The sequence below is a fragment of the Bifidobacterium sp. wkB344 genome, assembly GCF_003688305.1.
In the GTDB taxonomy this organism is placed as follows: domain Bacteria; phylum Actinomycetota; class Actinomycetes; order Actinomycetales; family Bifidobacteriaceae; genus Bombiscardovia; species Bombiscardovia mizhiensis.
Window position 1 is genome coordinate 57,672 of record NZ_NPOQ01000008.1, and the last position, 57,671, is coordinate 115,342.

45 protein-coding genes and 1 tRNA gene (2 of these 46 cut by a window edge) are annotated in these 57,671 nt (G+C 62.2%); 33 read left to right on the top strand and 13 right to left on the bottom strand.

The window, feature by feature from the left end; translation table 11 throughout:
- Together CI601_RS00935 and CI601_RS00940 are read left to right on the top strand one after the other, a co-directional pair.
- Positions 1-2,572, top strand: the end of a protein-coding gene (locus tag CI601_RS00935; protein ID WP_121913976.1) for an acyl-CoA dehydratase activase-related protein. 2,882 nt of this gene lie to the left of the window's left edge; the window shows 2,572 of its 5,454 coding nt (coding positions 2,883-5,454); its start codon lies off the left edge, out of view; the stop codon is at positions 2,570-2,572.
- An 84-nt stretch (positions 2,573-2,656) separates the two neighbouring features.
- Complete coding sequence (locus CI601_RS00940) at positions 2,657-3,310, top strand: sugar O-acetyltransferase (protein WP_121913977.1); 654 nt, start codon at positions 2,657-2,659, stop codon at positions 3,308-3,310.
- Positions 3,311-3,388: 78 nt separating this feature from the next.
- On the opposite strand, the gene CI601_RS00945 is transcribed toward CI601_RS00940, so the two are convergent.
- Positions 3,389-4,045 carry a TetR/AcrR family transcriptional regulator gene (locus CI601_RS00945; RefSeq protein ID WP_259465269.1) on the bottom strand — a complete coding sequence of 219 codons (657 nt, stop codon included), beginning with the start codon at positions 4,043-4,045 and terminating at the stop codon, positions 3,389-3,391.
- Positions 4,046-4,247: 202 nt separating this feature from the next.
- Between CI601_RS00945 and CI601_RS08405 the strand changes: the two genes are divergently transcribed.
- The 5 genes from CI601_RS08405 to ileS all read left to right on the top strand — a co-directional run bounded on the left by CI601_RS08405 (position 4,248) and on the right by ileS (position 13,882).
- A complete protein-coding gene (locus tag CI601_RS08405; RefSeq protein WP_183129697.1) occupies positions 4,248-4,424 on the top strand; it encodes a hypothetical protein in 177 nt (58 codons plus the stop codon).
- 33 nt (positions 4,425-4,457) lie between these two features.
- Entirely contained in the window at positions 4,458-6,542 is a 2,085-nt protein-coding gene (locus CI601_RS00950) for a beta-galactosidase (RefSeq protein WP_121914045.1), read from the top strand.
- A gap of 70 nt (positions 6,543-6,612) precedes the next feature.
- The gene (locus CI601_RS00955; RefSeq protein ID WP_121913979.1) at positions 6,613-8,913 is read left to right on the top strand and encodes a glycoside hydrolase family 3 N-terminal domain-containing protein; all 2,301 of its coding nucleotides are present in this window, start codon (positions 6,613-6,615) and stop codon (positions 8,911-8,913) included.
- Positions 8,914-8,987: 74 nt separating this feature from the next.
- Positions 8,988-10,262: a glutamate-cysteine ligase family protein gene (locus tag CI601_RS00960; RefSeq protein ID WP_121913980.1), complete on the top strand. Its 1,275-nt coding sequence runs from the start codon at positions 8,988-8,990 to the stop codon at positions 10,260-10,262.
- Positions 10,263-10,537: 275 nt separating this feature from the next.
- Entirely contained in the window at positions 10,538-13,882 is a 3,345-nt protein-coding gene (ileS, locus tag CI601_RS00965) for a mupirocin-resistant isoleucine--tRNA ligase (RefSeq protein WP_121913981.1), read from the top strand.
- Positions 13,883-13,976: 94 nt separating this feature from the next.
- Here ileS and CI601_RS00970 read toward each other — a convergent pair whose 3' ends face one another.
- Positions 13,977-14,924 carry an aldo/keto reductase gene (locus tag CI601_RS00970; RefSeq protein WP_121913982.1) on the bottom strand — a complete coding sequence of 316 codons (948 nt, stop codon included), beginning with the start codon at positions 14,922-14,924 and terminating at the stop codon, positions 13,977-13,979.
- 166 nt (positions 14,925-15,090) lie between these two features.
- On the opposite strand from CI601_RS00970, the gene CI601_RS00975 reads away from it, so the two are divergent.
- Positions 15,091-16,059: an SPFH domain-containing protein gene (locus CI601_RS00975; RefSeq protein ID WP_029676141.1), complete on the top strand. Its 969-nt coding sequence runs from the start codon at positions 15,091-15,093 to the stop codon at positions 16,057-16,059.
- A gap of 8 nt (positions 16,060-16,067) precedes the next feature.
- Here the strand turns inward: CI601_RS00975 and CI601_RS00980 are convergent, their stop codons facing one another.
- Positions 16,068-16,919: a patatin family protein gene (locus tag CI601_RS00980; protein WP_121913983.1), complete on the bottom strand. Its 852-nt coding sequence runs from the start codon at positions 16,917-16,919 to the stop codon at positions 16,068-16,070.
- 68 nt (positions 16,920-16,987) lie between these two features.
- On the bottom strand, positions 16,988-17,773 hold the full coding sequence (gene murI, locus CI601_RS00985) for a glutamate racemase (RefSeq protein WP_121913984.1): 786 nt from the start codon (positions 17,771-17,773) through the stop codon (positions 16,988-16,990).
- Between the two features lie 67 nt (positions 17,774-17,840).
- Here murI and dapF point away from each other — a divergent pair, with 67 nt between their 5' ends.
- Positions 17,841-18,806: a diaminopimelate epimerase gene (dapF, locus tag CI601_RS00990; RefSeq protein ID WP_121913985.1), complete on the top strand. Its 966-nt coding sequence runs from the start codon at positions 17,841-17,843 to the stop codon at positions 18,804-18,806.
- A gap of 1 nt (position 18,807) precedes the next feature.
- Here dapF and CI601_RS00995 read toward each other — a convergent pair whose 3' ends face one another.
- Positions 18,808-19,416, bottom strand: coding sequence for a vitamin K epoxide reductase family protein (locus CI601_RS00995; protein WP_121914046.1), 609 nt, complete (start codon positions 19,414-19,416; stop codon positions 18,808-18,810).
- A 71-nt stretch (positions 19,417-19,487) separates the two neighbouring features.
- Here CI601_RS00995 and CI601_RS01000 point away from each other — a divergent pair, with 71 nt between their 5' ends.
- Positions 19,488-20,375: a PHP domain-containing protein gene (locus tag CI601_RS01000; protein WP_121913986.1), complete on the top strand. Its 888-nt coding sequence runs from the start codon at positions 19,488-19,490 to the stop codon at positions 20,373-20,375.
- Positions 20,376-20,439: 64 nt separating this feature from the next.
- Here the strand turns inward: CI601_RS01000 and CI601_RS01005 are convergent, their stop codons facing one another.
- Positions 20,440-20,679, bottom strand: coding sequence for a DUF3107 domain-containing protein (locus tag CI601_RS01005; RefSeq protein WP_024627268.1), 240 nt, complete (start codon positions 20,677-20,679; stop codon positions 20,440-20,442).
- Positions 20,680-20,768: 89 nt separating this feature from the next.
- Entirely contained in the window at positions 20,769-22,415 is a 1,647-nt protein-coding gene (locus tag CI601_RS01010; RefSeq protein WP_121913987.1) for a phosphotransferase, read from the bottom strand.
- Positions 22,416-22,518: 103 nt separating this feature from the next.
- Between CI601_RS01010 and CI601_RS01015 the strand changes: the two genes are divergently transcribed.
- Positions 22,519-24,009, top strand: coding sequence for an ATP-dependent helicase (locus CI601_RS01015; protein ID WP_183129698.1), 1,491 nt, complete (start codon positions 22,519-22,521; stop codon positions 24,007-24,009).
- Between the two features lie 7 nt (positions 24,010-24,016).
- Here the strand turns inward: CI601_RS01015 and CI601_RS01020 are convergent, their stop codons facing one another.
- On the bottom strand, positions 24,017-25,654 hold the full coding sequence (locus CI601_RS01020) for a zinc-dependent metalloprotease (RefSeq protein ID WP_121913988.1): 1,638 nt from the start codon (positions 25,652-25,654) through the stop codon (positions 24,017-24,019).
- A 94-nt stretch (positions 25,655-25,748) separates the two neighbouring features.
- On the opposite strand from CI601_RS01020, the gene CI601_RS01025 reads away from it, so the two are divergent.
- Together CI601_RS01025 and CI601_RS01030 are read left to right on the top strand one after the other, a co-directional pair.
- Positions 25,749-26,615, top strand: a complete 867-nt coding sequence (locus tag CI601_RS01025) for a S16 family serine protease (RefSeq protein ID WP_121913989.1) — start codon at positions 25,749-25,751, stop codon at positions 26,613-26,615.
- 50 nt (positions 26,616-26,665) lie between these two features.
- Positions 26,666-27,082, top strand: a complete 417-nt coding sequence (locus CI601_RS01030; RefSeq protein WP_024627263.1) for a DUF3052 domain-containing protein — start codon at positions 26,666-26,668, stop codon at positions 27,080-27,082.
- A 120-nt stretch (positions 27,083-27,202) separates the two neighbouring features.
- Here the strand turns inward: CI601_RS01030 and CI601_RS01035 are convergent, their stop codons facing one another.
- The gene (locus CI601_RS01035) at positions 27,203-28,747 is read right to left on the bottom strand and encodes an MDR family MFS transporter (protein WP_121913990.1); all 1,545 of its coding nucleotides are present in this window, start codon (positions 28,745-28,747) and stop codon (positions 27,203-27,205) included.
- 130 nt (positions 28,748-28,877) lie between these two features.
- On the opposite strand from CI601_RS01035, the gene CI601_RS01040 reads away from it, so the two are divergent.
- The 9 genes from CI601_RS01040 (at position 28,878) to CI601_RS01080 (ending at position 39,426) form a co-directional block, all read left to right on the top strand.
- Positions 28,878-28,951: transfer RNA gene (locus CI601_RS01040), tRNA-Val, on the top strand.
- A gap of 100 nt (positions 28,952-29,051) precedes the next feature.
- Entirely contained in the window at positions 29,052-30,755 is a 1,704-nt protein-coding gene (locus CI601_RS01045; RefSeq protein WP_183129699.1) for a DivIVA domain-containing protein, read from the top strand.
- Positions 30,752-32,026 (top strand): 1-deoxy-D-xylulose-5-phosphate reductoisomerase, encoded by a 1,275-nt coding sequence (gene dxr / locus CI601_RS01050; RefSeq protein ID WP_259465270.1) that lies wholly within the window; start codon positions 30,752-30,754, stop codon positions 32,024-32,026. Before CI601_RS01045 ends, dxr begins: the two co-directional genes overlap by 4 nt.
- The gene (gene ispG, locus CI601_RS01055; protein ID WP_183129700.1) at positions 32,023-33,252 is read left to right on the top strand and encodes a flavodoxin-dependent (E)-4-hydroxy-3-methylbut-2-enyl-diphosphate synthase; all 1,230 of its coding nucleotides are present in this window, start codon (positions 32,023-32,025) and stop codon (positions 33,250-33,252) included. Before dxr ends, ispG begins: the two co-directional genes overlap by 4 nt.
- A gap of 101 nt (positions 33,253-33,353) precedes the next feature.
- The gene (locus tag CI601_RS01060) at positions 33,354-35,006 is read left to right on the top strand and encodes an alpha/beta hydrolase (RefSeq protein ID WP_121913992.1); all 1,653 of its coding nucleotides are present in this window, start codon (positions 33,354-33,356) and stop codon (positions 35,004-35,006) included.
- Between the two features lie 15 nt (positions 35,007-35,021).
- The gene (gene recO, locus CI601_RS01065) at positions 35,022-35,744 is read left to right on the top strand and encodes a DNA repair protein RecO (RefSeq protein WP_121913993.1); all 723 of its coding nucleotides are present in this window, start codon (positions 35,022-35,024) and stop codon (positions 35,742-35,744) included.
- 3 nt (positions 35,745-35,747) lie between these two features.
- On the top strand, positions 35,748-36,542 hold the full coding sequence (locus tag CI601_RS01070) for an isoprenyl transferase (protein ID WP_024627256.1): 795 nt from the start codon (positions 35,748-35,750) through the stop codon (positions 36,540-36,542).
- Between the two features lie 166 nt (positions 36,543-36,708).
- Positions 36,709-38,139: an amidohydrolase gene (locus CI601_RS01075; RefSeq protein ID WP_121913994.1), complete on the top strand. Its 1,431-nt coding sequence runs from the start codon at positions 36,709-36,711 to the stop codon at positions 38,137-38,139.
- A gap of 90 nt (positions 38,140-38,229) precedes the next feature.
- On the top strand, positions 38,230-39,426 hold the full coding sequence (locus CI601_RS01080) for an MFS transporter (RefSeq protein WP_024627254.1): 1,197 nt from the start codon (positions 38,230-38,232) through the stop codon (positions 39,424-39,426).
- 240 nt (positions 39,427-39,666) lie between these two features.
- On the opposite strand, the gene CI601_RS01085 is transcribed toward CI601_RS01080, so the two are convergent.
- The 4 genes from CI601_RS01085 to CI601_RS01100 all read right to left on the bottom strand — a co-directional run bounded on the left by CI601_RS01085 (position 39,667) and on the right by CI601_RS01100 (position 44,262).
- Complete coding sequence (locus CI601_RS01085; RefSeq protein ID WP_121913995.1) at positions 39,667-41,190, bottom strand: glycoside hydrolase family 32 protein; 1,524 nt, start codon at positions 41,188-41,190, stop codon at positions 39,667-39,669.
- A 49-nt stretch (positions 41,191-41,239) separates the two neighbouring features.
- The gene (locus tag CI601_RS01090; protein WP_024627252.1) at positions 41,240-42,532 is read right to left on the bottom strand and encodes an MFS transporter; all 1,293 of its coding nucleotides are present in this window, start codon (positions 42,530-42,532) and stop codon (positions 41,240-41,242) included.
- Between the two features lie 259 nt (positions 42,533-42,791).
- Positions 42,792-43,865: a LacI family DNA-binding transcriptional regulator gene (locus tag CI601_RS01095; RefSeq protein WP_121914050.1), complete on the bottom strand. Its 1,074-nt coding sequence runs from the start codon at positions 43,863-43,865 to the stop codon at positions 42,792-42,794.
- A gap of 61 nt (positions 43,866-43,926) precedes the next feature.
- A complete protein-coding gene (locus CI601_RS01100) occupies positions 43,927-44,262 on the bottom strand; it encodes an MTH1187 family thiamine-binding protein (protein ID WP_121913996.1) in 336 nt (111 codons plus the stop codon).
- Between the two features lie 199 nt (positions 44,263-44,461).
- On the opposite strand from CI601_RS01100, the gene CI601_RS01105 reads away from it, so the two are divergent.
- From CI601_RS01105 to CI601_RS01155, 11 genes are all read left to right on the top strand, one after another.
- Positions 44,462-45,979, top strand: coding sequence for a glycine--tRNA ligase (locus CI601_RS01105; protein WP_045924072.1), 1,518 nt, complete (start codon positions 44,462-44,464; stop codon positions 45,977-45,979).
- Positions 45,966-47,144 carry a tRNA dihydrouridine synthase DusB gene (gene dusB / locus CI601_RS01110; RefSeq protein WP_121913997.1) on the top strand — a complete coding sequence of 393 codons (1,179 nt, stop codon included), beginning with the start codon at positions 45,966-45,968 and terminating at the stop codon, positions 47,142-47,144. Before CI601_RS01105 ends, dusB begins: the two co-directional genes overlap by 14 nt.
- Positions 47,145-47,375: 231 nt before the next feature.
- Positions 47,376-48,548 (top strand): cell division protein FtsZ, encoded by a 1,173-nt coding sequence (gene ftsZ, locus CI601_RS01115; protein WP_121913998.1) that lies wholly within the window; start codon positions 47,376-47,378, stop codon positions 48,546-48,548.
- A gap of 18 nt (positions 48,549-48,566) precedes the next feature.
- Positions 48,567-49,034, top strand: a complete 468-nt coding sequence (locus CI601_RS01120) for a cell division protein SepF (protein ID WP_121913999.1) — start codon at positions 48,567-48,569, stop codon at positions 49,032-49,034.
- 41 nt (positions 49,035-49,075) lie between these two features.
- Positions 49,076-49,360 carry a YggT family protein gene (locus CI601_RS01125; protein WP_024627245.1) on the top strand — a complete coding sequence of 95 codons (285 nt, stop codon included), beginning with the start codon at positions 49,076-49,078 and terminating at the stop codon, positions 49,358-49,360.
- Between the two features lie 91 nt (positions 49,361-49,451).
- The gene (locus CI601_RS01130; RefSeq protein ID WP_121914000.1) at positions 49,452-50,759 is read left to right on the top strand and encodes a DivIVA domain-containing protein; all 1,308 of its coding nucleotides are present in this window, start codon (positions 49,452-49,454) and stop codon (positions 50,757-50,759) included.
- 12 nt (positions 50,760-50,771) lie between these two features.
- Positions 50,772-51,302, top strand: a complete 531-nt coding sequence (locus tag CI601_RS01135) for a signal peptidase II (protein WP_121914001.1) — start codon at positions 50,772-50,774, stop codon at positions 51,300-51,302.
- A complete protein-coding gene (locus CI601_RS01140) occupies positions 51,299-52,228 on the top strand; it encodes an RluA family pseudouridine synthase (protein WP_121914002.1) in 930 nt (309 codons plus the stop codon). Before CI601_RS01135 ends, CI601_RS01140 begins: the two co-directional genes overlap by 4 nt.
- Before the next feature lie 43 nt (positions 52,229-52,271).
- Positions 52,272-55,829: a DNA polymerase III subunit alpha gene (dnaE, locus tag CI601_RS01145; protein WP_024627241.1), complete on the top strand. Its 3,558-nt coding sequence runs from the start codon at positions 52,272-52,274 to the stop codon at positions 55,827-55,829.
- A gap of 82 nt (positions 55,830-55,911) precedes the next feature.
- A complete protein-coding gene (gene hisD / locus CI601_RS01150) occupies positions 55,912-57,309 on the top strand; it encodes a histidinol dehydrogenase (protein ID WP_121914003.1) in 1,398 nt (465 codons plus the stop codon).
- Positions 57,306-57,671, top strand: the beginning of a protein-coding gene (locus CI601_RS01155; protein ID WP_121914004.1) for a histidinol-phosphate transaminase. 783 nt of this gene lie beyond the right edge of the window; 366 of the gene's 1,149 nt are visible here — the first part of the coding sequence; it begins with the start codon at positions 57,306-57,308; the stop codon falls past the right edge of the window. The genes hisD and CI601_RS01155 overlap by 4 nt, the downstream gene beginning before the upstream one ends.

Sequence of the window (57,671 nt, forward strand, 5' to 3'; positions counted from 1 at the left end):
CGGCGTCCGCTTCATGCGACCCTACTTCAACCTGTCCAACAAGGAGAAGATGGTCGAGCGGATCGTCAAGGTCTTCGACTGGGCCAAGGTGAGCGAGGATGAGGCCCGTACGGCCGTCCAGGAGGCCTACCGCGAGGATGCCCGGTTCAAGGAGGATGTGCGCCAGGAGGGACTTCGTGCCCTGGCCTACATGCAGGAGTACGGGGTCAAGGGCGTGGTCCTGTCAGGGCGCCCCTACCATGTGGATCCCGAGGTCAACCATGGCATTCCCGAGACCATCTGCTCCCTGGGCATGGCCGTGCTCTCCGAGGACTCCATCTGCGAGCTGGACGTGCATGACCTGCCCAAGCTGAGCGACTACATCATTCCGGCGGCGGGGGAGCGGGCCCTGGCCTCCAACAACCCCACGGCTGCCAAGTTCCGCAAGACCGTGCCTGGCTTCGGTGATGACCATCAGAAGATGCCTCTGAGGGTGACTGACCAGTGGGCCTACCATTCCAGGCTTTATTCCGCGGCTAGGTTCGTCTCAGAGTATCCCGACCTGCAGCTGGTCCAGCTGGTCAGCTTCGGATGCGGCGTGGATGCCATCACCACCGACCAGGTCCAGGAGATCCTGGCCGACAAGGGCGATGTCTACACGCAGCTGAAGATCGACGAGGTCTCCAACCTGGGTGCTGCCAAGATTCGTCTGCGCTCGCTGAAGGCTGCCATGGACGAACGCCATCAACGGGATTTGGCCCAGGAGGAAGCCCCCGTCAAAGAGCAGGCGCCTGCCAAGGTTGCGGTCAAGGATGCTGGCCCGTTGCCTGACCTGGTTCAGGCGGAGGAATTATCTGATTCTCAGGGCTCTCAAGAGCCTGCAGACAGCGTTGAAGCAGTGGATGCGAATGCGTCTGACAAGCCGGCATCCGAAGGGTTCCGGTCCACCAACGCGCAGAAGATCAGCCTGTCCCAGCGCAAGGCCGACATTGTGGCTCTGGCCAGGTTCGTGGCTCTGCACGACAAGAGCGATCAGGGTCTGATAGGTCTTCACCCCATGGGCATCCGGCCCATCCGGGAGACCATGGCCTCGCGGCAGAAGGATCAGGAAGCCGAAAGCAAGTCGGCAGAGCGCCCGGCCGAACAGGGCCAGGAAGTCAAGCCCAGCGGAGCCGCCGCCAAACCGACCCTATCCAAGTACGCCACTGAGCATCGCTTCACCAAAGAGATGGGGCACAAATTTACAGTGGTCGCGCCGCAGATGTCGCCTGTGCACTTCTCCCTCCTGGAGGCGGTCTTCTCCAGCGCCGACTACCACTTCGAGCTCCTGAAGCATGCCACGGCCGAAGACATCAACACCGGTGTCAAGTACGTCAACAACGATGCCTGCTTCCCCGCCATCATCGTGGTGGGGCAGCTGGTCAACGCCTTCCTCTCCGGCCGGTTCGACCCACACAAGTGCGCGGTCATCGTCACCCAGACCGGCGGCATGTGCAGGGCCACCAACTACTATGGCCTCCTGCGCAAGGCTCTTGCTGATGCGGGCTACGGTTACGTCCCGATCATCACGTTGAGCGTGCAGGGGTTCAAGGCCAATCCCGGCCTTCAGGTAACCCCGGCCCTGCTGCATCGCGCCGTCAAGGCCTTCTACCTGGGCGATGCCATGATTGAGTGCCTGCTCAGGGTCCGCCCCTACGAACAGGAGCCCGGAGCAGCCAATAGGCTCTACAAGCTCTGGGACACGATCTGCAAGGAGACCATTGAGCACCACGGGTACTCCAAGACCGCCAAGAAGGTCTATGGTCACGGTTATCTGCCCTATGGCACGTTGATGAAGCGGATGATTCGGGCCTTTGATCAACTGCCGCTGCGTAATATCCCTCGTAAGCCTCGGGTGGGCGTAGTAGGCGAGATCCTGGTGAAGTACCATCCCGATGCCAACAACCACGTGGTCGACCTGATCGAGAGCCAGGGCTGCGAGGCCGTGCTTCCCGGTGTCTGCGACTTCATGGTCAATGGCATCTCCAACGCTGAGTGGAACGAGGAGATGCTGGGCACCGGTGGCCAGGTCGGTGTCAAGAAGATCGTCCTCAAGGCGGCTGACGCTTATCGAGCGCCCATGATCGCCGGCTTCAAGGCCTCCCATGGAAAGTTCGACATTCCCGCTCACATCACCGACCTGAGGGAGAAGGCCGCCTCGGTCACCTCCCTGGGCGTTCAGGCCGGAGAGGGCTGGCTCCTGACCGGCGAGATCATCGAGCTGATCCAGTCTGGTGCCCCCAACATCGTCTGTGCGCAGCCCTTTGCCTGCCTGCCCAACCATGTGACCGGACGTGGCATGTTCGGCAAGATCCGCAGGACTTATCCTGAGGCTAACATCGTCTCCATTGACTACGATCCCGGTGCCTCGGAGGCCAACCAGCTCAACAGGATCAAGCTGATGATCGCCGCCGCCAAGAAGCCGGGCGATCCGCAAAATGCCACCCAAGGCCACAAGGTTGCCGTTGAATCCCAGGCATCCGGGTCGACCGGCCTGGATGCGGGGCAGGCAGCATCCGTCCAGAAAGAGGAGAAGGTTCTGGAGAGCCTGTAGTCAGACCGAGGTCGGTGTTTTGGGGCTAACCCCGCCGGCCTCGGAGTTGCTGAACCACGAAGATCAAGGAAAGAGGGGTTTCCCATGACCACCCGCGAAGAGATCAAGGCTCTGCTGGATACCGACCAGATCTACATTGCCGATACGCCTGAAATGAAGCAGGTCCAGGATGCCCAGCAGGATCTGGTCTTCGAGTTCAACGCCTGCCGCCCCAGCCAGGTGGAGCAAAAGCAGGACCTCTGCAAACAGATGTTCGGCTCCTTCGGCCAAGGCAGTTGGGTTGAGGGACCAGTGCGGGCCAATTGGGCCTGTAATACCTACTGGGGGAGCGAATGCTATGCCAACTTCAACCTGGTTCTGGTAGACGATGGACGCATTGATATAGGCGACCATACTATGTTCGGACCCAACGTCACTATCGTCACCACTGGGCACACCATTCGCCCCGACATACGCGTATATGGAACGCCCCAGTTCTCGGTCCCGGTCAGCATAGGTAGGAATGTGTGGATAGGGGCAGGCGCCATCGTCATGCCGGGAGTGACCATCGGAGACAACACGGTCATCGGGGCGGGGTCCCTGGTCACCAAGGACATCCCCGCCAACGTGGTCGCCTATGGCCACCCTTGTAAGGTCGTCCGTCCCATCAATGACCACGATTATGAATACTTCTGGAGGGATCGTCGGTATCAGGCGCCCTATGATGCCCGACCCTTCAAGATGGATCAAGCTGGCTGACTGATTGCTGACTCTTTGGCCCTCCCTGTCGGCTGGTGTCCGGCAGCCGTCGTTTGGCCACCGCAATGCCTGCGCTGATCAGCGATATCCATCCCAGAGTGGTGAGGGGAAGATCAGCGCCTTGAACCGGTCCCATTCCTGGATGTAGTCGATTTTCGGCTCACGCAGCAGCCGTATCTGTATGCCGTCCATGACTTCCAGACTCATCCTCACCCTGACCCGCATGTCTGTTGCCCACTCCATGCCTTTGGGAAGCAGCCATGGGAATTCAGAATAGCGCTCCCAGACCTCTGCCGGCCTGCGGATGAAATAATCATGCAGGGGATGGTCGGTCGCTACAGCTTCAGTTTCCAGGACTGTATAGAGCTGTGTGAGTTCGGGCTGGCTGGCGTTGTGGGCGACCAAATAGTCAAAATAGGCCGGGAGATGCGGATGTTCGGGGTCGGATCCTGGAAGGCCTGTCTGCAGGAATTCCTCAGGGGTGCCATAGGCATCGTAGATGTCTGTGACCAGGAGTGAGAGCAGGCCTTCCTTGCTGCCCACATAATGGAGGACGCCCGGTTGCGACATCCCTACCATGTCAGCGACGTCTTTGAGCGATATGCCGTTGTACCCATGCTGACTGATGAGGTGGGCGGCGGCCTGCGTGATTTCCGCCTTTCTCACCTCCGGTGATTTCCTGGTACGGCTCGTCATTGTCTGGTCTTGCGGCTCCTTTTCACTGCTCTTGGACATGTTGATACTTATGGTACATGGGGGCGTATTGGTAACAGCACAAGGGTTCCGGCTCGTCTGGGGAGAGAAAAGAAGTCGTGGCACCCGCGGACCTGCATAGAGTCGATGACTTGACAGAACCATTGAATACCTGTTAGGTATATCATTATCTAATGATTAGTAGATATGGCTTTTCCGCCATTGGAGTGTCAGAGAAGACTAGTTGAAAGATATCGACACCATGAGCGACTCAACAACCTTGGCATTGGACGATTGGGAACTGCTGCAGGTGCATAAGGTCTCCTCGGAGCCGTCAACCGATCTGGAATGGACTAGCGAAAAAAGCCAAGGCTTCCAGTCAAAGCTGGAGCCGCGATCTTTCAGCATCATCGTTCTTTGAATTGAGTCCTATAAATCAAGATTGGAGTTCATCATGTCAGACAATGCGGGCAGCACGCGCCTTCCGGACAGGCTCATCTTCGGGTGCGCCTACTACGACGAATATATGCCCTATGAGCGGGTGGACAAGGATATGTCCATGATGAAGTCCGCTGGCATTACCACCATTCGTATCGCTGAATCTACCTGGAGCACTCTGGAGCCCCAACCTGGCGTATTCGATTTCAGCCATGTGGACCGGGTGCTGGATGCCGCTGGACGCTTCGGCATCCAGGTCATCGTGGGTACGCCCACCTATGCCGTCCCCTCCTGGTTGGCTGCCATGCATCCGGATGTTCTGGCGGACACCCCCAAGGGCCACAATCGGTATGGCGCTCGCCAGATCATGGACATTGTCAACCCCTCCTACCGGTACTATGGCGAGCGCGTCATACGCAAACTGATAAGCCATGTGTCCGATAACCCCCAGGTGATCGGCTACCAGGTAGACAACGAAACCAAGTACTACGACTGTGTATCGCCCGACATGCAGCGGCTCTTCGTCAAGGATCTGCGACGGCGATTTGATGATGAACTGGATCGTCTCAATGCTGCCTTTGGCCTGGACTACTGGTCCAACAGAATTGACTCCTGGGAGGACTTTCCCGACCTGACCGGGACCATCAATGCGTCATTGGGCTCGGCATTCGACCGCTTCCGCCGAAGCCAGGTCAGTCGTTACCTGGCCTGGCAGGCTGGCATTGTGCGCGAATATGCCCGCGAGGACCAATTCGTCACCCACAACTTCGATTTCGACTGGGGCCCGGGCTGGTCATACGGCATCCAGCCAGCCGTCGATCATTTCGAGGCGGCCGAATGTCTGGATGTGGCCGGTGTGGACATCTACCATCCCACGGAGGATGACCTGACCGGCAAGGAGATCGCATTCGGCGGGGACATGACCCGCAGTCTGAAGGGCGGCGCCAACTACCTGGTCCTGGAAACCGAAGCCCAGGGGCAGAATGGCTGGCTGCCCTACCCGGGCCAGCTGCGGCTTCAGGCATACAGCCATCTGGCCTCGGGCGCTGACGGGGTCATGTACTGGCACTGGCATTCCATCCACAACTCCTTCGAGACCTACTGGAAGGGTCTGCTTTCACAGGACATGGAACCCAACCCCACCTATGAGGAGGCCGGGCGGTTCGGCAGGCAAATAGCGGAGAAGGGTGTGGGGGAGCGCCTGATCAACCTTCAAAAGCGCAACAAGGTCGCCGTCATGGTCGGCAACGACTCCCTGACCGCCTTGGACTGGTTCTCCCTGGAGACCGGTTTCCCCCGTCAGCAGGGGCAGATCTCCTACAACGATGTGGTCAGACGGGTCTACGATGCCCTCTTCGAGCTCAACATCGAGTGCGATTTCATCAGCGACAAGGCTGACCAGTCCCAGCTGGGCCACTATGCCATGGTCGTGGTTCCAGCCTTGTACGGCACCAATGAGGATACGCTGAGGGTCTTGGCCGATTACGTCCATCAGGGAGGTCACTTGGTGACCACGCTGCGCTCCTTTGTGGCGGACGAGAATCTCAAAGTCTGGCATGACAAGGCACCGCATCTGCTGACCGACGTGTTCGGCATCGACTACAACCAGTTCACACGTCCCGGCAAGGGTCTTACCCTGGATTTGCATGGGACCGACCAGGCCGGGCCGGCCTGCCAGGGGTTGATTGAGCTGCTGAATCCGCGTCCCGACACTCAGATTCTGGCATCCTATGACCACCCGGTCTGGGGGCGGTATGCGGCTGTGACCCGTCATGATTACGGTCGCGGCAGCGCGGAGTGGATTGGCACTCTACCGTCGGCCCAGGGTATGCGGCTGCTGCTGTCGGATGCGGCGGATGTGGCTGGCCTGAGCGGTCCTGCCCGGGATCTGGCCGGCCTGGTCACCGTGCGTGAGGGCACCAACGCCTTGGGGGAGCAGGTCGCCTACCTGCTCAATTATTCATCGAAGAAGGTCAAGCTGGACGCACCCTATGGTGGGCATCTGCTGGTGGCAGACGGGCAGGCTGATCCTCAGGCGCATGTGGATCAGGGCCAGTCCATGACCATCGACCCCTGGGACCTGGCGATCATTGTTCGGTAAACCGTCTTCAGTCTGACTGACTGCAAAGCTATCAGTTTATGAGTTATCAATGAGAAAGGAAGGTGTCCAGATGGCATCGAGGAAGTTGACAGAGGACCTGCCCTACCGCAATCCCGACCTGAGCGTGGATGAGCGGGTGGCCGACCTGCTGGGCCGGATGACTCGAGAGGAGAAGGTGGGCCAGATGATGCAGCTGGATGCCCGCCAGGGAGTGGACAAGGAGGTGGTGGATCAGCACGCCGGATCCCTGCTGCATGTCTCTCCGAAGAACATGATCAAGGCAGACAAGGCCGTTCATCGCACTCGTCTGGGCATTCCCCTGCTGATCGGTGACGATTGCATCCACGGACATTCCTTCTTCCGTGGGGCCACCATCTTTCCAGAACAGCTGGGCATGGCAGCCTCCTTCGACCCTGAACTGGTTCAGCGGATGGGGCGGGCTGCAGCCGAGGAGATCGCCGCGACAGGTGTTCATTGGACCTTCTCTCCGGTGCTTTGCATCGCTAGGGACACCCGCTGGGGCAGGGTGGACGAGACCTTCGGCGAGGATCCCTTTCTGATAGGCGAGATGGCCTCGGCCATGGTCCGCGGCTACCAGGGCGGATCAGCCATGACTGGGACCCTGCCTAAGGATGCCGTGCTGGCCACGGCCAAGCACTTCGCCGGCTACTCTGAGACTCAGGGCGGGCGTGACGCCTCCGAAGCAGACCTCTCGCACCGCAAGCTGCTCTCCTGGTTCCTGCCGCCCTTCGAGCGTCTGGCCAAGGAGGGCGTGGCCACCTTCATGCTGGGCTACGAGTCCATTGACGGGGTTCCAGTCACCATCAACAACTGGCTGCTCAACGACGTGCTTCGCGGACAGTGGGGCTACCAAGGCACCCTGATCACGGATTGGGACAACGTGGGCCGGATGGTCTGGGAGCAGAAGGTCCAGCCTGACTACACTAGAGCCGCTACAGCTGCCGTTAAGGCTGGCAACGATCTGGTCATGACCACGCCAGGCTTCTACCAGGGAGCCTTGGACGCACTGGACGCAGGGCTTCTGCACGAGGAGGATCTTGACCGGGCGGTCAAGCACATCCTGGCCCTGAAATTCCGCATGGGGCTCTTCGAGGACCCGCGTCTGCCCGACCGCGAGATCCAGAAAGCGGTCATCAACTCGTCGGAGCACCAGGAGCTCAACCTCCAGGTGGCCCAGGAGTCTGCAGTTCTTTTGAAGAATGACGGCGTCCTGCCCCTGTTCGGAGGTGTGGATGCTGATGGCCGTCCTAGCGACGATTCGCCGCACAGCATTGCTCTGGTGGGTCCGCTGATCGATGATGCCCAGAACCAGCTGGGGGACTGGGCCGGCGGTTCGGGTCAGTGCGATTGGATCAAGGACCAGCCGCGGGAGATGATCTCGACCGTGGTCGACGGTCTGCGACAGGAACTGCCTAAAAACTGGCGGCTTAGCTGCGAGCAGGGCGTTGACGTGGTTCGTCTGGTTGACGACCCGGCGGGCAAACTCTTCCCTGATGGCCAGCCCAGGCCCAAGGTGGCGGCCCCGGCTAGGATTGATCAGCGCCGCTTCGACAGGGCCGTAGACCTGGCCAGGCAAAGCGACCTGGTGGTTGCCGTGGTCGGCGACGTGGTCCAGCTGGTGGGCGAGGGCCGTTCGACCGCCACCTTGGAGCTCTATGGTCCTCAGCGTGATTTGCTGGATGCCCTGGAGCGGACGGGCAAGCCCATGGTCATTGTGCTCATGTCTTCCAAGCCGCTGATCCTGCCTCCGTCCGCACAGTCGGCCAGGGCTCTGATCTGGCAGCCCGACCCGGGCATGCAGGGCGGCCGTGCCCTGGCCAGGATTCTCACCGGCAAGGTCGAGCCCACAGGCAGACTGCCCGTCACCTTCCCCAGGCACGCAGGGCAGCTGCCGGTCTACTACAACCAGATCCGGGGCCAGCATGGTGACCGTTATGCCGATCTGGCCCAGGATCCTGCCTTCGCCTTCGGCCAGGGCATGGGCTACACCACCTTTGCCTACGGAAGGCCCCAGGTCGATGGACCGGATACCGTCGGGCCCGAAGATACGGTCAGGGTGACTGTAGACTTGACCAACACCGGCCAGCGGCCAGGCACCGAGGTGGTTCAGGTCTACATCAGCGACCTGGTGACCTCCGTCAGCTGGGCTGACCGGGAGCTCAAGGCCTTCCAAAGGATTCAGCTGGATCCAGGGCAGACCAAGAAGGTGGTCTTCGACCTTCCGGTGGCCGAGTGGACCCTGGTCGATGCCGACTGCAACCGCAGGGTCGAGCCCGGCCAGTTCCAGGTACTGGTGGGGTCCTCCTCACGAAGGGAAGACCTGCAGGCCGTGACGGTGACCGTGGGCTGACTGACCGCCATCCGGTAGCGGAACTCCTCGCGTGTTGATTGCCCAGGGCCCTCGCCCGCTCCTACGATTGCAGCATGAGGAAAAGCGTAGGCGCTGGGTACGCGCACCTGTTGACGGTCCCTAATCCGCGGCATGTAGCCAGCCTGGTCGACTACTTTTCGCGCGGGTCTAAGCCGCGGTTCCAGTGGCGGTTCGGCATCGAGATTGAGCATCTGCCGGTCCGCAACGACGGATCCGATGCCCCGGTTCCCTATGAGGGGGAGCGGGGCATCGAGGCCCTGCTGTCTGCCTTGGAGCCATGCTACGACGGCGATAAGGAGTACCGGGAGGACGGACACCTGGTGGGGCTGAGCAGGCCGGGCTGCGTGGTCTCCTTGGAGCCCGGCAGCCAGGTGGAGTGCTCCCTGGGTGTGGTGCGGAACAGCCGAGAATTCGAGGACCTCTACCGTCGCTTCCGTGCCGAGGTCGACCCCATTGCCGAGCGCCTGGGGTTCCGGCTGGTCGAGTACGGGTACCGTCCGGCTGGGTCCTACGCTGATGTGGGCGTCAATCCCAAGGAGCGCTATGCGGTCATGAACACCTACCTAGGTCGCATTGGCCAGTGCGGACCCATGATGATGCGCAGCACCGCCTCCACCCAGATCAGCATCGACTACCAGGACGAGAAGGATGCCATCGCCAAGATCCGTCTGGGCACGGCCATCGGTCCCATTTTGGCCTACTTCTTCCGCAACACTCCAATTTTTGAGGGGAAGCCCAACCGCATGCCCCTACGGCGCCAGCGGATCTGGGACTGGCTCGACACCCAGCGCACAGGCCTGATTCCTGGGCTGTTCGAGGGTGGCTTCGGCTGGGAGGACTATGCCGTGGACGTACTCTCCACCCCGCTCATGGTCGCCGATGTCTCCCACACCCCTGAGGTGGATGGACCGCAGGGGAAGCAGGTCTTCATCGCCTGGCACGAAAACGCCGGGGAAATCTATCCTGACCGCCGGCTCAACGACGCCGAGATAGCGCACATCCTGACCACGCACTTCAATGACGTCCGCCTGAAGAACTATATCGAGCTCAGGCACTGGGATTCCCTGCCCATGGAACGGGCCAGCAGACTTCTTGAGGTTGTCGGTGGTATCTTCTACGACTCGGATCGATTCGCCAGGCTTGTCGGACTTTTGGACGGGGTGAGCGAGGAGGATGTACTCCAGGCCAAGGCCGACTTGCAGGTCCGCGGCGGCCAGGCCAGCCCCTATGGCCATTCCCTGGACTTCTGGAGGCAGGCACTAGGTGCCGAGGACACTCTGGATAACCTGCCGGGTGATCCACGCCATCCCGATCGCTTCCAGTCCTGACGACTGTTTCGTTATGCGAACGTGCGGGTCCGGTTTCCTGAAGATGGTATAATCTGTTCACCAATGGGCCTTGATCCGTCATCAGCGGGGAGCCCTCGGAAGAACGGGACTGCTTGCGGCGATCCTCAGTAGAACCGACGGGTGGGCCCGCATAGCCCAGATCAAGCGGTCCGGCGCGGGTCATTGGCCGGGCAAGCGAGGTGGTACCGCGGTGGGCCCCCTGGGTCCCTCGTCCTCGGCATGGCGATATGAACGACCAGCGAGGAGCGTGAACGGTGAATCAGACCACTGATACCTCAGATGCGACAAATCGGGATGGGGAAGTCTATCCCAAGGCGGTGGTGGACCCGGCTCTGGCCAAGGTGAAGCCCAATCCCTCCTTCCCCGATATGGAGGAGTCCGTTCTGGACTACTGGGATCAGGACGACACCTTCAACAAATCGGTGGATCGTCGTCCATCCGGCGATCATGCCGACAACGAGTTCGTCTTCTTCGATGGCCCGCCCTTCGCCAACGGCCTGCCCCACTATGGGCACCTGCTGACAGGCTACGTCAAGGATGTCATTCCCCGCTACCAGACCATGAAGGGTCACAAGGTCAATCGGGTCTTCGGCTGGGACACCCACGGTCTGCCCGCCGAGTTGGAGGCCCAACGCGAGCTCGGCATCGACAGCGTGGATCAGATTGAGCAGATGGGCATCGAGAAGTTCAATGACGCCTGCCGAGCTTCAGTGCTCAAGTACACCAGCGAGTGGAAGGACTATGTCCACCGTCAGGCCCGCTGGGTGGACTTCGACCACGGATACAAGACCCTGAACGTCTCCTATATGGAGTCGGTCATGTGGGCCTTCAAGACCCTTTACGAGAAGGGCCTGGCCTACGAGGGCTACCGGGTGCTGCCCTACTGCTGGAAGGACCAGACCCCGCTGTCCAACCATGAGCTGCGCATGGATGCCGATGTCTACCAGGACCGGCAGGACACCACCGTCTCCGTGGCCGTCAAGCTCAGGGACGAGGACGCCTATGCGGTCTTCTGGACCACCACCCCCTGGACCGTCCCCACCAACCTGGCCATCGTGGTAGGCGCTGACATCGAGTACTCGGAGGTCAGCCCGGTGTCGGGGCCCTTCGCCGGCAAGCGCTTCTACATCGCCACGGCCCGCCTGGGCGATTACGCCAAGCAGCTGGGGGAGGACTACCAGGTGGTCCGCACCCTCAAGGGGTCCCAGATGGAAGGCTGGCGGTACTGGCCGGTCTTCCCCTACTTCGCCGGAGAGCAGGCCGAATCCGAGGGCGGCACTCCTGGCCCCAATGCCTATACCATCTACACGGCCGACTACGTCGACACCGTGGAGGGCACCGGCCTGGTCCACCAGGCTCCCTATGGCGAGGACGATATGAACACCCTGAACGCCAAGGGCATCCGCAGTGTGGACGTGCTCGATGCCGGGGCCGTCTTCACCGAGCAGTGCCCTGACTATCAGGGCCTGCAGGCCTTCGAGGCCAACATGCCCATTGTGCGCAACCTACGCGCCGGCGACGGCCCACTGGCACAGATCCCGGCCGAGCACCGGGCCCTCCTCTTCCAGGAGAAGAGCTATGTCCACTCCTACCCCCACTGCTGGCGTTGCGGCACCCCGCTGATCTACAAGCCGGTCTCCAGCTGGTTCGTCTCCGTGACCAAGATCAAGGACCGTCTGCTGGAACTCAACCAGCAGATCAACTGGATCCCCGGAAACGTCAAGGACGGTCAGTTCGGCAAGTGGCTGGCCAACGCCCGCGACTGGTCCATCTCCCGCAACAGGTTCTGGGGCTCGCCCATTCCGGTCTGGGTCTCGGACGATCCCAAACACCCCCGGGTGGATGTCTACGGGTCCCTGGATGAGCTCAAGCGGGACTTCGGTCGCTATCCGACCGATGACAAGGGGCAGATCAACATGCATCGGCCCTGGATCGACCAGCTGACCAGGCCCAACCCCGACGACCCCACCGGCAAGTCCACCATGCACCGGATCACCGATGTGCTGGACTGCTGGTTCGAGTCGGGTTCCATGCCCTTCGCCCAGTTCCACTACCCCTTCGAGAACAAGCAGTACTTCGAGGACAGGGATCCCTGCGATTTCGTGGTGGAGTACATCGGCCAGACCCGTGGCTGGTTCTATACCATGCACATCATGTCCACGGCCCTCTTCGACCGCCCGGCCTTCAAGAATGTGATCTGCCACGGCATCGTCCTGGGCTCCGACGGCCAGAAGATGAGCAAGCACCTGCGCAACTATCCGGATGTGAACGAGGTCTTCGACAAGTACGGATCCGACGCCATGCGGTGGTTCCTGATGAGCTCTTCCATCCTGCGCGGCGGCAACCTGGTCGTCACCGCCGATGGCATTCGCGACACGGTCCGTCAGGTCATGTTGCCGGTCTGGAGCTCCTATTACTTCTACACGCTCTACGCCAACGCGGCCAACAAGGGCGCCGGCTACCAGGCCCAGGCGCTGACGCCGGACCGGGTGGCGAGCCTGCCGGAGATGGACCGCTTCCTGCTGGCACGCACCCGTCGGCTGATCCAGTCGGTGCAGAAGGCCCTGGACGACTTCGCCATCTCCGAGGCCTGCGATGCGGTGACCGACTTCATCGATGTGCTGACCAACTGGTACATCCGCAACAATCGCGACCGCTTCTGGAGCGAGGATCACCAGGCCTTCGACACCCTCTACACGGTTCTGGAGGCCTTCGCCCGCGTTCTGGCCCCCCTGGCGCCCATGGAGGCCGAGCAGATCTGGCGGGGCCTGACCGGCGGTGAGTCGGTCCATCTGGCCGATTGGCCCTTCCTGGCCGATGAGGCCACCGGTCAGCAGACCGAACTGGGACAGGTTCTGCGTGACGATCCTGCCCTGGTAGTTGCCATGGAGAAGGTCCGCGAGGTGGTTTCGGCCACTCTGGCCCTGCGCAAGGCCGAGCAGATCCGCGTCCGTCAGCCCCTGTCCCGGCTGACCGTGGTGGTTCGTGACCCCGATGCGGCCCGCCCCTATGTGGACGTGCTCAAGGCCGAGCTGAACATCAAGGATGTGGAGTTCTGCACCCTGGATCAGGCCGGCCAGCATGGTCTTCGAATCATCCACGATCTCAAGGTCAATGCCCGTGCGGCCGGACCCCGGTTGGGCAAGCAGGTCCAGTTCGTCATCCGGGCCTCCAAGCAGGGCGACTGGTCAGAGCAGGACGGTCATGTGGTCGTCACTACCCCCGATGGACCGGTGACCCTGGAACCCGGTGAATACGAGTTGGACAACCGGATCGAGCAGGAGGATGGCTCCCAGGCTGACCGGTCGGCCTCTGCAGCCCTGCCCACCGGTGGCTTCGTCATCCTCGACACCCAGCTGGACGACGACCTCCTGGCCGAGGGCTATGCCAGGGATCTGATCCGCCAGGTTCAGGATGCCCGGAAGACCGCTGGCCTGGACATCGCCGACCGGATCCGGCTGACCCTGACCCTGCCTAGGGAGGATGCCCCCAAGGCCCAGCAGTTCAGCGACCTAATCGCAGGCGAGACCCTGGCCACCAGCCTGACCGTCAACGCTGGCGATGTGGACCAGCCCCGGGTCGACCTGGTTAAGGCCTGATCATCGTTGCATAAAAGGGCTTCCATCCCGTATCGGATGGAAGCCCTTTTGTAAGCTCTGCTGCTGGCAACTGCGATGGGGTACCGGCTGCTGATCAGCCCTTGACCTTGTCGCTGACCTGATCCAGGGTCTGCATATCCTGGTCACTCAGTTCCAGATGAGCGGCGGCCAGCAGGGCTGGCAGTTGCTCAGGGGTGCGTGCAGAGGCGATGGGTGCCGCGATCCCGGGCCTGTGGTTGAGCCAGGCCAAGGCTACGGTGGCCAGTTCGACCCCGTGAGCCTTGGCGATGTCGTCCATGGCGGCGACCACGTCCAGCCCCTCCTGGGTGAAGAAGTCCTTGACCATGCCCTCGCGCTTTTTGCCCTTGAGGTCGTCCATGGTCCGGTACTTGCCCGTCAGGAAGCCTGAAGCCAGCGAGAAGTAGGGGAAGACTGCCAGATCCTCGTCCTTGGCGACCTGCATAAGGCCACCCTCATAGGTCTTGCGGTAGACCAGGTTGTACTGGGGCTCCAGGGCTACCGGCAGAGTCAGGCCCTCCTTGCGTGCAATGCTGAACCATTCACGGATCCGGTCCGGTGTGTAGTTGGACACTCCGATGGCCCGGACCTTGCCCTCCTTGACCAGCTTGTCGAAGGCTGCCGCAGTTTCCTCCAAGGGGGTGGAGCTGTCGTCAAAGTGGGCGTAGTAAAGGTCGATCACATCCAGGCCCAGTCTGAGCAGGGAGGCGTCGGCAGCGGCCTCGATGTTCTTGGCTGACAGGCCTGAGTACTGGGGGTGTTGACTGACCTTGGTGGCCACCAGGACCTTGTTGCGGTTGCCGTTCTTGGCCAGCCAGCGGCCCAGGACGATCTCGGACTCGCCGCCGGAGTGGCCTGGGGCCCAGGCCGAATAGACGTCAGCTGTATCGATCAGGTTGCCTCCGGCTGCCGTGTAGGCGTCCAGGACCCGGTCAGATTCGGACTCGTCACTGGTCCATCCGAAGGTGTTGCCGCCCAGAACCAAGGGGAAGATATCGGCGTCGATGCCGCGTAGTTTTGCCATATTCATCCTTTCGGGTTGAAGCCTTGTTAAGCCGAGTCTATTACCCTTTGTGTGCCCGAACCGAGTATTCAGACGAGTCCATCATGTATGGTGATGGGAGGAAAGGCCGGAATGGTGCGGTTTTCAAGTCCGGCCCCAAGGGTTTTAAGCTCGAAGGAGAACACTCATGCATCTGGGCATCGCCATTGTGATCGTCGTGCTGGTTCTGGCGCTGATCATCTTCCTTCTGGGGATTTTCGTGGTACCCCAGCAGCAGGCGGACGTCATTGAGCGCTTCGGCAAGTACCACCGCGTGGCGCTGGCAGGTATTCACGCCAAAATTCCCCTGGTGGACCGGATAGTCGCCAAGACCAACCTGCGGGTCAACCAGTTGAACGTCAAGCTGGAGACCAAGACCAAGGACAACGTCTTCGTCACCGTCGAGGTCTCCGCACAGTTCCGGGTGGAGGCGGCCAACGTATCCACGGCCTACTACGAGCTGGTCGACCCGGCGGGCCAGTTGCGCTCCTACATGGAGGACGCCCTCAGGTCGGCCATTCCGGCCCTGAGCCTGGATGACGCCTTCGCCCGCAAGGACGATATCGCCTCCGATGTGCAGCAGACTGTGGGCCAGGAGATGCAGCGCTTCGGGTTCTCGGTCATCAAGACCCTGGTCACGGCCATCGACCCCTCCACCCAGGTCAAGCAGGCCATGGACTCCATCAATGCGGCCCAGCGTGAGAAGGAGGCCACCAGGGAGCGTGCCGAAGCCCGACGGATCGAGATCGAGACTCAGGCCAGGGCCGATGCCGAGAAGACCAGGATGCAAGGCGAGGGCCAGGCCAACTACCGGCGGGAGATCGCCAACGGCATAGTGGATCAGATCAACAGTCTGCGGGCCGTGGGCATGGATATCGATGCCGTCAACAATGTGGTGCTCTTCAACCAATATCTGGATGTGATGCGCTCGCTGGCCGAGTCCGACAATGCCAAGACCTTGGTTCTGCCAGCGGCGACCCCCGGTGGCTATAACGAGCTCTTCAACCAGATGACCGCAGCGCTGATGACCGCCCAGAGCACCCAGGGGAGTGCGGATCCCCGCCATGGCCGCAGGAGCGCGGGCACAGAGGGTGGGGCCGAGATGCCGGTTCTGTAAGGCCTTGCTCAGCTTTCCAGGAAGTCGGCTATGGCCTCGGCTGCCCGGTAGCCCTTGTCATACATGGCGTTGAGTCCCTTGAGCGACTTGCTCAGCGTGGTCAGCCCACACAGGCTGTCCGGGGCCAGGATGAGCACCTGGCCCTTCTTTTCGGCTTGCTTGGCCAGTGCCACTTCGTCGTTGTAGGTGCGGTAGCGCTCCATCAGGCGCTCGCCGGCCGCCGGATAAGTTCTGGCTAGGATTCGGGCCGGCAGGACATCCTTCTTCTGCTCGCGCAGAATATCTCTCTGACGGGTCAGAACCAGGACGATACGCTCGTAGCCCTCGTCCATGGCCTTGCGGACCGGAACCGGATCGGCGATACCGCCGTCCAGATAGGGCACGCCATCGATCATGTAGGGCTTGTTGGCCACGGGCACGGTGGATGAGGCCTTGAGGATATCGTAGTTGTCCTGGGCCAGGTCGGACTTGTCGAAGTAGACAGTGGATCCGTCAGTGGCCTTGCAGGCCACCACAGTGAATAGGGCCGGATTGGCCTTCAAAGCCTGGTAGTCCAGCGGGCATTCCCCATCGTGGGCCGACAGTTTGCCATAGACGTAGTCCAGATCGACAAAGGTGTGCTTGGTCAGGAAGTTGCTCACGCTCGCGTACTCCTTGCGGGAGGAGTACACCGTGTAAAAGCGGTAGCAGCGTCTAAGCTGGCCCGACAGGAATGAGGCCAGATTGGCGCTGCCGGCCGATACCCCGTAGCAGTGATCGAAGGTGATGCCCTGCTCCATGCAACGGTCGAAGACTCCGGCGCCGAAGATGGACCGGTAACCACCGCCTACGTCGATGACGGCTGTTCTTTTGCGTGCCATGGGCACCTCGATTCCTGACAGATATCCGCGCTTGATGACAGCTTATGCGTGAACGTTGGACAAGCCGATCAGGGGCGGCAGGAGGCCAGCAGCCGCTTGGACAGATCCAGCATGGCCGGTGAGGAATCAGAGTTGGCGATCTCTACTTTGCCGGGGCCCGGGCCCGGGTTGAGGGCATCGGCTTGGGCCAGCAGATCCTTGAGATGACGGGCCGTTCCAGGGTTGCCGTCGATCAGTGCCAGGCTCGGCGGGCAGATGCGGGCGATGGACTGGCGGAAGAAGACGAAGTGGGTGCAGCCCAGGACCAGGGCATCCAGGGTCTGCAGATCATAGGGGTCCAAATAACGGTGCAGGGTGGCATCGACCAGGGCCTGGTCATTCAGCCTGTCAGACTCCACAATGGTCACCAGATCCGGGCAGGGCTGGGTGAGGATGGTATGCCTGCCGGAGAACCGCGCCATCAGATGCGAGAACTTGGCTTCCTTCAAGGTCAGCGGGGTGGCCGTGACCAGAACCCGCTGGGGTCGGCCTCCTCCACGTGTACAGGCCAGCTTCAGGGCCGGCTCCATGCCGATGACAGGGACCGGGTAACGTCGGCGCATCTCATCCACGCAGACGCTGGTGGCGGTGTTGCAGGCGATGACCATGGCCTTGATGCCCTGGTCCATGAACCGGTCGCCGATGACCTGGCAGCGCTGGGCGATCTGGGCTGGCTCCTTGGTGCCGTAGGGGGCGTAGGCGGAGTCTCCGAAGTAGAGCAGGTTTTCTTGAGGAAGGAGGTTGCGGATGGCTGCGGTGACGCTCAAACCGCCGAGTCCGGAGTCGAAGATCCCGATCGGTGCATCTGATGTCATCTGATCCGCTCCTTTCACTGCCGAAGAACCAGCCTAGCCTGTCGCCGAAGGGCCGTACGCTACAAGCATGAGTATTCCCCGGACTGTTTACAAAATGCAAGCCACCGGCAACGATTTCGTGGTCTACGCCGATCCCCGGGGGGATCTGGAGCCTACGGCCGACCAGGTGCGCTGGCTGTGCGACCGTCATTTCGGGGTCGGGGCCGACGGGGTCATCCGGCTGACCCACCCGGCCGATGTCAGCGACTTGGATCAGGACCAGGTGGATGCATGCGACCGCTTCGGCTGTCAGTGGTTCATGGACTACCGCAACGCGGACGGTTCCTTGGCTCAGATGTGCGGCAACGGGACCCGGGCTGTCACCCTCTTCGCCCAGAAGCAGGGGCTGACGCCGACCATGGAGGGCTCCTCCTTCCTGCTGGGGACCCGGGCCGGGGTCAAGCGGATAGTTTCGCGCAGTCCGCTGAAGTGCGACGGCGATCATGTGTTCAAGGTCAAGGTCGGGGCCTGGCGGATGGGCCCGGTGGGGCAACAGCTGGTCGACGGCGGTGCCCTAGGCGGCTCGGCTCCTGGCACCATGGTGGATATGGGTAATCCTCATGCAGTCGTTCTTAATGCAGTCGCTGCCGAATTGGAGGCCGGTGGACTGCCTGAAACCGTGACCGACCTGCTGGCCAGGACCGATCTGCCCGATCCGGGCGATCTGGACCTGTCGGCCCCGCCGAGGGTCAGGCCCGGGCTGGCTGAGGGGCAGAATGTGGAATTCCTGCGTCTGGATGCCCTGGATGCCGACAATGGCAGCGGTCGGGCCACCATGAGGGTCTATGAACGTGGCGTGGGCGAGACCCTGTCCTGTGGGACCGGTCTGTGCGCTAGCGGTGTGTTGCTTCGAGCTTTGACCGGGGTCGATCACTGGACCATTCAGGTAGGTGGAGGCCGTCTGAAGGTGGACGTGGATCCGCAGGATGTCTGGCTGACAGGACCGGCCAGAATGGTGGCCCGTCTGACCCTGGAGCATGTTCCCGGCTGCTGAATCAGCCGAAGAGGGCGGATCCTTCTACAGCCAGGACGATAGTGGCCAGGGCGACCAGCCAGACCAGGTCGACCATCAGATCGAAGTGCCGCTGATAGTATGTCTGCAGCCATTCTGACCGCTTGCGCGGCAGACCCTGCTGGATGACAGTGGCGTGGCTGAAGGCCATGAATTGCAGGCTGGTGGCGAAGGTCATGACCAGGCACCAGGGGCAGAGGGCGTGGATGACGAAGAGCGACTGGGTGAACAGCCAAAGCGCATAGGCCAGTGCGGCAAGCGAGGCCAGCCAAGTCCCTGCCGCCAGCAGTGCGGGCATCTTGATCCGGCACAGGCCCACTATGGCCAGCGTCAGGAAGACGGATTCGGCTATCAGTCCCAGAAAGGCATTGGGTACCGGCAGGGTGCCCAGGCGGATCAGCTCGGCCTGGGGGGATTGGGCCACGGCTGAGCAGGAAACCACCGAGTTGATGTCACAACTGAGCTGGCCCTGGGGGTGGCGTGCCAGCTGAAGGGTTTCCGCTGACAGGACCAGGCTGGCGTAGAGCGCTGCAAGCGAGGTCAGGGCGGCAATCAGATAGCTGGAAGTGGATGACGAGGTCGGTTCGCTCATGGGGTCCATCACCTCAATGGTCGGGAAGGTTCTCTGAGACGGGAACGCGTTCACGAGTTTAGGATGGAGGCATGACGCATGAGGATACTGGCACGGCCTCTGGCTGGGACCTGCACTGCCACACCGTGTTCTCCGACGGCACCGTGACGCCCCGGGGGATGGTCGAGCAGGCGCAGCAGCTGGGACTGGAAGGTCTGGCCATCACCGACCATGACACCAATGCGGGCTGGGATGAGGCCTGTCAGGCGGCCCGGGATCTGGGAGTGCCCCTGCTGCCGGGTACTGAGATCACCGCGCAGGATGGCCGTGTCTCGGTTCACATGCTGGCCTACCTCTACGATTCCAAGGATCCAGTCATCGCCGGGCTCTTCGCCAAGACCAGGGAGGCCAGGCTTACCAGAACCAGAACCATGGTCGAGCGGATATCCCGGGATTATCCGATCACCTGGCAGGATGTGCTGGATCAGGTCAAGGAGGGGTCGAAGACCACGGTGGGCCGCCCGCATATCGCCGACGCCTTGGTCAAGGCCGGTGTCTATGCCGACCGGAGCCAGGCCTTCGCCGGGGTCTGCTCATCCAGTAGCGCCTACTACCTGCCTACTCCCTCGCCGACTACCCACCAGGTGCTGGCAGCCGTCAACCATGCAGGCGGCGTGCTGATCATTGCCCACCCCGGTGCAGTCAACCGCAATCCCGTCCTGCTCTCCGACCAGCAGATCGCCGCACTGGCCCAGGAAGGGTTGGGAGGCCTGGAGGTCTGGCACCGGGACAATCCGCCAGAGCAGCGCCGACGGCTGCTGGCCCTGGCCCAGCGCTGGGGACTGCTGGTGACCGGCGGATCGGACTGGCACGGCCAAGGCAAGCCCAATCGCATGGGGGAGAACAGCACCAGTGACGAGGTAGTCGCCCGAATCGTGGACAGGGCCCGGGGGAGCCGTCCTGTGGCTTGGGAGGATTAGCGGATACGCATTGGGGGCGGTCGGACCACAAGGACCCGGCCGCCCCCGTCAGGCGATCACGGCCTCAGTCGGAGGAACCTCCCAGGACACCAAAACCGACCGGATGGGTGGTGTCTGAACCAACCACTGCGTAGCCCAGGGACTCCTTGGGAACGATGATGTGTCGGCCCTTGTCATCCACCAGATCGATGGGTCCGCCCTCATTCAAGGCCTGGGCGATGTGTGCAGCTACCTCATCCGCCTTGGCGTTGGTGCTGAAGTTGACCGTGCGGGCCACGTTCTTGATGCCGAATTCGATATCCATTGCTACCTCCAAGGTTGTTCTCCGTCGCCCAGACCTGCCGGTCCACGGATCTTCCGGTCTCATTATTCGCTGGCCCGGGTGATTACGCTCTAAGCGTCTCCCTGATGCACCTCCGGGGAAGAGCCGCTCTCCGACGGTGATGCCGAAGTCTGCTCGGGCAGGGACTTTCTGGGAATGACGATAGTCTCAGCCTGATCGCTTGTGAGCGTTTGCGCTGACGAAGCATCTTCCGGCTGGGAAGCAGCCTCTCCTGTCTGAGCGGCGTTCGAGGGATGCTTGTCTCCGGACTGGTCTACGGGCTGGTCGCTGCTTGCGGCCTTCGGATCCGCTTGACCATCCGCATCCTCGTCGCTGCCGGCCGGATTGCCGATGCCGCGGAAGTGATCGCTGAGGCCTGACTCCTCCTCCTGGTGGAGGGGAGCAACAGTTGGTGGTTTGGATTGATCATCGCTGCCGATGTCTGTGCTCCGGGCCTGCCTGATGGGCTTGTTTCTGGCATCGGAATGATCCATGGCAGTCTGCGTCTGGGCCAGGTCAGCCATTTCCACCCTGCTGATGGCGATGGTGGCCGAACTCTCATTTGCTGGTTCAAAGGAGGGTGCCTTAGGTGAGGCTGTCGCGTCTGTTGCGGCGGGGCTCTGTTCTGACGCCGGATTCTCCTGTGCTTTCGCTGCCGAGGGATCTTCGGCATTGTCGTCGCCCAGCAGGGTGCCCACGGTGATGGTGGAGGGTGCGCCAGTGGGTGACGGACTCGGCGTCTGCTGCTGTCGGCGGGCGCGTTGATCCTGCTCGTGGTCGCCCAGCTGCTGGGCCAGGCGCTCCACCTGGGCCTTGAATTGGATGATCCGTTCGTTATCCGCATGATCCAGGGCGGTGATGAAGTCGCCCACCTGTTCCATTTGCAGCCAGAGGTTGGCCCTGAGCATGATCAGGTCGTCCAGCCGGGCTCCCATCATCCTGCCGTAGGCTGCAATGACGGCGTTGCGGCGGGACCCGTCCAGCTTGGCGAAGATCCAGGCCAGGTCACGGGCAGGATCGTTGACCTGCATGTCCTGCCAGCCGTAGACCCCGCTGAGTCCGGAGCCCGCGTAGAGCAAATCGCCGTCGGAGAAGCCTCCGTGCACGGTGCATGTTTCAAAGGACCAGAGCCCGTCGGTTGCCACGATGGAGGCCCAGGAATCAGTGATTTCCTTGGGCACGTGGCCATCCATGCGCAGCCGCTTGATCCATCCTCGCAGTTGGGCTGCGATCTGGGCTGTGGAGAAGGCCGGATATCCGTGGGTTTTCAAAAAATCAGATCGCACCCGGTGGATGGCGCCGATGGCGGTGCCTGCGGCGGTGCATTCGTTCATGGTCAGCAGATGGAGGGGACGGATTCGGCCTGGGCAATGAGTCATGACGGCAACAGCTGTGGTGCCGGTCGGACTATCGGCCTTCTCGCCGGGCTGGTAGGCCAGGATGTGCTCGACCTTGAAGCCCATGGCCGCCATCTCCTTGGCATCGGCCAGAGCCTGAGCCGCCTTGACCCGAGCTGCCAGCCGGCGCTTGCCGGCTTCCGAACTGGTGGCCCAGACGTCGTAGACGTTGCCGGTCGCGTCCTGGACCACGGCGCAGTCCACGCCCTGTGCACGGTCCAGGCTGCTGAGCTGGTCGCAGTCCCGCGCGCCGGTCATGGGCACCTCGGGCATGGCGGCCGACGCCAGGGCGGCCAGGGTCAGCTTCGTTCGTTCACTCACATTCTCAAGGATAATACAAGGACTGTTGTGGATACGGTTGTCCACTTGACCACATGGGCACGCCGCACCTAGTTCCGGTACCGCCCTTTGACACAATGGGGGTGTGCATGAGGATGAGGAACGATTGCTGGAGGGTCTGGATCCCGCCCAGCGTCAGGCGGCCACCGTGCTTGATGGGCCTGTGCGGATCGTTGCGGGGGCCGGAGCTGGCAAGACCAGGACCATCACCCGGCGGATGGCCTATGCCTGCGCCAGTGGAAGTTGGGAGCCCTCCAGAACCTTGGCAGTGACCTTTTCGGTCCGTGCCGCGGCAGAGATGCGTGAGCGACTGACCAAGCTTGGCGTGTCGGCCTCCCTGCAGGCGGCCACCTTTCACTCGGCGGCCCTGCACCAGCTCAGGCGGGTCTGGCCACAGGTCAGCGAGACCTACCCTCCCGATCTGATTGAGGATCTGGGCCCCCTGGTGTCGTCCGCCTACCAGCGGGTCTGCGGACAGGAGGCCGACCCGGGCCAGGTCAGGGACCTGACCGCGGAGATCAACTGGGCCAAGGTGGGGCTGATCGCCCCCCAGGACTATGTGCGGGTTTGCGCGGCCAGTCACCGTCTGCCGCCGGCCGGTCTGGAGGCTGATCGAATGGCCGACCTGTATACGGTCTTCGAGAGCTCCAAGGCCGCCCACAATCAGATGGACTTCAACGATATTCTTCTGCTGGTCTGCCACATTTTGGAAGAGGACGGCCAGGCCGCTGCTGACATCCGAGACCGCATCGGCTGGCTGACCGTGGACGAGTACCAGGATGTCTCGCCCCTGCAGCATCGGTTGCTGAAGCTCTGGCTCAACGACGGGCAGAACCTGTGCGTGGTGGGGGATCCAGCCCAGACCATCTACTCCTTTGCGGGGGCCACCTCCTACTACTTGTTGAACTTTCCCCAGGAATTTCCGGGCATCAAGGCCGATCTGGACCTGTCCACCGACTACCGGTCCACGGGAAGGGTGGTTCACTATGCCAACGGCATTCTGGCACACTCGCCGGTGCGTGACGACTACCTGAAGCTGACATCAGCCCGTGAGGAGGGCAGCAGGGTCGCGATGACCCGTTACGAGGACGATGGTGATGAGGCTGGGGCGGTGGCCTCCCGTATATCCTCCATGATCCGGAAGGGGGCCCGGCCCGGCCAGTTTGCAATCCTGACGCGGATCAATGCCCAGCAGACCCTGATCTGCCGTGCCCTGCACGAACGCGGAATCGGTTACCGGGTGCGCACGGAGTCGGGCTGGCAGAACCAGTCGGTCGATCTGAGCAAACAGGAAGTGTTGGAGCAGCTGGAGGGCAGCATAGGACAGGGGAGGGTCACGGTCTCCACCATTCATGCCGCCAAGGGGTTGGAGTTCGCCCATGTATTCATCGTGGGCTGTGCCGAGGGGCTGATTCCCTTTGGTTCACCGCCCGAGGGAGATGCTCTGGAGGAGGAGCGCCGCCTTATGTATGTGGGGGTGACTCGGGCCGAGGACACCCTGCACCTTTCCTATGCGGAGCACAAGGACGGTAGCGCCTTCGTTCGACGCGCCCCCAGCCGGTTCATCCATCGCTGAGTGCGATTCAGGCTTGGTCGCCGTCCGAATCGCCGCTGTTTGGGTCGTTCTGGTCTGGGTGACTGTCGTCGGTGTTCTTGGAATCGGTGCCGGTGCTTTTCTGGTTGCCCGGAGCTTCCTGATCCGAATGTTCCTGGTCATTTGAAGTGCTGGGATCAGCAGTTTCAGAGTCTGTAGGGGTGGCCTGATCGGCAGAGGAATCCCCGTCTTCGGCATTCAGCAGTTTGTCCAGCTCGGCATCCCAGTCCACCGAAGTGGCAGAAGTGGCGGTCTTCTGCTCCGATTGTCCATCTGCCGAGGTTGACGTTCCACCCTGTTCGTCCTCGTCCTTGACGGGCAGGGAGGGCAGCAGGTCAGGATGGGACCAATGGCCGTCACGGCCCTGAACTCCCTCGTCGGCGGTAATGTGCTCCCAGAGTTCGGCGGCCTCACGCAGCTGCTTGGGGTGAAGATGCAGACCCAGCAGGGACTCGAAGGTCTGTTCGGCCGGTCCTCCCACGGCGCGCTCGCGTCGGGTCATCTCCCGCAACTGCTCCAGGTGGGGCAGGTGGGCCATGCCGGCATTCCAGACCACGCAATCCACCCAGCCGTCCACCAGGGCCAGCAGGTCACCAAGGCTGTGCAGGGCCTCCTTCTGCTCAGGAGTGTCCTCGATGCCGACGTTGCTGAGGTTGATGGCGCCGGCGATGGATTCAGGGTTGATTTGCTCAGCGTCGCGCAGCTGGTCCTCCACAGCGTCCAGGTCGATGGAGACTCCCCGGGCGTACTTGCCGATCAGAGCCTCGAAGCGCGGCATCAGCCAGGGGACGGCGGCGTAGAGCCGGGCATGGGCAGCTTCCTTGAGAGCCATGTAACGGGTGACTTCGTCCAAGTCCAGTTCCAATGATTTGGCGTAGGCCTTGATGTTCTGCGGTATGAGGGCTCCGGCGGGGTTCTTGAGCAGTGGTATGCCTTGGTCGAATCCCCCGCGGACCTCCTTGGCCAGTTCACCGGCGGCCTGCCCCAGCTGCATGGCGAATGATGTGTTCCCCAGCAGTTTCATCAGCGTGGTCGGATCCTTGAGGTTGTCGGGCAGGGGGATGGGCACAGGTCCGGCGAACATCCCCGAAATCTCGCCTTGGTCGAAGCCTTGGAAGCGCTGGCTTATGACGGAGGTCAGGGCTTCGCTGACCGCCTGGGCCACCGGGGAGGCGAACTGGACCCAGGCATCTATGCTGCCCTCGATCCATCCGGCACGGGTCAGGGCGTCGGTCTGGCCTGGGGCGGGGTCAAAGGCGCAGACGGTGTCCAGCCAGAGGTTGGCCTCGCTCATGACCCGGGCCACCCGGTCGCTGTCCTCGGCGGTGACGGTGGTATCGGACTGGTCGGCCCTGGTACGTCCCAGAGCGATGTTCTTGGCCAGAGCAACGTTGATGGGCCCCTGATCCGCCTGGGCCTGCATGTCAGCCGGGGTGTTCAGTCCTCCGGCCGTGAAAGCCTGAATCAGAGCCTGGACTTCGGCGGGTTTGGGCAGCTGATCGGCTCCCTGGGCCGCCATCTGCGAGCGGATGGACTCAGGCAGCTGTGAGAACTGACTCCAGGCCAGCTCGCCCTGCACCGGGCCGAAGCACTCAATGAGCCATTGGTGGATTGCATTCTCGTCCATTGCTTTGTTTCCAGTCCTCGCCAAGGCAGGTCGTCCGCCATCAAGGTTGACGTCTGCCGGGATTATCGTCTTCAACAACCATAATATTGGAGCTATGACACTTCCGCACGGGAAATCGGATCACTGCGCCACAGGCGCACCCGAAAAGCAGATCGGGACGCCTAGCGGACCCACCCGCAAAATGCTGGTCGGCGGTCTTCTGGTCATTCTGGCCCTCTTGGCGCTTTTTCTCCCTTCGCCTTATACCATCGAGACACCTGGCCCTACCCAGGATGTGCTGGGCAGTTCAAAAGGCTCACCGGTCATCAAGGTTGAGGGCGGCCAGGTCCATCATGACAAGGGCCACCTGCTGATGACTACGGTCAATGCCCGCGGAATCCCTGGCTACCCGGCCTCCAACCTGGATGCCCTGGTGAGCTGGGCCGACCCCCACGCTACGGTTCTGCCGCAGGAGGCCGTGGTGCCTCCCGGGCAGAGTGTAGAGGAGTACAAGCGCCAGGAGCAGGGCGATATGCATGGCTCCCAGAAGGCTGCCTCGGCCCAGGCTCTGGCCTTTCTCAAGGCCCGAGGATATGACGTATCAGGCCTGCAGTTCAGCATGAGGGTGGCCGACATCGGCGGTCCCTCGGCCGGTCTTATGTACACTCTGGGGGCTATCGACAAGATCACTCCGGAGCAGGAGACCGGAGGTCTGACCATCGCAGGAACCGGCACTATGGATCAGAAGGGACGAGTCGGTGCCATCGGTGGCATCCAGCTGAAGATGCTGGGCGCCAGGCGGGACGGCGCCACCTGGTTCCTGGCCCCGGCGGCTAACTGTTCACAGGTGGCAGGCCATGTGCCACAGGGGCTGCGCGATGTGCGGGTATCCACCTTGGACGAGGCCTATAAGGCTCTGGTGGCCATTGGTCATGGCCAGGGGGAGGGGCTTCCCCACTGCACAGCCACCAAGGGTAGGTAGACAAGGCCGGCCCAATTGGTGAATTCCGGCAGTCTTGTTATGCTGAAGCCGTGGCTGAGACTACAACCTATACAGCGGAAGAGTTCGGTTTTCATCCCGGCGATATCGTCCAGGAATGGATGTGGGACGATGATGTCGACGACGGGATCCGGACCAGGATCGAGGATCTGACCGGCGAAGAGCTGGTGGACGAGGACTATGACGCAGCCGTGGATGGAGTCATCATCTGGTGGCGGGACGGCGATGCCGAGGACGATCTGGCAGATACCATCATGGATGCCTCGGCCATGGTCAACAAGGGTGCGCCTTTCTGGGTGCTGACTCCCAAACCCGGCAGACCGGGGGCATCGGCGCCAGGAGTCGTCTCCAATGCGGCCAAGACCGCAGGCATGAACGCCCTGATGCCCACCACCGTCAGCAAGGATTGGAACGCCACCCAGCTACGGGCTTTCGGCAAGGGCAAGTAAGACTTCTGGCTGCACAAGCGTCAATGAATGAGGTGGTGGACACCGGGATCAACCGATGCCCACCACCTCGCTGTCTTTCATGAGGAATTCCCTCAGGAATCCAGTTGTGGCCAGTGGCCTTTACTGTTCGCCTTTTTCAGCAATAGCCGGAGACGTTGTCGTGGCCTTGTTCTGATATTCGGCCAGCAGGGTGCGCGAGCGGATGTCGCAGAGGTTGGCCACCAGGGCCATGATCAGAATGACCAGGCCCACCAGGAAGATCCAATGCAGGCCGTCGAAGACGATGGTGCGGGCCGGTCCCAGCAGGCGTGAGGGGATGCTCCCTGCCGTGGCCGGGTTGATCATGCTGTTCATCATGTCTTCGGTCAGTCCCTTATGCTGAGGTACCTCGCGGGCGATGACCGTGTTCATGACGATGCCGAAGATGGAGACCATCAAGGTCTGTCCCAGGGAACGGGCCAGGGTGTTGAAGCTGGTCGAGGCGCCCACATCGCCTGCGGGCACCACGCTTTGGGCGGTTATGGTCGAGGTGGTGATGGTCAGGCCGAAACCGAAGCCGACCACGGCCGAGATGACCAGGAAGACCCAGTAGGCGGTGGCCTGGGGAACGGCTATGTAGCAGACGCAGGCCGTCAGAATGAAGGCCAGTCCGATGTTGGTGGCCCGGTGCGGCGGATGGTGCATGGTCAGCGGTCCGGCCAGGTAGGCGCCCAGGAGCCAAAGAATGGAGGAGGGGGTGACCACAAAGCCGCCCAGGGAGGGGTTCATGCCCAAAACAGACTGCATCCAGATGGGCATGTAGGTGTCGAAGCCCATCAGGAATCCGGCCACCAGGAGCATGCAGATGTTCTGGATGACAAAGGTCCTGATGCGGAAGAGCCGCAGGGGCAGGATGGGATCCTCCTGGCGCCCCTCCACATGAAGCAGCAGGGCAAAAGTGACCACGGTGGCCGCAGCCAGGATCAGGGTGATCCGCGCATCACCCGCCGATCCCAGGCTCTGCAGGCAGAGCATCAGGCAGATCAGGCAGACGCTGAGCAGTCCGATGCCGATGTAGTCGACGCGGGTTTCACGCGCCTGGATATGCTCGCTCAGGAAAATCTGGATCATGATGATGACCAGCAGGCCGATGGGCACGTTAATGGCGAAGACCCAGTGCCAGCTTATCTGCTGGACGATGAAGCCTCCCAGCAGGGGAGCGATGATGGAGGCGATGCCCCAGGCCGAGCCGTTCAGGCCGATCATGCCCGCCCGCTTGTCCAGGGGATAGATGTCTGCCAGGACCGTGTAGGTCAGCGGCTGGATGGCACCTGCCCCCAGGCCCTGCAGAAAACGGGCGCCGATCAGCTGGGGCATGGACTGGGAGAGCGCGCACAGGGTGGACCCGATCACGAAGACCAGCAGACCGATGGTCAGCAGCGGCTTGCGGCCGAAGCGGTCTGAAAGCTTGCCGTAGATGGGCGTGGTGACCGCCGTCATGAGCAGATAGATGGAGTAGACCCAGTTCATGATGGACAGCCCATGCAGGTCACCGATGATGGTGGGCATGGCGGTGGAGACGATGGTCCCCTCGATGGCCGTCATGAAAGTGGCGATGAAGACCGCCACCGTCACCAGGGTGCGGTTGGTCTTCCTGCCACTGCCTGTATCGACTGTCTGTGACAACCCGAACCCCCTCTTAGATGGTGTATATGGTGTATTTCTCTTCTTTTGCGGACAAGGCCCGCGAATTCCTAGTGGATTATAGCCGCACCGTGCGGCCTTGTCACCGTGTATTCTGCTAAGGTAGTGTGCTGGTCCCGTGGCTCAGTTGGTTAGAGCGCCACCTTTACACGGTGGATGTCCCCGGTTCGAGTCCGGGCGGGACCACAGGGTTTTTGAGGGGGCGTGCCCGAAGTCGCGTCTTAGCGCTCACGTAGAATCGATGCACGACGATCGTTGGCAAGAAAGGTCAGGAGGTCGATGCCTGATGTCAGCTAAGCCTGATGCCCGTGGAACCGAGGCGACCATCGCGCGCTCGGGCAAGCGCAAGTGGGGGTATGACACCAAGCAGGTGGACGCCTTCCTGGAGCGGGCGCACTCGCTCTATGAGAGCCAGGATCCTGATCTGACCCAGGAAGAGATAGCCAACGCCTCCTTTGACCTGTGCAAGAACGGCTACATCATCACCCAGGTGGATGCAGCCCTCTCCCGACTGGAGAGGGTGATTTCCGACAGGCAGACCAGCCTGGAGATAGCCCGGGTGGGCGTGGATGGTTGGACGACCAGAATGGTCAGTCTGCAATCCGAGCTGACCACTCATGCCGGCAGGCCCTCAGGCAGCGTCTTCAAGCGCGGGGATCCCGGCATGCCCTCATACGACTGCAAGCAGGTGGAGCGGCTGATCGAGCAGGTCCTCAATAAGACTTCTGACCAGCTCAACCTGCAGGAGGGGCGGAAGACGGACTCGGGCAAGTCGAAGAATACCGACATCACGGCTGACCGCGTCTCCAATGTCATTTTCACCCAGCGGCGGGGACCCAAGGGTTACGACGAGCGCCAGGTGGACTTCTTCCTGGCCAAGGCCGTCGAGCTTCTGGAACAGCTGGAATCCTTCGCCAGGGTCAGCGAGAGGGCCAAAAGGGCAAGCGCGAGTTCAACATCGCCTGCCGCTGCTCCCGCGCAATCGCAGCTTCCAGTGCAGGACTCCTCAGCTTCCGGGGTTCAGCCGCTGATCGGACAGAGTCAGGAACCTGCCTGGAGCATCCCCAGTGACTCTGCTCTTGCGGGTGGCCAGAGCAGCCAGGATGATTTCGCTCAACTGCACCAGGCAGAACGGGCCATCTTCGATGCTCCTGCCGCCAGCACGCAGACAGTGCCGACGGCGCAACCCAACAGCTCTTTAAGTGCTCTGGCTTCGGCGGTCAACCAGCGACTGGCCCAGGAAGGCGCTGGAGCGGCCGTGGATACAGGTGTTGATACACCTTCGGCAGCTTCAGCCCGGTCTGCATCCTCAGTCGATGTTGGCGGCGGAGCGGCCGTTGCTCCCGCAAATCCGGTTATCTCAGTTCGGCCTGAATCGGTCATGCCCGCCTCAGTGCCAGCCAGCCATACTCCCGCAGTCCCCGCTGCGGGATCGGCTGCACCTGCGTCGGCTGCGCAATCCATGCCCTTCAACTCGACGGCCTCTTCTTCGCCTTCCCCGGCGCCGCAGACTCCCGAGCCGGCGGTATTCCAGCCGACCTCTTCGACACCTGCCGTCTCCGCCCCGTCCACTTCGACAGGGGCTGCCTTCGTTCCTTCCACAAGACCGGAATCACCGGTGTCTCCTTCGACCGATGCCAACGTCGAAGACTCGTCTACGCCGGGATCCACCTCAGTTATCTCCTCGCCCTTCGTTGACGGCCCTCTGGGCGCAGGCGGGCCTCTGGGCAGCTATGAGGAGCCGGCACCAGCAGTGCCTGAGACCCAGGATCGTCCCTGGGCCGAAACAGCCGAAAGCAGCACGGATACGCCCGACTGGGCCAAGCCTCGGTACTCGCAAAACACGCAGGGGAATAAGCAGAACCAGGATCCGGATTCCTACCTGAACTCCCTGCTCAACCAGGATCTGCCCAAGATGGATCTGGATATTCCCGATATTTCGTTCCCAGCTTTCGGTGATGAGGGAGAGCAGGATAAAGGCGGTCGATGAGTCATTTGGCAGTGGTAAATGAAGGCGGGCAGGCTGGTTTCTCGGCCGAGCGTGAACGTACCTTGGCGGATTGGTCGCCCAGGGCCGATGCCGATCAGTCTCGCAGTCTGGTCATCCTGGGATCCACAGGGTCCATCGGCACTCAGGCCTTGGATCTGATCAGTCGTCATAGGGACCGGTTCCAGGTGACTGGGTTGGCTGCCGGCGGCGCACATGTCGAACTGTTGGCCCGTCAGGCCCGAGATTTTGGCGTGACCCGTCTGGCTCTGGCCGACAAGGACCGGCTTCCGGCCCTGCAGCAGGCTCTCAAGGCCTTGGGATTGACTGGTATCCAAGTAGAAGCGGGTATGGAGGCTGTCCAGGCTCTGGCCGGCTCCGGCAGTGATCTGGTCCTCAACGGCATCACCGGATCAGTCGGTCTGCGCCCCTCCATTGCGGCCCTGCAGGCCGGATCCCAGCTGGCTCTGGCCAACAAGGAGTCCGTGGTGGCCGGTGGCCATCTGCTCTTTGATGCCGAGATAAGGCCTGGCCAGATCAACCCGGTCGACTCCGAGCATTCGGCCATCTGGCAGTCCCTGCGTTCAGGGCAGCACGGAGAGGTGGCCCGTCTGGTGGTCACCGCCTCAGGCGGTCCCTTCCGGGGCTGGAGCCGCGATGCCATGCGCCAGGTCACCCCTGAGCAGGCCCTGAACCATCCGACCTGGTCCATGGGGCCGGTGGTCACCATCAACTCCTCCACCATGGTCAACAAGGGTCTGGAGGTCATCGAGGCCAGTCGACTCTTCCGCATTGAGCCCGAGAGGATCACTGTGGTGGTCCATCCCCAGTCCGTGGTCCACTCCATGGTCCAGTTCCAGGACGGGGCCACCATAAGCCAGGCCTCGCCCCCTGACATGCGTCTGCCCATCGCCCTGGGCCTGTCGGCGCCCACCCGTCTTGACCATGTGGCTGCGGCCTGCGACTGGTCCAAGGCCAGCACCTGGACTTTCGAGCCCCTGGACGACCAGGCTTTCCCGGCGGTCAACCTGGCCAGGCGGGCTCTGGGAAGCTGCGAGCCCATGACCGCGGTCTTCAATGCCGCCAACGAGCAGGCGGTTCGGGCCTTTCTGGATCACCGGCTGCCCTACCTGGACATCGTCGAAACTATCCGTTCAGTCATGGATGCCATGGAAACGCATCTTCCGGGAACATTCACATCCGTGGAGGTAATGGAGCAAGTCGAGCATGAGGCACGCCAAAGGGCCGATGCTTTGATAGACATGACAGCGTGAGTAGCATTCCCAAGACCGAACAGTCAACATCCTCCCAGGGATTCCGCAAGACAGGCGAGCAGGCCATCAGCCAGACTCCGCTGCATCCTCGTCGCCGCTCCCGTCGGATCATGGTGGGGCCTGTGCCGGTCGGCGGGGGCGCCCCCATTTCGGTGCAGTCCATGACCAACACGGTCACCGCTGACATCAACGCCACCCTGCAGCAGATCGCCGAGCTGGCCGCCGCCGGCTGCGACATCGTAAGGGTGGCTGTGCCCAGCCAGGACGATGCGGACGCGCTCCCTATTATTGCGAAGAAGTCGCCCATTCCGGTCATCGCCGATATTCACTTCCAGAGCAAGTACGTTTTCCAGGCCATCGACGCAGGCTGCGCAGCCGTCAGGGTCAATCCGGGCAACATCCGCAAGTTCGATCAGGTCGGTCCTGAGATTTGCAAGGCCGCCACCGATGCAGGCATCTCCCTGCGCATCGGCGTCAACGCCGGCAGCCTGGACAAGGACATCTACGCTCGCTACGGCGGCCCCACCCCCGAGGCCCTGGTCGCCTCGGCCTTGAAAGAGGCCCACATGTTCGAGGACGTGGGCTTCCACGACTTCAAGATCTCCGTCAAGCACCACGATCCCGTCACCACGGTCCAGACCTACAGGCTTCTGGCCTCCAAGGGTGACTGGCCTCTCCACCTGGGCGTGACCGAGGCCGGGCCCTCCTGGCAGGGGACCATCAAGTCCTGCCTGGCCTTCGGCGCACTTCTGGCCGAGGGTATCGGCGACACTATTCGTGTTTCCCTGTCCGCGCCGCCTGTGGAAGAAGTCAAGGTGGGCTGCAAGATTCTGGAGTACCTAGGGTTGCGCCAGCGCCACTTCGACATCATCTCCTGCCCCTCCTGCGGTAGGGCCCAGGTGGATGTGATCGAATTGGCCAAGGAGGTCACCGAGGGGCTCAAGGACATCACCGCCCCCATCCGGGTGGCTGTCATGGGCTGCATCGTCAACGGACCCGGCGAGGCCAGGGAGGCCGACCTGGGGGTGGCTTCGGGCAACGGCAAGGGCCAGATCATCATCAAGGGCAAGGTGGTGCAGACCGTGCCCGAGGATCAGATTGTCCCCACGCTGCTGGAACGGGCCAAGGAAATCGCCGCCCAGATGGATGCCAAGGCGGCGGCCCAGGGCGAAATCCTACCGGAGGCAGGGCCCATGGTGGTTCCGGTCACCGGTCGTGCCAGCTGAGGGCGTAAGCGCCATCCCCGCCACCGGCTACAATGACCGACGTGTCCCAAGAGGTTGAGCGTTCCCTCCCTGTAAGTGGGTGGAGCAGGGTCAGGCGGCTAATGACCAGCCTGCCCGTCTTCATCATCCTCATGGGTCTGCTGGCCTCTGTCTCTCACCTGACCGCCGTCCCCTGGAAATACGAACCGGTGGATCAAAATTTTCCCACCCTGACTTCGGACACCGCGGTTACCTTCCACTGGCCTACCGGGGTTGACAGGGATACCGTGGGGCAGTACCAGGTCGAATCCCGTCACCAGGAACTGAACGTGGAGCGGCCCTCCACCGGCGAGCATCAACGCATCCGAATACTGATTCGCACTCCCAAGGAGGCTTCAGGGCATCGGCCCGCTGTGGTCTTCATGCATGGCGCCGGTTACGGCACCTGCGACAACTCCTTCGGGGACGTGGCTCGTACCTTGGCTTCTGCCGGGTTCGTCACCGCCGTGCTGGACAAGCCGGTCTGGTCCACCACGGATGCAGACCGGGACTATCCCGCCTCGGCCAAGGCTTACGAACGGGTTGCCAATCTGCTGCGCGACCGGGATGATGTGGATGCATCCAAGGTAGGCATCTATGCCACCAGTGAGAGTACTTGGATCGCCGCCATGCTGCTGACCATGGATCACCGGATCGCCTTCCAGATCCTGCTGAGCCCCATGGTCTATTCCCCGCGGCACGCCATGGGCTTCTTCGTGGCCCAGGATTTCGCCATTGCCGGGGCCAACCAGGGCTACCAGTCGGTGGTCCGCCGGCTCTTCAGCACTGATGCCTCCCTCCTGGGCCTGAACAATCTGGATATCGATCCCACCGACCGCTACACCTATGCCATTCCCACCCTCTTGGCCTACGGGGCCAAGGACGTCATGACCGCCCAGGTGGAGGGTGTGCAGCGCGTACTCTCCCAGGCCCATGCCTCGGGCAACGAGAACGTCACTGTGCGGTCCTACCCGGTCTCCAACCATGTGTTGCGTTTGGGAGATGAGGCCCGAACCGGCACGCCCCTGGCCGACCACTACCAGCAGGACATGGTCGACTGGGCCGTGGGCCAGGTCCATGGCCTGCATCAGACCAGCCCCAGCGTGGGCGGGGCCACCATCCACCAGTCCATTGCCGTGCCTACTGACCTGTGCGGGCGGCGCTCGCTGACCATCTATATGTTGGTCCTGCACCTGCTGACCCTGGTGCTTTTGCTGGCGGCCCTGGTCATGGCCCTGGTGGCCGGTCTGATGAAGTTGTTCCATCTGCGCCGACGCAAGGATCAGATCCTGGGCTTCAGCCATGGCTTCGGCGGCACCTTGGTCACCATCACCGGCACCACCCTGGCTACCCTGGTCCTTTTCGGAGCTGGCCTTGGTCAGGTCATCATGGCCGTGGTGCGCCTGGGCTGGGGCGGCGTGCCCGACCAGGCTGGGGTCAGCTACTGGAGCTGGCCGGTCATCCAGGTGGTCTGCGCCCTGGTCATCTGGGCCTGGTCGCGTACCTTCGCCCGCATGGTCGAGGTCGCCTCGCTCAGGGGACTGGACCGGCTACCCGACCAGGTCCGCACAAGCAAGGCCGGCGGCCCCACTTTACGTCAGCAGATGCGCAACTTGGATCCCAGGCCGGTTCTGGCCTCCACCCGCTTTGGCGTTGCACTCTTCATCGTCACCACCCTGGCCATGTTCGGGGTCCTGTTGATTTTCGCCTTCTGGGGTCTGTTCATCTACCAATGAAAGGACGGGACCGTCGTGGCCATCTATCGTGACGAGGGCCTGGTCCTCAGAACGGTCAAACTGGGTGAGGCCGACCGGATCGTCACCATTCTGACCAGGGGGCACGGCAAGGTCAGGGCCGTGGCCAAGGGGGTGCGAAGGACCAAGTCCCGCTTCGGGGCCCGGCTGGAGCCATTCATGCGTGACGACCTGCTCATCTCCCGCGGCCGCAACCTGGACATCGTCGCCCAGGCGGTCTGCATAGCCGCCTATGCGGATGCCATATGCGCCGACTATGACCTCTATGCCAACGGGGGCGTCATGCTTGAAACCGCCGACAAGCTGGTGGTGGGCGAGCATGAGCCGGCTCCGGAGCAATACCGTCTGCTGGCCTCCGCCCTGGCCAGCCTGGCTGGTCACCGGCATGATCCCCGGGATATCGGTGCCTCCTATTTGCTGCGGTCCCTGGCGCTGGCTGGCTGGAGGCCCAGGCTGGATTCCTGCATCGTCTGCGGGCGAACCGACCAGCTGACCCATTTTTCGGTACCTGGCGGAGGGGTGGTCTGCAGTAGGGACAGACCTACTGATGCCGTGGCAGTGGATTCCGCCACCCTGGCACGCTTCCGGGCCCTGAGCAGCGGGGACTGGTCCAAGCTGGACGGCAAGGGCTCCACCCCTCTCTGCGATGGTCTTGTTGAGAAATGGGGCGAATATTACCTGGAGCGGCCCATCAGATCTCTGCGGCTATTAGATTCTTGAAGCATGAGCTTTGACCCCGTCGACTACACCTCCCTGGATGTGCCCGCAGCCCCCTTCTCCGATCCCGCGCGTATTCCGCAGTTCCCCGAGGGCTCAGTCCCGCGGCACCTGGGTGTGATCATGGACGGCAATGGCCGCTGGGCCAAGCAGAGGGGCATGGAGCGCACCCAGGGTCACCGGGCCGCCGAGCCGGTGGTTTTCGACACCATAGCCGGGGCCATTGAGGCCGGGGTCCGATATCTGAGCCTCTATACCTTCTCCACGGAGAATTGGAAGCGCTCGCCGGCCGAGGTCCGCTTTCTGATGGGCTTCTCCCGAGACATCATCCACCGTCGGGTGGCCCAAATGGACGACTGGGGAGTGCGCGTGCGCTGGGCGGGCCGTCGGCCCCGGCTCTGGAAGTCGGTCATCGACGAGCTGGAAGCGGCCATGGAGCGCACCCGCCACAACACCAGGATCGATGTGATCTTCTGCATCAACTACGGAGGCAGGGCTGAGCTGGCCGATGCGGCCACAGACATCGCCCGAGAAGTTGCGGCCGGGCAGATCAAGGGTTCCAAGGTGACCGAAAAGATGATCGCCCAGCACCTCTACAACCCCGACATTCCGGATTGCGACCTGGTCCTGCGCACCTCGGGTGAGCAGCGCACCTCCAACTTCCTGCCCTGGCAGGCGGCCTATGCGGAGCTGGCCTTTGTGCCCGAACTCTTCCCCGACTGTGGGCGCGAGGTGCTCTGGCGGGCCATCGACGATTACATCCACCGGGATAGGCGCTTTGGCGGCGTGCAGAATACCTGAGAAAGCAGGCCCTCCCATTTTGTGAGGTTAGCCATAGTCGTCCAAATTTACGCGCCTGAACATCCTCGTAACGCCCATAAAAGGTAGTCTGTGACTTATCACAGCGGAGCAGGCCATGTCCGCCGTGGAAATCAGCGCAGCAAACGAAACGAAGGAGTCGACAGGCGTGGACGACAAGCAACGCATCATGCAGATCATCGAGGATAAGTCACAGGAGTTCATCGAGGCGGCCGATCATATTTGGGGCACCCCTGAGACCAGGTTTGCAGTCAAGGAGTCGGTCCAGCAGCACTACAAGGTGCTTGAGCAGGAGGGCTTCGAGATCGAGAAGGGCGTGGGCCATATGGACTATGCCTATGTGGCGACCTGGGGTTCGGGCCGTCCGGTAATCGGCATCACCGGCGAATATGATGCCTTGGGAGGCCTCAGCCAGGTGGCCGACCTGGGCGAGCACAAGCCCTTGGTCGAGGGCGGCAACGGGCAAGGTTGCGGCCACAACATCCTGGGCATGGCGGCCGTCGCGGCCGGAGTCGGCATCAAGACCTTCATGCAGGAGAAGGGCCTCAAGGGGACCATCAAGGTTTTCGGCTGCCCAGCTGAGGAGTCGGGCTACGGCAAGGCCTTCATGGCCAGGGACGGGGTCTTCGACGGGCTGGATCTGGCTCTGTCCTGGCATCCCTCGGATGTGACCCAGGCCTGGGGCTCCTCCAGCCTGGCGGTCCTGCAGGCCTACTTCGACTTCACCGGCGTGCCGGCGCACGCGGCTGCGGCTCCCGAGCTGGGCCGAAGTGCCCTGGATGCCGCAGAGCTGATGAACGTGGGCGTGCAGTTCCTGCGCGAGCACATGATCGATGCAGCCCGCGTGCACTACGCCTTCATCGACGCAGGCGGCGAGTCGGCCAACGTGGTGCAGTCCCACGCCCGTCTCTACTACTTCGTGCGCGCTCCCAGGATGGATCAGGCGCAGGATCTGTTCAAGCGTGTTGAGAAGATCGCCCAGGGTGCGGCCTTGATGACCGAGACCCAGGTCAAGGAGGAGTTCGACGCGGCCTGCTACAACTTCATTCCCAACCATCCGCTGACCGAGGCCATAGACAGGAACCTGGACCTCGTCGGCCCACTGCCCCTGGATCAGCAGGAGCTGGACTACGAGCGCCGCTACACGGACACGGTCCCCGAGGCGGGCAAGCAGCGGGTGCTCAGCCGCACCAAGGAGGCCTTCCCTGATCTGACGGATGAGGAAGTCAGGAAGATGGCCGAGTCGACCATGGCCCTGAAGAAGTATCCACTGGTCTTCACCGATACGGCATCGGGATCCACCGACGTCGGCGATGTCAGCTGGCAGACGCCCACCGCCCAGTTCAGCGGCGGGTTCGAGCCCCAGGGCACCTCTGCTCACTCTTGGCAGTGGGCGGCTAACGGCAAGTCCTCAGTGGCTCACAAGGGCCTGCTGGCTGCGGGCAAGACCCTGGCTCTGACCGCCTACGATGCCTTTACCGATCCGGATCTGGTCAAGGCCGCCAAGGAGGACTTCGACAAGACTTTCGCCGGTCAGGAGTACAAGGTCGTCATTCCTGACGATGTGATGCCCCACTGACCTCTACTGTTCGGCTGCCGCCAGGCCCTGTGATCCTTGCGGATCACCTTGCCCGGCGGCGGCCGGTTTCTACTGAAGGATGACAGACCAATGGCAATCAAGCAATCCTCAAAAACGGCGAGCGGAACGCTGATCTTTTCCCTGATGGCCGGTTACTCGATCGTGTACATGGACAAGAACATGATCTCGACCGCCATCATCCCCATCTCCGAGCAATTCCACCTTGACTCGGGGCAGACAGGCATCATCATGTCGGCCTTCTTCCTGGGATACTCGCTCATGCAGATTCCCAGCGGCTGGCTGGCCGACCGACTTGGGGCCAAGCGTGTGCTGATGGCCTCCATGATCATCATCGGTCTGTTCAGTTATCTGTTCGGCCTGGCCAATGGTCTGGCCTTCTTCATCATCGTCCGGTTCTTCGCTGGCATGGGCCACGGTGGCTATCCGCCCTCCTGCTCCAAGTCGATCGCGGAGAACTTCCCCCAGGAACGGCGCACCTTCGTCCAGTCCCTGATCCTGTCGACCTCGGGCATCGGCGGCATCCTGGCCTTCGTCCTGGGCGCCAACCTGGTCGCCATCAACTGGCACCTGGCATACGCTGTGCTGGGCACCCTCTACCTGCTGGCCTTTGTCTGCATCCTGATCTTCGTGCCCTCCAAGCCCCGCCAGCCCGAGGTTGACCAGAAGCCCGGAGCCAAGGGGGCAGGGTTCCTCGAGGTTCTGAAGAATCGGAACGTGCTGGTCCTCTTCGTGGCCATGCTTCTGCTGAACATCCTCCTGTACGGCAATATCTCCTGGATGCCCACCTTCATAAAGAACACCTTCGGACTCTCGATCGGCCAGGCAGGCATCCTGCTAGCGGTCAATGCGGTCTTCACGACCGTTGCCACCATCTACGCCGGTCAGTTACTCTCGAAGCTCTTCCTGGGCAGGGAGAAGTTGGCCATCCTGGGTGCCGGGGTGATCAGCGCCGTCCTGGTCGTATGCTTCGTCTTCTCGCGCAATATCTGGCTCTCCCTCCTGCTGCTGATCCTGGTATCCTGCGTCTCTGTGGTGGCCTTCACCGGCATCTTCACCTGGCCCCACAAGATCATGGATCCGCATATCATCGGCTCCGCCATCGGCATCATCAACACCGGCGGCACCCTGGGTGGATTCCTGGCCCCCATGATCATCGGCTACCTGGTCAAGGCGGCCGGCGGTTCCTTCGTCGGAGCCTTCCTCTTCATGGGTGCGGCGGCCATTGCCTCCGGGTTGATGGCTCTGCTGGTCAAGGTCGGCAAGTAAAGCCTGGGCCGGATCAGCCACATCAATGGCTTCTGGTCTCGAAGATTAGGCGGCTGTGGCGCAGTCACGGCCGCTGGTCCATGGCAGGGAGTCAGTGTCAAAGAGGTGGTACCTCTTCTGGGATCTTCGATTCTTTGGCGCTCACCACGGATGCTTGAAGGCGATGCTTACCAAGTAAAAGGCCCGCCCCCTGAGTAATTCAGGGAGCGGGCCTTTCCTGTGCCGACTAGGACAGTGGTATCAGCGATCCGGCTCTTCCCAGATGGTGCCCAGTCTGGCGATGGAGAGGGAGTCGATCAGGGCCTTGCCCTCGCCGGACTCGGCGATCAGGCGGATGCCGCGCGGTCCATTGGCGGGGAAGGAGTAGGAGGACATGATCTCCAGCCCGTCGTTGACGACGACCTCGATCGAGCCCCGGTCCACGATGATACGCAGTTTGAGTTTGCCCGAGGATTTGTCGACGGGAGCTGTGCGGTAACCCCGATCCCCGTAGGTGTTGCAGTGGCGGTCCAGCACCACGCGGCCCAGCTGGTCGTCATAGCAGACCAGTGTGTGGTCGCCGGATTGTGTCCTATGGATCTCCAGACCGATGCGCTCGGCCTGGGACTTGGCCAGGTCGATTTCCATGGTGATGTCGGCGGTCTGCGCGTCGTCCACCAGATCCTGGCTGCCGTTGACCTCCAGCTCGATGGGGCCGAAGTCCTGCTGGTCCTGATCCAGGTTGGAGAACTCGCGTATGGGCAGGCAGCGCAGATGATCACCGGCCAGGGTGACCTCGCGGGGCAAGGTGAACTGGCCACACCAGCCGTCATCCTGCATGGGGATGGGTTCGGTAAAGGGGCTCATCCAGCCGAAGACCAGCCTGCGGCCGTCAGGGGCTTGGAAGGTCTGCGGGGCATAGAAGTTGTGGCCGTCGTCCCAGAGGTGGAAGTCCGTCTCCTGATGGAAGTCGCCCCCGGGCTGCCAGTTGCCGATCACATAGCCGGCGTTGTTGTGGTTGCGGGCTTCGAATCCATGGGGTTTCAAGCCCATGGCCGAGTAGCAGATCACCCACTTGTCCTCCAGGGGGAACATATCGGGGCATTCCAGCATGAAGACCTCGGGGTCGGGGTGCCGATAGATCACACGGTCGAAGGTCCAGTGCTCCATGTCATTGGAGGTATACATCCAGATCTCGCCCCGGTGGGCGGGGGTGCTGACTCCGAAGACCATGTACCAGAGCCCGCCCATCTTCCACACCTTGGGGTCACGGAAGTGCAGGATCTTGTCGTCGGGGCAGGGGACCACGACACCCTTCTTTTCGAAGTGGATACCGTCGGAGGAGACGGCCATGCACTGCTCCTGGAGGTTGCCGTCATCATCGTTGACCCCATTGCGCCAGCGGTGACCGGTGTAGTAGATGGTCAGACGGCCGTCGTCGCCCACCACGGCCGATCCGGAGAAGACTCCGTCCTTCTCGACCTCAAGGGTGGGCGCCATGGCCAGGGGCTCGCGCCGCCAGGTGACCAGGTCGGCGCTGGAGACGTGACCCCAGTGCATGTTTCCCCACTCGCTCCCGTAGGGGTTGAGCTGGAAGTAGGCATGATAGCGCCCCTTGTAGTAGCTCAGGCCGTTGGGGTCGTTGATCCATCCGGCCTTGGAGGCGATGTGGCACTGGGGATACCAGCGGTCATTGCGGGTGGCGAAGAGCCGATCGATGCTCTTCTGGGCCTTGTCCAGCTGAGCGCTCATATCGGCGTTTTCCTTGGTTACTGACTGGTTCATCCTTGAATCCTTTCGGGTTGGATGGGTGCTGATGATGGAGATGTGGGGATCAGCCCTGGGTCACGGCGGACTTCTGCGAATCCCTGATGAAGGGATCACCGTCAACCTGCTGGTCGTCGCGCTTGAGCACGAAGATACCGTAGATCAGGGCAGCAAGCACCACCAATGAGATGGTGTAGAAGGTGACCCGGTCGCCAGCCCGGTCGTGGAGCATGCCCAGCGGAGTGGACAGGGCCACCTGGCCGACCTGGGAGGCGATCTGGAAGCCCACCATGTAGAGGGTGGCGGACAGCTTGGGGTTGAAGTGCAGGGTGAAGTAGCGGAAGGCCGGCAGGCTGAAGAGCGGGACCTCGATGGAGTGGAAGAGCTTGACGATGGAGACCATGACAGGGTCGTGGAAGAAACCGCACAGGCCGATCCTGGCGAACATGACCGTGGCTCCCAACAAAAGTGAGTTGCGCACGCCGATCTTGCGCATGATGACGGGAACCACGCCCATCATGGCCGACTCCAGGAAGACCTGGAAGGAGTTGAGGATCCCGTAGACCTGGTTGCCCAGCTGAGGCGTGGCGAAGAGGTTGGCGTAGTAGGTGGGGAACATCTGCTGGTCGAAGACCGTGTAGAAGGTGTTGGTGAAGATCATGAAGACGATCAGCAGCCAGAGGGCTGGCATGCCCAGCACGTGGAGCATATCTCTCAGGGATGGCTGGGACTTCTCTCCTTCAGGAGTCGATTCACGGCTGATCTCCTCGCGCTGCTCGTCGGGGATCCAGAAGGCGTAGACCAGGAGCATGCACAGACCGAAGGCTGAGCCCAGCCAGAAGTTGATCATGGGGTTGATGTTGAAAACGAAGCCGGCGATCAAAGCTACGATGGCGTAGCCGAAGGAGCCCCAGGCCCTGGACTGTCCGTACTCGAAGCCGAACTTGCGTGAGTAGCGTTCGGTGATGGCCTCTATCAGGGAGCAGCCAGACATGAAGCCTGCAGAGAGGACCACTGCGCCCAACATGGCGCCCAGCATCATGTTGGTGTGCATGAGCGGAGCATAGATGAATTGGACGAAAGGTCCCACCAGGGCGGCGATGGCGGCGATGAAGATGGCCAGACGGCGCTTGACGCCCAACTCGTCCTGGATGACCCCGTAGACGAACATGATGATCAAGGTTGCCACGGAATTGATGGAGTAGATCTTGCCTACCTGCGTGTTGTTCATTCCCAGGCCCGTCACCAGCCACCGCTGGTAGAAGGACCACCAGATGCCCCAGGCACAGAAGAAGAAGAATATTCCGGTAGAGGATTCCAAATATGATGGATTCCTCCATGCTGATGATTTGGCGGCCATGCTGCCCCTCCCTCACTTGTTGTGCACCGCTTCTCCGCAGTGCCTCCTGGTTCGATGCACTTCCTGTGTGCAGAGCGAATCCTGGTAGGTATAGTAGGTCGTCAATCGATTTACGTCAAACGATTGACGGATACTGTGGGTGCCTGTGAGCACGATTAGCAACTAGCAGGGGGATGCCGGCCTATTGGCAGTTTGCACGAAGCCCTCCAGACTTCGGCCTTGTTTCACCATCTTGCGATGAGGAGGGGTGTGTACGGCTTTAGTGGCTTGTTGGAACCGTGTCCAAAGCGGCATCAAGGCGAGTGGAGCCCTTGCGAATAAGCGCGCAATGGATACGTACCCCGCCAGCTTGATCGAGCGGGGGCAGGGTGGCACGAGTTTCGGGCAGGGGCAGGGAAACGCGACGGGGATTGATTTGCGCCAGTAGTCGCCGTACCGCCCAGAAGCCCATCTCGTAATGGGGCAGTTCGACGGTGGTCAAGGGTGGTGCCGTGGTTTCGGCTATAACCTGGTGGTTGTCCACGCCCACCAAATTAAGGTCCTTGCCGATGATCAGATGGCGCGCAGCGGCGGCCTGGTAGAGGTAGAAGGAACGCGAGTCATTGAAGCAGAAAACCCCATCGGGGTGTTGGTCATCCATCAGGTCGTTTGCCTGATCCATGGCGTCCTGGTTGAACCCGACCAGTCGGGTCAAGGCCTGACTTGTGGGTAAGCCAGCTTCCTTGAGAGCTGTGTGATATCCGCGCATTCTGTCTTCTTGCGCCGGCAGATCCTGTGTGGTGCCCAGGTAGGCTACCCGATGACAACCTGATTCGATCAGGTGGCGGGTAGCATCGTAGCCGATCAGAAATTCGTCAGGGGCGATGCTGGGACAGCGGTTGACCCGCTCCGAAGCGTTGACGACCACAGCAGGGCAGGAACGCAGAGCCTGGGGCAGGTCCACCTCCTGGTCGTACATCTTGGCGAAGAGGAATCCGTCCACTCCATAGCGCTTCAGGGCCTGGATCTGCTCGGCTTCCCGAGCGCCCCCATCGGTGGAGACAGTGAGAAGCATGTAACCACGTTCGGCTGCCGCATCTTGGGCACCCTGAATGATGGCGCCAGCGTAGGGCGTGGTGGCCACCTCTTCGCTGATAAAGCCCAACATGCCGGTCTTGCTGGTACGCAGCGACCGGGCCATGGGATTGGGCCGATAGCCCAGGGTCTTGGCTGTGCTGCGCACCTTTCGGGCAGTTTCCGATTTGACTCTGCCCTTATCGCGGCCGTTGAGCACCAGAGAGACAGTGGAGACGGATACACCTGTGCGTTCGGCGATCTGCTTCATCGTGATCATGGGCATACCTTAACTTGCTCAGGCGATTTCAGCCCGGCTGATCTTCAGTGACAGGGTGCTTTCAGCGGTCTTTCCCGCCCAGGATCCGGTCGACCCGCTCCACCTTCTCGTGGATCTGATCCCGCTTGCCGGGACGGATGTCCAGTCTGAGACTGACGCCGGTTCTGTATCCCTGTTCGGCCAAGACCCGCGTGGCTTCTTCCACGACCTCCATGACCCGATGCAGATCCCCCTCGACGACGGTGCTCATGGCATTGGTCTGGTTGGGCAGCCCCGAATCCCTGATGACCTTGATGACCTGGGCCACATAGGTGGACAGCTCCTCACCCTGGCCAGAGGGCGCAATGGTGACCTCGGCTACGGTGTTCAGGTAGGATGGGTCATTTATGTCGGGCATATCGGGAACCTTTCCTCGTCGACTGGGGTTGGCAGGCAGGATGCCCGGTGTCCCCTCTGCGGTCACCTGCGCGGCCTCCCGTACCTGCCTCGATGGTAGGCCTCTACGCTGACAGCAGGTCACCCGCCGAAGGTATGCTGGAGGCCGGTCATCAGGTCGTATGTCCCCAGGAGGGGCTCCCGAGCAGAAGGTGTGATCAGTGGCAGTATCGAAACTGGATGAGGTCATCTCCCTGGCCAAGCGCCGAGGATTCGTCTTTCCCGCAGGGGAGATCTATGGCGGGACACGCTCGGCCTGGGACTATGGCCCCCTGGGCGTGGCCCTCAAGGACAACATCAAGCGTGAGTGGTGGCGGTCCATGGTGGTCACCCGCGACGACGTGGTCGGCGTGGATACCTCGGTCATCCTGCCCACGGCGGTCTGGGAGGCTTCGGGCCATGTGTCCGTATTTAATGACCCCCTGATCGAGTGCCTGAACTGCCACAAGCGGCACCGGGCCGACACCCTGGAGGAGGCCTACGTCGAAAAGCACGGCCATGATCCGGAAAACGGCCTCAAGGACATTCCCTGCCCGGACTGTGGCACCAAGGGCCAGTGGACCGAGCCGCGCGACTTCAATATGATGCTGCAGACCCACCTGGGTCCTGTCCAGGACGAGAAGAGCCTGCACTACCTGCGTCCCGAGACCGCCCAGGGCATCTTCGTGGACTTCAAGTCCGTCATGGCCTCCTCCCGCTCCAAGCCCCCCTTCGGCATCGCCAACATGGGCAAGAGCTTCCGCAACGAGATTACGCCCGGCAATTTCATCTTCCGTACCCGTGAGTTCGAGCAGATGGAGATGGAGTTCTTCGTCCACCCCGGTACCGACGAGCAGTGGCACCAGTACTGGATAGATGCCAGGACACGTTGGTACGTGGACCTGGGCGTCAAGCCCGAGAACCTGCGCCACTACGAGCATCCCAAGGAGAAGCTGGCCCACTATTCCAAGCGGACTGTGGACATTGAGTACCGGTTCGGCTTCCAGGGCTCCGAGTGGGGCGAGCTGGAGGGTGTTGCCAACCGTACCGACTACGACCTCAAGGCCCATGCCGAACATTCGGGCGAGGATCTGAGCTACTTCGACCAGGCCAGCGGGGAACGGTATATTCCTTACGTGATCGAGCCTGCGGCCGGTCTGACACGCTCGCTGATGGCCTTCCTGGTCGATGCCTATGACGTGGACGAGGCACCCAACACCAAGGGCGGGGTTGACCGCCGCACCGTGCTACGTCTTGACCCAAGGCTGGCCCCGGTCAAGGCCGCCGTCCTGCCCCTGTCCAAGAAGCCTGATCTGCAGCGGATCGCCCATGACCTGGCCGCCGATTTGCGCCAGAACGAGTGGATGGTGGACTACGACGAGTCCGGCGCCATCGGCCGCCGCTACCGTCGCCAGGACGAGATCGGCACGCCCCTGTGCATCACCGTGGACTTCGACACTCTGGATGACAAGGCGGTCACCATCCGCAACCGCGACTCCATGCAGCAGGATCGGGTGGCCCTGGACCAGGTGGAGGACTATGTGCGCCGGGTCGTCGGTGAGCAGCGGGTGCGTTACCCCATGGGCCCATCCGACCTGACCGGCTCACGTGCCGCTGACGGCTACACGGACCTGGCTAGCGAACCGGGCACGGACGAGAGCGAACCCATCAAGGTGGCCGAGGCCGGTGGCCGGTACTGAGACTGATCGCCCGACCCCGAAGGTTGCTCCGGTGCAGCTGGGCCCGATAACCGTGCCTGTTCCGGTCATGCTTTCGCCCATGGCGGGCGTGACCAACTGGCCCTTCCGCCTGCTCTGTCGCGAGTACGGACCCGACGGACTGTATGTGGGGGAGATGGTGACGGCCCGGGCCCTGGTGGCGCGCAACCCCAAGGCCTTCCGGCTATGCCGCTTCGCTCCCCAGGAGAAGGTGCGCTCCCTGCAGCTGTATGGGGTGGACCCTCAGATCATGGAGCAGGCCACCCGGATGGTGGTTGATGCCGGCTGGGTCGATCATATCGACATGAACTTCGGCTGCCCGGTACCCAAGGTCACCAGGCACGGCGGCGGATCCGCCCTGCCTTGGAAGACCGACCTCTTCGCCGACCTGGTCCATCGGGTGGTTGCTGTCTGCTCGCCTGCCGGAATCCCTGTCACCGCAAAGATCCGGGTGGGCATCGATCATCAGCACGAGACCTTCCTGGAGGCGGCCCACATCGCCCAGGACGAGGGGTGCGCCGCCGTGACCCTGCACGCCAGAACCACGGCTGAGTACTACGGCGGCCATGCCGATTGGGACCGGATCGCCCAGCTGGTCCAGGCCGTTGATATCCCCGTCTTCGGCAACGGCGACATCTGGACCGCCGAGGATGCCTTGGATATGTTTGCCCAGACCGGCTGCGCAGGCGTAGCCATCGGCCGGGGTTGCCAGGGCCGACCCTGGCTCTTTGCCGACATCGCGGCGGCCTTGGCTGGCTCCCCGGAACGGCAGGAACCCAACCTGGGCCAGGTGGGAGCCATCATGGCCCGCCATGCCCGGCTTCTGGTCGAGTTCTACGACGGCGACGAGCGCATGGCCGTCCACGATATGCGCAAGCATGTGGCCTGGTATCTCAAGGGCTTCGCCGTGGGTGGCCAGGTGCGCCGCGACTTCATGGCCTGCGAGAGCCTGGAGGATCTGGACCGTTGCATCGCCGATCTGGATCAGGACATGCCCTATCCGCGGGCCGTGGCCGGCAAGCCCCGGGGTCGGGTCCGCTATGCCAAGAAGGTCCGTCTGCCCTATGGCTGGCTGGATTCGCGGACCACCACCCATCAGGAGCGCGAGACGCTCTTCGGCAATGACCCCATGGATGCCTCCTACTGAAGCCGAAAATATTCTCGTCGCCAACCATGCGCATCCGGGTCTAGAATCAGGGTTTAGAATACGGACAGAACGGCGTGGAGGTTCTTTCGGAAGGCCAGGGCGGTTGGCTCTGACCTCCTGGACCCTAGGCCCACGGCCGTCAGGGAGGGTCGGAACGCCTGTGGGCAAATGCGTGTTGGCGTATACGACCTGCGCTAGAGTTGAGCGTAACGTGAGTGACGGGAGCATACTGTGAGCGAGATTGCCCAGAATGACAATTTCAATGACAAGACCAACATCAAGGTCGTTGGTGTTGGTGGAGCCGGTGGCAATGCTGTCAATCGCATGATCGCCGAGGGTCTGCAGAATGTCGAGTTTGTTGCCATCAATACCGATGCCAAGGATCTCCTGCGCTCAGAAGCCGATGTAAAGATCTCCCTTTCTGATGCCAACAGTCGCGGCCTGGGGGCCGGAGCCGATCCGGAGAAGGGCGCCAAGGCTGCCCAGGACCATCAGTCTGACATTGAAGAGGTTCTCAAGGGCGCCGATATGGTCTTCGTCACTGCAGGGGAGGGCGGCGGCACAGGCACTGGCGCCAGCCCACTGGTGGCGCGTGCAGCCCGTCAGCAAGGTGCGCTCACCATCGCCGTAGTCACCCGGCCATTCACCTTTGAGGGACCTAGGCGCTCCGCTTCCGCCGAATCGGGCATCGAGAACCTGCGCAAGGAGGTCGATGCCCTTATCGTTATCCCCAATGACCGGCTTCTGGATCTCTCGGATCGCACGGTCTCGGTCATGGATGCCTTCAAGACCGCCGACACGGCTCTGCTGGCCGGCGTTCAGGGCATCACCGACCTGATCACCATGAACTCCTATATTCACGTGGACTTCTCCGATGTCACCGCCATCTTGAAGGATGCCGGCACCGCCCTCTTCGGCATCGGCGCAGCCAGGGGTGAGGATCGAGCCACCCAGGCCGCCGAGATCGCCATCTCCTCCCCGCTCCTGGAGGAGAGCATCGAGGGTGCCCATGGGGCCCTGATCAATGTGGCCGGCCCCACCGACCTGAGCATGCAGGAGGCATCCGCTGCCGCCCAGCTGGTCCAGGATGCCATCCATCCCGAGGCACAGATCATCTGGGGCCTGGCCTTGGACGACGCCTACGGGGACGAGGTGCGGGTCACGGTCATCGCCGCCGGATTCGATCCCACACCAAAGAAGGACGAGACCCAGGTCACTGCAGTGGACACGACCGCCGCACCGGCAGCGGCCACCCCGGTCCAAGAGCCCCAGCAGCCGCTGACAACCCCTTCCGTTCAGACGGAATCCGATGAGACCTCCGAACACGATGTGGTGCCCCCAGCCTCCGGCGACGACGGCACCTCCGACCCGGGATATCTGGATATCCCTGACTTTCTGCGGTAATCAGGCGAAGGAGCAGGTATGGCAGGATTGATGAAGAACGCAATGTCCTTTTTCGGCATGTCGGACGTTGTGGACGACGATGACGACGACCTGGCCGATGATGAAGAGGCCAGCGATGGCTTCGACACCGATCACTCTGTGACTCCTATGGCTCCGCAATCCACGTCCAGCAGCCAGGAGACCGAGTCCACGCCCTTCCAGAGCCGGATCAACCGCATCACCACCATCCATCCCAAGTCCTACGAGGATGCCCAGATGGTCGGCAGGGCCCTGCGGGACGGGGTGCCGGTGGTCCTCAACCTGACCGGCGTGTCCGAGTCGGTGGCCTACAGGATCGTCGACTTCTCCGCCGGCGTGGTCTTCGGGGTACGCGGGTCCATTGAGCGGGTCACCCCTAGGGTCTTCCTGCTCAGTCCTGCACAGGTCAACATCAAGGTGGAGGAGCCCGAGTCAGGCTCTTCTGCCAAGGGGCTTTTCGCCCAGTGAGCGATGCCCCGATAGACGTGTCCGCAGGAGCCTAAAGACGCATGCTTGTTCCTTTTCTTCGATATCTGGTAGACATCTTCATCGATACCTACCTGTTGATTCTCTTTGTACGGATGATTCTTGACTGGGTCATGGTTTTGTCGCCACGCTGGTACCCCCGTGGCTTCGTAGCCTCGCTCATTCAGGTCATCTATGCCTTGACCGAGCCGCCCCTGCGTTGGCTGCGTCGGTATATTCCGCCTCTGCCCATGGGCAGGATCCAGCTTGACGTCTCCTTCATGGTGCTCTACGCTGCCCTGATCATCATCCAGGTGCTGCTGGGGTAAGAGCAAGACCGCGGATACGGCAGACTCCGTGCTAGCATGCAGTAAGAGAACACAATCGGGCTGGTTGGCCTGAAGCGAGGTGGAGAAACATATGGCTCTATTGACGCCTAATGACATAAGGGAGCATACCTTCCAGACAGTGCGGTTTAAGGAAGGCTACGACGTCGACGAGGTCGACGACTTCCTGGATCAGGTCACCGATACAGTTGAAGCTTTGGGTAAGCAGGCCATGCAGGGCAACGCCGCTTCCACCCAGTCCTTGGGTACCGATGTGGCCTCGCTGAACTCCAAGATTTCCGACCTGACGGCACAGGTGGAATCCCTGCAGACGGAAAACAGGGATCTGAAGCAGGCCCAGGGTTCAGCCGCTCAGCAACAGCCTGCCGTGGACGCCCAGACCAAGCGACTGCTGGCCGAGTCCCAGAGCCAGGTCAAGACCCTGGCCTCGCAGAACGATCAGCTCAAGCGCCAGGTCGAGCAGCTCAACTCCCAGATCGACCAGCTTACCGCCCAGGCCGCTGCGGGCAACAACACCCAGGCGCTGACCAACCAGCTGACGGCCATGCAAAAGGAGCGCGACCAGGCCCGCCAGCAGGTCCAGGCGCTGACCAACCAGCTCAATGCCTCCCAGCAGAGCATGGCCACGGCCCGCCAGCAGGTCACCCAGGCGCAGAAGGCTTCTCAGGAGCAGCAACAGCGCACCGAGCAGCTGAACAAGGAGCTGGAGGAGTCCCGCAAGCGCGAGGAGCAGCTGCGCCAGCAGGTCTCCAAGGCCGAGCCTTCCACCGAAACGGGCAGCCTGCAGCGGATCGCGGGCGCCGGCGCCGAGGCCAGCAGCGAACCCGAGAGGGCCACCGCCATGCTCACCCTGGCCATGCAGTTGCACGACCAGTACGTAGACAAGGGCAAGGCCAACGCCTCCCAGCTGGTTGCTGAGGGTCACGCCCAGCACGACGACATCGTCAAGAAGGCAGAGGATTACTCCAAGAGGACGCGCGCCGAGGTGGACGAGTACTCCAAGCGAGTCCACTCCGAGGCTGATGGCTACTCGCAGCGTGTACGTTCCCAGGCCGACGAGTACTCGGTCAAGACCCGTTCGGATGCGGACGCCTATTCCAAGCGTCAGCACACCCAGGCCGACGAGTACGAGACCCAGGTGCAGACCCGGGCGCAGGAGTACGACAAGAACACCCGCGACAGCGCCGACCGCTATGCCGCCGATGTCAAGAACAAGCTCATGGATCAGTCCAAGGTTCTGGAGGAGAACATCCAGGGACTCAAGCAGTTCGAGGCGGGCTACCGCAGCAAGCTGACCGAGTTCCTCAACCAGCTCATCAACCAGATCTCGGACACCAGCAATTACCAGTCCATGGAAAAGAAGTCCGAACAGGCCCACTGATTCCATCCGGTAATGACCAAGAACACATACAAGAGACGGCTGCGCGGGCGCGTGGCCGTCTTCGTCGCTCTGGCGGCAGTGGCCATAGCCCTGGATCAGGTAACCAAGGCCCTGGCCCTGGCCCGGCTGGGCAACGGTGTCAGAGTGGCTCTGCCTGGACCGTTGCGTGGACTGCGTCTGGTACGGAACCCCGGGGCCTCCCTTGGATTGGGGTCCGGGAGTACCTGGGTCATATCCCTGATCGCCCTGGCCGCCTGTCTGCTCATTATTGCTCTGGCTCTGCGCACCACCTCCATGGTCTGGATCATGGCCCTCTCCCTGGCCTTCTCCGGGGCGGCAGGCAATCTGATCGACCGGGTGGCCTATGCATCAGGTTTTCTTGACGGTGCCGTGGTCGACTTTCTGGACTACGGCTGGTCGGTGGGCAATGTGGCCGACATCTATCTGACTCTGGCCGGTGTTGTCGTGGTGGTGCTCATTGCCTGCAATGTGCGCTTCAGCGACAGGGACAAGCCAAAAGAACATGGGGGAGCGGCCAAGTGACCCGGCTTCTTCCCGCGCCGGATGCCCTGGTGGGTCGGCGCCTGGATATGGCCCTGTCCAAGATGCTGGGCCTGTCCAGGGCCAAGGCCAGCGATCTGGTTGCCCAGGGCCATGTGCGGATCATGGGCCGTCGGGTGAACAAGGCCACCACCCTGATGAGTGGCGATCTGATTGAGCTGGACGAGCCCGAGCCAACCAAACAGGTGGAACCGGTGGCCGAGGACATGCCCGTGGTCTATGAGGACGAGGACGTGGTCGTCGTCGACAAGCCAGTGGGGGTGGCAGCACATCCCTCCATAGGCTGGACCGGACCAACCGTTCTAGGCAGCCTCCTGCAGCGGGGCACCCACATCACCTCCATGGGGGCCCAGGGCCGTCAGGGTATCGTCTCCCGCCTGGACGCGGGCACCAGCGGCCTCATGCTGGTCTGCAAGTCCGACCTGGCCTACAAGGAGATGCGTCGGCAATTCGCCCGGCATGAGGTGGTCAAGATCTACCACGCACTGGTTCAGGGCAATCTTTCCGAGGATAAGGCCACCATTGAGGCCCCCATCGGACGGGCCCGGGTCTCGGATTTCCGCTTCACGGTCACTCCTGCCGGCAAGGAGGCCATCACCCACTGGGATGTGCTGGAACGCTTCGGCTCGGCCACCCTGGTCAGCGTCAATCTGGAGACCGGGCGCACCCATCAGATACGCGTGCACTTCTCCTCCATAGGCCACCCCCTGGTGGGCGACCACATGTATGGGGCCAACCCCGACCTGGCGGACAGACTGGGCCTGAAGCGGCAGTGGTTGCACGCCATGCGTCTGGAATTCCGCCATCCCCGCACCAAGATCTGGACCACAGTGGTCTCCTCCTACCCGGCCGACCTGCGCCGCTCCCTGCAGATCGAGCGTCAGAGCGCCACTGGTATACGCAGCTAGCGGACTCCGGCGATTCGGCCAGGGTCCTGGGTAAGTTGGAGATATGTCCTCAACCCGGTCAGATTTTGTTCATCTTCACACCCATACCCACTATTCCACCTTGGACGGGGCCAGCAGGATCCCTGACCTGGTTGCCGAGGTGGGACGGCTGGGACAACCGGCCGTGGCCATCACCGACCACGGCAACATGCACGGGGCCTACGAGCTTTGGCGGACGGCCGTGGATGCCGACATCAAGCCCATCATCGGCATCGAGGCCTACGTGACCCCTGAGACGGCTCGCCAGGACAAGAGCCGGGTTCACTGGGGAACCGACGAGCAGCGTTCTGACGATGTCTCCGGCGGCGGCTTCATCACCCACATGACCCTTTGGGCCAGCGACGACACGGGCCTGGTCAACCTGATCAAGGCCTCCTCGGTGGCCAATCTGGAAGGCCTGGTCGGCAAATGGCCCCGCATGGACAAGGACCTGCTGTCCACCTACCACCAGGGGGTCATCGCCACCACCGGCTGCCCCTCGGGCATCGTCCAGACCAGGTTGCGGCTGGGCCAGTTCGACGAGGCCCTGAGGGCCGCAGGGGAGTTCCAGGACATCTTCGGCAAGGAGAACTACTACGTGGAGCTTATGGACCACGGGCTGGAGATCGAGCATCGGGTGACCAAGGACCTGCTGGAGATCGCCCGTCGTCTGGATGCGCCCCTGGTGGCCACCAACGACTCGCACTATGTGCGCAAGGAGGATGCCTCGGCCCAGGATGCCCTGCTCTGCATCAACTCGGGATCCCGGCTGACCGACCCCGGCCGCTTCAAGTTCGACGGTAGCGGCTACTACATCCGCTCGGCCCAGGAGATGCGCGAGATCTTCAAGGAGTTCCCTGAAGCCTGTGACAACACCCTGGAGATCGCGGAGCGCTGCAACGTCATGTTCGACGACCACGAGGACGGGGCCTTCATGCCGCGCTTCGACTGCCCGGAGGGCTGGGATGAGACCTCCCTCTTCCTGAAGAAGGTGGACGAGGGGCTGAAGAACCGCTACCCGGACGGGGTGCCCGAGGAGGTCTCCCACCAGGCCGACTACGAGTGCGGGGTCATCTGCCAGATGCAGTTCACCGGATACTTCCTGGTGGTGGCCGATTACATCAACTGGGCCAAGAACCACGGGATCATGGTGGGGCCCGGCCGTGGGTCGGCGGCAGGTTCCATGGTGGCCTACGCCATGGGCATTACCGAGCTGGACCCGCTCAAGCACGGGCTGATCTTCGAGCGCTTCCTCAACCCCGAGCGCGTCTCCCTACCTGATATCGATGTGGACTTCGACCCCGAGGGACGCATGAAGGTCCTGGACTACGTGGGCCGCAAATACGGCTCTGACAAGGTGGCTCAGTGCGTGACCTACGGCACCATCAAGACCAAGCAGGCCCTGAAGGACTCGGCCAGGATCATGGACTATGAGTACTCCGTGGGCGACCAGGTCACCAAGGCCCTGCCACCGACGGTCAACGGGAAGGACATGAGCCTCAAGGAGATCTTCGACCCCCAGTCCAAGCGCTACCCGGAGGCCAAGGAGTTCCGCGATCTGTACGAGTCCAACCCGGATGTCAAGCGGATCACCGAGGAGGCCAAGGGCATCGAGGGCATCATCCGCCAGACCGGCGTACACGCCTGCGCCACCATCATGGCCTCCAACCCCATCACCAATACCTCGCCCTTGATGGAGCGCACCGACGGCACGGTGACCACCACCTTCGAGTACCACACCTGCGAAACCCTGGGGCTGGTCAAGATGGACTTCCTGGGGCTGTCCAACCTGACGGTCATCAGGGACACGGTCGCCAACATCAAGCGCAACGGCAAGGAGCCCATCAGCATCGAGAAGGTTCCCCTGGACGACAAGGAGACCTACCAGCTGCTGTCCCGGGGCGACACCCTGGGCGTCTTCCAGCTCGATGGCGACGGGATGCGATCCCTGCTGCGCATGCTCAAACCCGATAACTTCAACGACATATCCGCCCTGATCGCCCTCTACCGGCCAGGGCCCATGGATATGAACTCGCACATCAACTACGCCAAGCGCAAGAACGGGCTGCAGAAGATCGAGCCCATCCACCCCGAGGTGGCCAAGCCCCTGGCTGGCGTGCTGGACGAGACCTATGGTCTGATCGTCTACCAGGAGCAGGTCCAGTCCGCAGCCCGAATTCTGGCCGGCTACTCTTTAGGTCGAGCCGATGTGCTCCGAAGGGCCATGGGCAAGAAGAAACCTGACGTCCTGGCCAAGGAGCAGGTCCCCTTCTTCGAGGGCATGAAGGAGCACGGCTACTCCCAGGAGGCTGCCCAGGCAGTCTGGGACGTCCTGGTGCCCTTCTCCGGCTACGCCTTCAACAAGGCGCACTCCGCGGCCTACGCCCTGATCGCATACTGGACCGCCTACCTGAAGACCCACTATCCGGTGGAGTTCATGGCCGCCCTGCTGCAGAACGAGAAGACCAACAAGGACAAGACCGCCCTCTACCTGGGCGAGGCCAGAAGGATGGGCATCCGCATCCTGGCGCCTGACATCAACGAGTCCGTGTCCGAGTACTCCGCTGTCGGCGACGTGGTCCGCTTCGGCCTGGGAGCCATCCGCAATGTGGGTGACAAGGTGGTGGCGGACATCATCAAGGAACGCCAGGGGCCCCGCGGCAAGTATGTCAACTTTATGGACTTCGTCAAGCGAGTGCCCATGGAGGTGCTCAACAAGCGAACCGTGGAATCACTGATCAAGGGCGGCGCCTTCGACGGCATCGACCCCAACAGGAGGGCCCTCTTCCAGATTCATGACGAGGCCGTCGACCAGGTCATGCCCATCAAGCGCAAGCAGGCCGAGGGCCAGTTCGATCTCTTCGCCGACCCCGATGACGACGTGCCCCAGCAGGATGCCTTGGGCGACGCCCAGGTGACCGTGCCCGACATCGACGAGTGGGACAAGTCCACCAAGCTCAACTTCGAGCGGCAGATGCTGGGCCTGTACGTGTCTGACCATCCGTTGAGTGGCATGACCTCGGTTCTGGCTGGCATGCGGGACATGTCCATCGCCCAGCTGCTCAACCGGTCCAAAGGCATGGATGGCAAGGCGGTGACCCTGGCTGGGCTGGTCACGGCTGTTGACCGACGGGTCTCCAAGAAGGGCAATCCTTGGGCCATCGTCACCATTGAGGACCTGGAGAGCTCCATCCAGTGTATGTTCTTTGGCAAGGTCTACGATGCCCACTCCGACGACCTGGTCCTGGACTCGGTCATCCGAGTGAAGGGTGTGGTCGAGCTGCGTGACGAGGCCACCAACATCCGCGTCAACGATATGGAGGTGCCCGTCCTGGAGTCGGCGGACGAGCGACCGCTGACCATCACCCTGCCCAGGCAGGCCCTGGATCGGGGGCACATGGAGCGGCTGGCCCGGATACTCAAATCCCATCCCGGCTACTGCCAGGTCCGTCTGGCGGTCACCGACGACCGGGGCAACGTCCGTTTGCTGACCTTTGGCGACGGATTCCGCACCAGGCACGACACCTCTATGATGGCCGAGATCAAGTCCGTCTTCGGGCCCTCCTGCCTGCCGTCAGCCTAGGATGCGCCCGGAACCGTCTCACCATTTGGGACGGCGGTGAGTCGCTGGCTTTGGCGACACAAAAGTTCACTACCATCAAAGTATGTCAAAGCTCATGATGAGAACCATGGATCTGCGCGGGAAAACCATGTCCCGCGCCCAACTCCTCGCCGCCATGCCCCGAGCCGATATGGGTACCCGGGAGGCCAGCGCCCAGGTGCAGCCCATACTGGACCAGGTGCGTGAGCATGGGGCCGCGGCTTTGCGCGACCTGGAGGAGAGGTTCGACCATGTGCGCCCCCATGATCTGAGGGTCCCGGCATCGGCCATGCAGGAGGCCTTGGACGGGCTGGACCCCAAGGTCAGGGCGGCAATCGAGGAGTCCGTTAGCCGCATCCGCAAGGTCTGCACCACCCAGGTGCCCAAGCCCATGGCCACCGACCTGGCACCCGGCGCCCGGGTTAGCGAGCGGTGGATCCCGGTTCAACGGGTGGGTCTGTATGTGCCGGGAGGCAAGGCTCTGTATCCCTCCTCGGTCATCATGAACGCGGTCCCCGCCCAGATTGCCGGTGTCGATTCCCTGGCTGTGGCCACTCCTCCCGCCTCTGATGATCCCCGCGGTCTGCCAGCGGCCATCATCCTGGCCACCTGCGCCATCCTGGGGGTGGACGAGGTCTATGCCGTGGGCGGTGCCCAGGCCGTGGCCATGTTCGCATACGGGGCCAAGGGATCCGAGCCCCAGGACGGGGAGATTCTCTGCGATCCGGTTGACAAGATCACCGGCCCGGGCAACATCTTCGTGGCGACAGCCAAGCAGATGGTCTCCGGCATGGTGGGCATCGACGCCGTGGCCGGCCCCACGGAAATCGCTATTCTGGCTGACGGGCAGGCCAACCCCGACTGGGTTGCGGCAGACCTGATCGGCCAGGCCGAGCATGACGAGCTGGCCGGCTCGGTGCTGATCACCGACAGCCAGGATCTGGCCCAGGGTGTTCAGGAGGCTCTGGGGCGCAGGGTGCCTCGGACCGAGCATGCCGACCGGGTGCGCACCTCTCTGGGCGGCAACCAGTCGGGAATCATCCTGACCGACGGGATCGACCAGTCCATCGACGTGGCCAATGCCTATGCAGCCGAACATCTGGAGGTTCAGACGGCCGATCCTGATGCCGTCATCGACCGGATTCGAAACGCGGGCGCCATCTTCCGAGGCCCATACTCTCCTGTTCCCCTGGGCGACTACATGTCCGGGTCCAACCACGTCCTGCCCACCGGCGGAACCGCCCGGTTCGACGTGGCCCTGGGCGTCCACACCTTCATGAAGCCTGTCGAAGTCATCGAATATGACGAGGAGGGGCTCAAGCCCATCGCGGCCAAGATCAACGATTTCGCCGTAGCCGAGGATCTGCCCGCCCATGGCGAGTGCATCCTGAGCCGGTTCCTGGAAGACCCCTATGACAAGGCCGACCTGGAAGCCAACGAAGAGAAGGCCGGTCTGCGGTGAGTGCCATACCAGCCGATCTGCCCCTGCGCACGGACCTGGTGGGGGAGGAGCCCTACGGCGCCCCCCAGCTGGATGTCCCGGTCTGCCTGAACGTCAACGAGAACCCTTACCCCTTGGATCAAGAAGTGGTTGAGGCCATCTGCCAGCGTGTGCGCCAGGTGGCCCCCGGCCTCAATCGTTATCCGGACAGGGAGCATGAGGACCTGCGGCGGGCCCTGGCGGCTTACCTGAAGAAGGAATCAGGGACCTCGCTCCAACCCCAGCAGATCTGGGCGGCCAACGGGTCCAATGAGATCATGCTCCAGCTCTTCCAGGCCTTCGGCGGACCGGGCAGGACCGCCTTGGGCTGCGACCCGACCTAC

What these genes read in the sequence shown, in the direction of transcription:
- CI601_RS00940 (WP_121913977.1), top strand. Translation starts at nt 2,657, where the DNA reads ATGACCACCCGCGAAGAGATCAAGGCTCTGCTGGATACCGACCAGATC.
- CI601_RS00945 (WP_259465269.1), bottom strand. Translation starts at nt 4,045, where the DNA reads ATGTCCAAGAGCAGTGAAAAGGAGCCGCAAGACCAGACAATGACGAGC.
- CI601_RS00950 (WP_121914045.1), top strand. Translation starts at nt 4,458, where the DNA reads ATGTCAGACAATGCGGGCAGCACGCGCCTTCCGGACAGGCTCATCTTC.
- CI601_RS00955 (WP_121913979.1), top strand. Translation starts at nt 6,613, where the DNA reads ATGGCATCGAGGAAGTTGACAGAGGACCTGCCCTACCGCAATCCCGAC.
- CI601_RS00960 (WP_121913980.1), top strand. Translation starts at nt 8,988, where the DNA reads ATGAGGAAAAGCGTAGGCGCTGGGTACGCGCACCTGTTGACGGTCCCT.
- CI601_RS00970 (WP_121913982.1), bottom strand. Translation starts at nt 14,924, where the DNA reads ATGGCAAAACTACGCGGCATCGACGCCGATATCTTCCCCTTGGTTCTG.
- CI601_RS00975 (WP_029676141.1), top strand. Translation starts at nt 15,091, where the DNA reads ATGCATCTGGGCATCGCCATTGTGATCGTCGTGCTGGTTCTGGCGCTG.
- CI601_RS00980 (WP_121913983.1), bottom strand. Translation starts at nt 16,919, where the DNA reads ATGGCACGCAAAAGAACAGCCGTCATCGACGTAGGCGGTGGTTACCGG.
- murI (WP_121913984.1), bottom strand. Translation starts at nt 17,773, where the DNA reads ATGACATCAGATGCACCGATCGGGATCTTCGACTCCGGACTCGGCGGT.
- dapF (WP_121913985.1), top strand. Translation starts at nt 17,841, where the DNA reads ATGAGTATTCCCCGGACTGTTTACAAAATGCAAGCCACCGGCAACGAT.
- CI601_RS00995 (WP_121914046.1), bottom strand. Translation starts at nt 19,416, where the DNA reads ATGAGCGAACCGACCTCGTCATCCACTTCCAGCTATCTGATTGCCGCC.
- CI601_RS01000 (WP_121913986.1), top strand. Translation starts at nt 19,488, where the DNA reads ATGACGCATGAGGATACTGGCACGGCCTCTGGCTGGGACCTGCACTGC.
- CI601_RS01005 (WP_024627268.1), bottom strand. Translation starts at nt 20,679, where the DNA reads ATGGATATCGAATTCGGCATCAAGAACGTGGCCCGCACGGTCAACTTC.
- CI601_RS01020 (WP_121913988.1), bottom strand. Translation starts at nt 25,654, where the DNA reads ATGGACGAGAATGCAATCCACCAATGGCTCATTGAGTGCTTCGGCCCG.
- CI601_RS01025 (WP_121913989.1), top strand. Translation starts at nt 25,749, where the DNA reads ATGACACTTCCGCACGGGAAATCGGATCACTGCGCCACAGGCGCACCC.
- CI601_RS01045 (WP_183129699.1), top strand. Translation starts at nt 29,052, where the DNA reads ATGTCAGCTAAGCCTGATGCCCGTGGAACCGAGGCGACCATCGCGCGC.
- dxr (WP_259465270.1), top strand. Translation starts at nt 30,752, where the DNA reads ATGAGTCATTTGGCAGTGGTAAATGAAGGCGGGCAGGCTGGTTTCTCG.
- CI601_RS01060 (WP_121913992.1), top strand. Translation starts at nt 33,354, where the DNA reads ATGACCAGCCTGCCCGTCTTCATCATCCTCATGGGTCTGCTGGCCTCT.
- CI601_RS01070 (WP_024627256.1), top strand. Translation starts at nt 35,748, where the DNA reads ATGAGCTTTGACCCCGTCGACTACACCTCCCTGGATGTGCCCGCAGCC.
- CI601_RS01080 (WP_024627254.1), top strand. Translation starts at nt 38,230, where the DNA reads ATGGCAATCAAGCAATCCTCAAAAACGGCGAGCGGAACGCTGATCTTT.
- CI601_RS01085 (WP_121913995.1), bottom strand. Translation starts at nt 41,190, where the DNA reads ATGAACCAGTCAGTAACCAAGGAAAACGCCGATATGAGCGCTCAGCTG.
- CI601_RS01090 (WP_024627252.1), bottom strand. Translation starts at nt 42,532, where the DNA reads ATGGCCGCCAAATCATCAGCATGGAGGAATCCATCATATTTGGAATCC.
- CI601_RS01095 (WP_121914050.1), bottom strand. Translation starts at nt 43,865, where the DNA reads ATGATCACGATGAAGCAGATCGCCGAACGCACAGGTGTATCCGTCTCC.
- CI601_RS01100 (WP_121913996.1), bottom strand. Translation starts at nt 44,262, where the DNA reads ATGCCCGACATAAATGACCCATCCTACCTGAACACCGTAGCCGAGGTC.
- CI601_RS01120 (WP_121913999.1), top strand. Translation starts at nt 48,567, where the DNA reads ATGGCAGGATTGATGAAGAACGCAATGTCCTTTTTCGGCATGTCGGAC.
- CI601_RS01125 (WP_024627245.1), top strand. Translation starts at nt 49,076, where the DNA reads ATGCTTGTTCCTTTTCTTCGATATCTGGTAGACATCTTCATCGATACC.
- CI601_RS01130 (WP_121914000.1), top strand. Translation starts at nt 49,452, where the DNA reads ATGGCTCTATTGACGCCTAATGACATAAGGGAGCATACCTTCCAGACA.
- CI601_RS01135 (WP_121914001.1), top strand. Translation starts at nt 50,772, where the DNA reads ATGACCAAGAACACATACAAGAGACGGCTGCGCGGGCGCGTGGCCGTC.
- dnaE (WP_024627241.1), top strand. Translation starts at nt 52,272, where the DNA reads ATGTCCTCAACCCGGTCAGATTTTGTTCATCTTCACACCCATACCCAC.
- hisD (WP_121914003.1), top strand. Translation starts at nt 55,912, where the DNA reads ATGTCAAAGCTCATGATGAGAACCATGGATCTGCGCGGGAAAACCATG.